The organism is Streptomyces sp. NPDC006294 (assembly GCF_042870895.1).
Taxonomy (GTDB): domain Bacteria; phylum Actinomycetota; class Actinomycetes; order Streptomycetales; family Streptomycetaceae; genus Streptomyces.
Genome location: NZ_JBIAHV010000004.1, coordinates 225,867 through 282,995 on the forward strand (window position 1 = coordinate 225,867; position 57,129 = coordinate 282,995).

General features: G+C 72.1%; 53 protein-coding genes (2 of these 53 running past the window's edge). 40 read left to right on the top strand and 13 right to left on the bottom strand.

Features of this window, described 5'->3' with window-relative positions; genetic code table 11:
• The 9 genes from ftsW to ACFYOP_RS08935 all read left to right on the top strand — a co-directional run.
• A protein-coding gene (gene ftsW, locus ACFYOP_RS08895; RefSeq protein WP_388451214.1) for a putative lipid II flippase FtsW crosses the window boundary here: on the top strand, positions 1–168 show its 3' portion. 1,221 nt of this gene lie to the left of the window's left edge; only the last 168 of its 1,389 coding nucleotides appear in the window; its start codon lies beyond the left edge, outside the window; the stop codon is at positions 166–168.
• Positions 169–174: 6 nt separating this feature from the next.
• Positions 175–1,269, top strand: coding sequence for an undecaprenyldiphospho-muramoylpentapeptide beta-N-acetylglucosaminyltransferase (murG, locus tag ACFYOP_RS08900; RefSeq protein WP_356892057.1), 1,095 nt, complete (start codon positions 175–177; stop codon positions 1,267–1,269).
• A 13-nt stretch (positions 1,270–1,282) separates the two neighbouring features.
• A complete protein-coding gene (locus ACFYOP_RS08905; RefSeq protein ID WP_356892055.1) occupies positions 1,283–2,107 on the top strand; it encodes an FtsQ-type POTRA domain-containing protein in 825 nt (274 codons plus the stop codon).
• A gap of 284 nt (positions 2,108–2,391) precedes the next feature.
• Complete coding sequence (ftsZ, locus tag ACFYOP_RS08910; protein WP_356892053.1) at positions 2,392–3,606, top strand: cell division protein FtsZ; 1,215 nt, start codon at positions 2,392–2,394, stop codon at positions 3,604–3,606.
• On the top strand, positions 3,603–4,352 hold the full coding sequence (pgeF, locus tag ACFYOP_RS08915; RefSeq protein ID WP_356892051.1) for a peptidoglycan editing factor PgeF: 750 nt from the start codon (positions 3,603–3,605) through the stop codon (positions 4,350–4,352). The genes ftsZ and pgeF overlap by 4 nt, the downstream gene beginning before the upstream one ends.
• Complete coding sequence (locus ACFYOP_RS08920; protein WP_356892049.1) at positions 4,349–5,068, top strand: YggS family pyridoxal phosphate-dependent enzyme; 720 nt, start codon at positions 4,349–4,351, stop codon at positions 5,066–5,068. Before pgeF ends, ACFYOP_RS08920 begins: the two co-directional genes overlap by 4 nt.
• 124 nt (positions 5,069–5,192) lie before the next feature.
• Positions 5,193–5,798: a cell division protein SepF gene (locus ACFYOP_RS08925; RefSeq protein ID WP_356892047.1), complete on the top strand. Its 606-nt coding sequence runs from the start codon at positions 5,193–5,195 to the stop codon at positions 5,796–5,798.
• Positions 5,799–5,868: 70 nt separating this feature from the next.
• A complete protein-coding gene (locus ACFYOP_RS08930; protein ID WP_177148724.1) occupies positions 5,869–6,165 on the top strand; it encodes a YggT family protein in 297 nt (98 codons plus the stop codon).
• A 49-nt stretch (positions 6,166–6,214) separates the two neighbouring features.
• Positions 6,215–7,324 carry a DivIVA domain-containing protein gene (locus tag ACFYOP_RS08935; RefSeq protein WP_356892045.1) on the top strand — a complete coding sequence of 370 codons (1,110 nt, stop codon included), beginning with the start codon at positions 6,215–6,217 and terminating at the stop codon, positions 7,322–7,324.
• A 179-nt stretch (positions 7,325–7,503) separates the two neighbouring features.
• Here the strand turns inward: ACFYOP_RS08935 and ileS are convergent, their stop codons facing one another.
• Entirely contained in the window at positions 7,504–10,680 is a 3,177-nt protein-coding gene (ileS, locus tag ACFYOP_RS08940) for an isoleucine--tRNA ligase (protein ID WP_356892043.1), read from the bottom strand.
• A gap of 556 nt (positions 10,681–11,236) precedes the next feature.
• Here ileS and ACFYOP_RS08945 point away from each other — a divergent pair.
• From ACFYOP_RS08945 to ACFYOP_RS08960, 4 genes are read left to right on the top strand one after another with little or no spacing between them, the layout of a single operon-like run.
• Positions 11,237–12,238 carry a TraR/DksA family transcriptional regulator gene (locus ACFYOP_RS08945; RefSeq protein WP_356892041.1) on the top strand — a complete coding sequence of 334 codons (1,002 nt, stop codon included), beginning with the start codon at positions 11,237–11,239 and terminating at the stop codon, positions 12,236–12,238.
• 59 nt (positions 12,239–12,297) lie between these two features.
• Positions 12,298–12,858 (top strand): signal peptidase II, encoded by a 561-nt coding sequence (lspA, locus tag ACFYOP_RS08950; protein ID WP_356892039.1) that lies wholly within the window; start codon positions 12,298–12,300, stop codon positions 12,856–12,858.
• 17 nt (positions 12,859–12,875) lie between these two features.
• Complete coding sequence (locus tag ACFYOP_RS08955) at positions 12,876–13,817, top strand: RluA family pseudouridine synthase (RefSeq protein ID WP_356892037.1); 942 nt, start codon at positions 12,876–12,878, stop codon at positions 13,815–13,817.
• Positions 13,814–14,299: a GNAT family N-acetyltransferase gene (locus ACFYOP_RS08960; RefSeq protein WP_356892035.1), complete on the top strand. Its 486-nt coding sequence runs from the start codon at positions 13,814–13,816 to the stop codon at positions 14,297–14,299. The genes ACFYOP_RS08955 and ACFYOP_RS08960 overlap by 4 nt, the downstream gene beginning before the upstream one ends.
• 321 nt (positions 14,300–14,620) lie before the next feature.
• Here ACFYOP_RS08960 and ACFYOP_RS08965 read toward each other — a convergent pair whose 3' ends face one another.
• Complete coding sequence (locus ACFYOP_RS08965; protein ID WP_356892033.1) at positions 14,621–15,775, bottom strand: mechanosensitive ion channel domain-containing protein; 1,155 nt, start codon at positions 15,773–15,775, stop codon at positions 14,621–14,623.
• Between the two features lie 45 nt (positions 15,776–15,820).
• Here ACFYOP_RS08965 and ACFYOP_RS08970 point away from each other — a divergent pair, with 45 nt between their 5' ends.
• The gene (locus tag ACFYOP_RS08970; protein ID WP_356892031.1) at positions 15,821–16,390 is read left to right on the top strand and encodes a dienelactone hydrolase family protein; all 570 of its coding nucleotides are present in this window, start codon (positions 15,821–15,823) and stop codon (positions 16,388–16,390) included.
• 110 nt (positions 16,391–16,500) lie between these two features.
• Here the strand turns inward: ACFYOP_RS08970 and ACFYOP_RS08975 are convergent, their stop codons facing one another.
• From ACFYOP_RS08975 to ACFYOP_RS08995, 5 genes are all read right to left on the bottom strand, one after another.
• A complete protein-coding gene (locus ACFYOP_RS08975; RefSeq protein ID WP_356892029.1) occupies positions 16,501–17,502 on the bottom strand; it encodes a zinc metalloprotease in 1,002 nt (333 codons plus the stop codon).
• Between the two features lie 285 nt (positions 17,503–17,787).
• Positions 17,788–19,434, bottom strand: coding sequence for an alkaline phosphatase D family protein (locus ACFYOP_RS08980; protein ID WP_356892027.1), 1,647 nt, complete (start codon positions 19,432–19,434; stop codon positions 17,788–17,790).
• Positions 19,435–19,612: 178 nt separating this feature from the next.
• Positions 19,613–20,428: a DsbA family protein gene (locus tag ACFYOP_RS08985; RefSeq protein WP_356892025.1), complete on the bottom strand. Its 816-nt coding sequence runs from the start codon at positions 20,426–20,428 to the stop codon at positions 19,613–19,615.
• 60 nt (positions 20,429–20,488) lie between these two features.
• Complete coding sequence (locus tag ACFYOP_RS08990; protein WP_356892023.1) at positions 20,489–21,184, bottom strand: hypothetical protein; 696 nt, start codon at positions 21,182–21,184, stop codon at positions 20,489–20,491.
• A 64-nt stretch (positions 21,185–21,248) separates the two neighbouring features.
• Positions 21,249–22,574, bottom strand: coding sequence for a DUF2252 domain-containing protein (locus tag ACFYOP_RS08995; RefSeq protein WP_356892021.1), 1,326 nt, complete (start codon positions 22,572–22,574; stop codon positions 21,249–21,251).
• A gap of 252 nt (positions 22,575–22,826) precedes the next feature.
• Here ACFYOP_RS08995 and dnaE point away from each other — a divergent pair, with 252 nt between their 5' ends.
• On the top strand, positions 22,827–26,366 hold the full coding sequence (gene dnaE / locus ACFYOP_RS09000; RefSeq protein WP_356892019.1) for a DNA polymerase III subunit alpha: 3,540 nt from the start codon (positions 22,827–22,829) through the stop codon (positions 26,364–26,366).
• A gap of 105 nt (positions 26,367–26,471) precedes the next feature.
• Here dnaE and ACFYOP_RS09005 read toward each other — a convergent pair whose 3' ends face one another.
• Positions 26,472–26,645 (bottom strand): hypothetical protein, encoded by a 174-nt coding sequence (locus ACFYOP_RS09005; protein ID WP_356892017.1) that lies wholly within the window; start codon positions 26,643–26,645, stop codon positions 26,472–26,474.
• A gap of 242 nt (positions 26,646–26,887) precedes the next feature.
• Between ACFYOP_RS09005 and ACFYOP_RS09010 the strand changes: the two genes are divergently transcribed.
• Genes ACFYOP_RS09010 through ACFYOP_RS09025 form a run of 4 tightly spaced genes read left to right on the top strand, consistent with a single transcriptional unit; the run spans position 26,888 to position 30,696 of the window.
• A complete protein-coding gene (locus tag ACFYOP_RS09010) occupies positions 26,888–28,177 on the top strand; it encodes an NYN domain-containing protein (RefSeq protein ID WP_356892151.1) in 1,290 nt (429 codons plus the stop codon).
• Between the two features lie 29 nt (positions 28,178–28,206).
• Positions 28,207–29,172, top strand: a complete 966-nt coding sequence (locus ACFYOP_RS09015) for an ABC transporter ATP-binding protein (protein WP_356892149.1) — start codon at positions 28,207–28,209, stop codon at positions 29,170–29,172.
• Positions 29,169–29,993: an ABC transporter permease gene (locus ACFYOP_RS09020; RefSeq protein ID WP_388451152.1), complete on the top strand. Its 825-nt coding sequence runs from the start codon at positions 29,169–29,171 to the stop codon at positions 29,991–29,993. Before ACFYOP_RS09015 ends, ACFYOP_RS09020 begins: the two co-directional genes overlap by 4 nt.
• 34 nt (positions 29,994–30,027) lie before the next feature.
• Positions 30,028–30,696, top strand: a complete 669-nt coding sequence (locus tag ACFYOP_RS09025) for an ABC transporter permease (protein ID WP_356892015.1) — start codon at positions 30,028–30,030, stop codon at positions 30,694–30,696.
• Positions 30,697–31,088: 392 nt separating this feature from the next.
• On the opposite strand, the gene ybaK is transcribed toward ACFYOP_RS09025, so the two are convergent.
• From ybaK to ACFYOP_RS09045, 4 genes are all read right to left on the bottom strand, one after another.
• A complete protein-coding gene (gene ybaK / locus ACFYOP_RS09030) occupies positions 31,089–31,598 on the bottom strand; it encodes a Cys-tRNA(Pro) deacylase (RefSeq protein WP_388451155.1) in 510 nt (169 codons plus the stop codon).
• A 17-nt stretch (positions 31,599–31,615) separates the two neighbouring features.
• The gene (locus ACFYOP_RS09035) at positions 31,616–32,356 is read right to left on the bottom strand and encodes an LON peptidase substrate-binding domain-containing protein (RefSeq protein WP_356892011.1); all 741 of its coding nucleotides are present in this window, start codon (positions 32,354–32,356) and stop codon (positions 31,616–31,618) included.
• Positions 32,357–32,442: 86 nt separating this feature from the next.
• Complete coding sequence (locus ACFYOP_RS09040; RefSeq protein WP_356892009.1) at positions 32,443–33,513, bottom strand: hypothetical protein; 1,071 nt, start codon at positions 33,511–33,513, stop codon at positions 32,443–32,445.
• A gap of 115 nt (positions 33,514–33,628) precedes the next feature.
• Positions 33,629–35,233: an oxidoreductase gene (locus ACFYOP_RS09045; RefSeq protein WP_356892007.1), complete on the bottom strand. Its 1,605-nt coding sequence runs from the start codon at positions 35,231–35,233 to the stop codon at positions 33,629–33,631.
• Between the two features lie 148 nt (positions 35,234–35,381).
• On the opposite strand from ACFYOP_RS09045, the gene hisD reads away from it, so the two are divergent.
• The 12 genes from hisD (at position 35,382) to ACFYOP_RS09105 (ending at position 48,871) form a co-directional block, all read left to right on the top strand.
• Positions 35,382–36,704 (top strand): histidinol dehydrogenase, encoded by a 1,323-nt coding sequence (gene hisD, locus ACFYOP_RS09050; RefSeq protein WP_356892005.1) that lies wholly within the window; start codon positions 35,382–35,384, stop codon positions 36,702–36,704.
• A 20-nt stretch (positions 36,705–36,724) separates the two neighbouring features.
• Entirely contained in the window at positions 36,725–37,840 is a 1,116-nt protein-coding gene (locus ACFYOP_RS09055) for a histidinol-phosphate transaminase (RefSeq protein ID WP_388451216.1), read from the top strand.
• Positions 37,837–38,433: an imidazoleglycerol-phosphate dehydratase HisB gene (gene hisB, locus ACFYOP_RS09060; RefSeq protein WP_356892001.1), complete on the top strand. Its 597-nt coding sequence runs from the start codon at positions 37,837–37,839 to the stop codon at positions 38,431–38,433. The genes ACFYOP_RS09055 and hisB overlap by 4 nt, the downstream gene beginning before the upstream one ends.
• Positions 38,430–38,597 carry a hypothetical protein gene (locus ACFYOP_RS09065; protein ID WP_356891999.1) on the top strand — a complete coding sequence of 56 codons (168 nt, stop codon included), beginning with the start codon at positions 38,430–38,432 and terminating at the stop codon, positions 38,595–38,597. The genes hisB and ACFYOP_RS09065 overlap by 4 nt, the downstream gene beginning before the upstream one ends.
• A complete protein-coding gene (gene hisH, locus ACFYOP_RS09070) occupies positions 38,594–39,244 on the top strand; it encodes an imidazole glycerol phosphate synthase subunit HisH (protein WP_356891997.1) in 651 nt (216 codons plus the stop codon). Before ACFYOP_RS09065 ends, hisH begins: the two co-directional genes overlap by 4 nt.
• Positions 39,244–39,969 (top strand): bifunctional 1-(5-phosphoribosyl)-5-((5-phosphoribosylamino)methylideneamino)imidazole-4-carboxamide isomerase/phosphoribosylanthranilate isomerase PriA, encoded by a 726-nt coding sequence (priA, locus tag ACFYOP_RS09075; RefSeq protein ID WP_356891995.1) that lies wholly within the window; start codon positions 39,244–39,246, stop codon positions 39,967–39,969. The genes hisH and priA overlap by 1 nt, the downstream gene beginning before the upstream one ends.
• Positions 39,966–40,379 (top strand): RidA family protein, encoded by a 414-nt coding sequence (locus ACFYOP_RS09080; protein WP_356891993.1) that lies wholly within the window; start codon positions 39,966–39,968, stop codon positions 40,377–40,379. Before priA ends, ACFYOP_RS09080 begins: the two co-directional genes overlap by 4 nt.
• Entirely contained in the window at positions 40,376–41,131 is a 756-nt protein-coding gene (gene hisF, locus ACFYOP_RS09085; protein ID WP_356891991.1) for an imidazole glycerol phosphate synthase subunit HisF, read from the top strand. The genes ACFYOP_RS09080 and hisF overlap by 4 nt, the downstream gene beginning before the upstream one ends.
• Positions 41,132–41,329: 198 nt before the next feature.
• Positions 41,330–42,259, top strand: a complete 930-nt coding sequence (locus tag ACFYOP_RS09090) for an alpha/beta hydrolase (protein WP_356891989.1) — start codon at positions 41,330–41,332, stop codon at positions 42,257–42,259.
• A gap of 210 nt (positions 42,260–42,469) precedes the next feature.
• Complete coding sequence (locus tag ACFYOP_RS09095; RefSeq protein WP_356891987.1) at positions 42,470–45,625, top strand: LuxR C-terminal-related transcriptional regulator; 3,156 nt, start codon at positions 42,470–42,472, stop codon at positions 45,623–45,625.
• Positions 45,626–45,782: 157 nt separating this feature from the next.
• Complete coding sequence (locus ACFYOP_RS09100; protein ID WP_356891985.1) at positions 45,783–47,099, top strand: helix-turn-helix domain-containing protein; 1,317 nt, start codon at positions 45,783–45,785, stop codon at positions 47,097–47,099.
• A gap of 113 nt (positions 47,100–47,212) precedes the next feature.
• Positions 47,213–48,871, top strand: a complete 1,659-nt coding sequence (locus ACFYOP_RS09105; protein WP_356891983.1) for a cation acetate symporter — start codon at positions 47,213–47,215, stop codon at positions 48,869–48,871.
• A 74-nt stretch (positions 48,872–48,945) separates the two neighbouring features.
• Here ACFYOP_RS09105 and ACFYOP_RS09110 read toward each other — a convergent pair whose 3' ends face one another.
• Positions 48,946–49,578 (bottom strand): TIGR03085 family metal-binding protein, encoded by a 633-nt coding sequence (locus ACFYOP_RS09110; protein ID WP_356891981.1) that lies wholly within the window; start codon positions 49,576–49,578, stop codon positions 48,946–48,948.
• Positions 49,579–49,663: 85 nt separating this feature from the next.
• On the opposite strand from ACFYOP_RS09110, the gene hisI reads away from it, so the two are divergent.
• The 9 genes from hisI to trpA form a co-directional block, all read left to right on the top strand.
• On the top strand, positions 49,664–50,026 hold the full coding sequence (hisI, locus tag ACFYOP_RS09115) for a phosphoribosyl-AMP cyclohydrolase (protein ID WP_264242792.1): 363 nt from the start codon (positions 49,664–49,666) through the stop codon (positions 50,024–50,026).
• An 11-nt stretch (positions 50,027–50,037) separates the two neighbouring features.
• Positions 50,038–51,573, top strand: a complete 1,536-nt coding sequence (locus tag ACFYOP_RS09120; RefSeq protein WP_356891979.1) for an anthranilate synthase component I — start codon at positions 50,038–50,040, stop codon at positions 51,571–51,573.
• The gene (locus ACFYOP_RS09125; RefSeq protein ID WP_356891977.1) at positions 51,573–52,220 is read left to right on the top strand and encodes a TIGR02234 family membrane protein; all 648 of its coding nucleotides are present in this window, start codon (positions 51,573–51,575) and stop codon (positions 52,218–52,220) included. Before ACFYOP_RS09120 ends, ACFYOP_RS09125 begins: the two co-directional genes overlap by 1 nt.
• Positions 52,221–52,357: 137 nt before the next feature.
• Positions 52,358–52,618, top strand: coding sequence for an HGxxPAAW family protein (locus tag ACFYOP_RS09130; RefSeq protein ID WP_356891975.1), 261 nt, complete (start codon positions 52,358–52,360; stop codon positions 52,616–52,618).
• A 92-nt stretch (positions 52,619–52,710) separates the two neighbouring features.
• On the top strand, positions 52,711–53,325 hold the full coding sequence (locus ACFYOP_RS09135; protein ID WP_388451162.1) for a DUF2752 domain-containing protein: 615 nt from the start codon (positions 52,711–52,713) through the stop codon (positions 53,323–53,325).
• Between the two features lie 115 nt (positions 53,326–53,440).
• Positions 53,441–54,250: an indole-3-glycerol phosphate synthase TrpC gene (gene trpC, locus ACFYOP_RS09140; RefSeq protein WP_356891971.1), complete on the top strand. Its 810-nt coding sequence runs from the start codon at positions 53,441–53,443 to the stop codon at positions 54,248–54,250.
• Between the two features lie 7 nt (positions 54,251–54,257).
• Positions 54,258–54,506 carry a tryptophan biosynthesis modulator TrpM gene (trpM, locus tag ACFYOP_RS09145; RefSeq protein ID WP_356891969.1) on the top strand — a complete coding sequence of 83 codons (249 nt, stop codon included), beginning with the start codon at positions 54,258–54,260 and terminating at the stop codon, positions 54,504–54,506.
• A 540-nt stretch (positions 54,507–55,046) separates the two neighbouring features.
• On the top strand, positions 55,047–56,339 hold the full coding sequence (gene trpB / locus ACFYOP_RS09150; protein ID WP_356891967.1) for a tryptophan synthase subunit beta: 1,293 nt from the start codon (positions 55,047–55,049) through the stop codon (positions 56,337–56,339).
• Positions 56,336–57,129, top strand: partial view of a tryptophan synthase subunit alpha gene (trpA, locus tag ACFYOP_RS09155; protein WP_356891965.1) — the 5' portion only. 22 nt of this gene lie beyond the right edge of the window; 794 of the gene's 816 nt are visible here — the first part of the coding sequence; its start codon is at positions 56,336–56,338; its stop codon lies beyond the right edge, outside the window. Before trpB ends, trpA begins: the two co-directional genes overlap by 4 nt.

Consider the following 57,129-nt stretch of genomic DNA (forward strand, 5'->3'; position numbering starts at 1 on the left):
TCCTACGGAGGGTCCGCCCTGCTGCCGACGATGTTCGCCGTCGGACTGCTGATCGCCTTCGCGCGAGAGGAACCCGCGGCGAAGGCGGCCCTGGCCGTGCGGAGGCCCGGGGTGAGATGGAAGACGATGAGACGGCGCGTCAAGAAGCGTCCGTCCGGAGAGCGGTGAATTTCGGTGCATGTCGTACTCGCCGGCGGGGGGACCGCCGGCCACATCGAGCCCGCGCTCGCCCTCGCGGACGCCCTGCGGAGGCAGGACCCGGCCGTGGGCATCACAGCCCTCGGCACGGAGCGCGGACTCGAGACCAGGCTCGTGCCGGAGCGCGGCTACGAGCTGGCGCTCATCCCCGCCGTTCCGCTGCCACGCAAGCCCACCCCGGAGCTGATCACCGTCCCCGGGCGGCTGCGCGGCACCATCAAGGCCGCCGAGCAGATCATCGAGCGCACGAAGGCGGACTGTGTCGTCGGTTTCGGCGGTTACGTCGCACTGCCCGGCTACCTCGCCGCCAAGCGCCTCGGCGTGCCGATCGTCATCCACGAGGCCAACGCCCGCCCCGGCCTCGCCAACAAGATCGGCTCCCGCTACGCCGCCGGCGTGGCCGTCGCCACGCCCGACAGCAAGCTGCGCGGCGCCCGCTACATCGGCATCCCGCTGCGCCACACCATCGCGACGCTCGACCGCGCCAGGGTCCGCCCCGAGGCGCGTGCGGCCTTCGGTCTCGACCCCAATCTGCCGACGCTGCTGGTCTCCGGCGGTTCGCAGGGCGCCCGCCGGCTCAACGAGGTCATCGAGCAGATCGCTCCGGTGCTCCAGCGCTCCGGCATCCAGATCCTGCACGCGGTCGGACCGAAGAATGAAATGCCGCGCGTGGACAACATGCCCGGGATGCCGCCCTATGTGCCGGTACCGTACGTGGACCGGATGGATCTCGCGTACGCCGCGGCCGACATGATGCTCTGCCGCGCGGGTGCGATGACCGTCGCCGAACTCTCCGCCGTGGGCCTGCCTGCCGCCTACGTCCCGCTGCCGATCGGCAACGGCGAACAGCGGCTCAACGCCCAGCCGGTGGTGAAGGCCGGCGGCGGACTGCTGGTCGACGACGCCGAACTGACTCCCGAGTGGGTCCAGGGCAACGTCCTTCCGGTGCTCGCAGATCCGCACCGGCTGTACGAGATGTCGCGCGCGGCCGCCGAGTTCGGCCGCAGGGACGCCGACGACCTGCTCGTCGGCATGGTGTACGAGGCGATTGCTGCACGCCGCAAGGCGTGAGAAGGCAGGGAGCGTGGCCGGACCGACCACCGCGAAACGCAGTGCGCCGGGCCCCTCTGGCGGACCGGACGGCTCGAACGGGGCGGACGGCAAGGGCCGTCCGTCCCGCGAGGGCGCGCCCTCCGGCCGCTTCCGCCGGCCCGGCCCCCGCTTCCTGCTGAGCGCCGTCGGCGCGCTCCTCCTCGTGACCGGCGTCCTCTGGCTGCTCTACGGCTCCTCCTGGCTGCGCACCGAACACGTGGGGACCACCGGCACCGAAGTGCTCACCCCCGCCCAGGTGGAGGCCGCCGCGCGGGTGCCGATCGGCGCACCCCTCGTCTCGGTCGACACGGACGCCATCGAGGCCAGGCTGCGGCGGGCGCTGCCCCGTATCGACTCCGTGGAGGCCGAGCGTTCGTGGCCGGACGGGATCGAACTGGTCGTGACCGAACGAAAGCCGGTCCTGTTGCTGGAAAAGGGCGCAAAGTTTGTCGAAGTGGACGCGGACGGTGTCCGATTCGCCACAGTCGCCGAAGCGCCGAAAGGTGTTCCCCTGCTGCGTCTGGAAGTTGACGGTTCGCCGAGTCTGAAGCGATTCGGCGCGGACCGGCTGGTCGGAGAGGCGGTCCGGGTCAGACGCGGACTTCCCGCGAAAGCGGCCGCCGACCTGAAGAGTGTGAAAGTAGTCTCGTACGACTACATCTCCCTGGAGTTGAGCGGCAATCGCACCGTGGTGTGGGGCAGCTCGGAGGGGGGTGAAGCGAAGGCCCGCGCGCTCGAAGCGCTCATGAAAGCAGCTCCGAAAGCCGAGTACTTCGATGTCAGCGCACCCAGCGCCCCTGCCGCGTCAGGGAGTTGACGCGCATCTGCGCTGGCCAGCACCCTGGTTGGTCATGGCTGTGCGTGATCACATAGGGTGAAAAGAAAAACGGGAGGTTCGGCGTGTTCGTTGAACGTGCGCCACTTGTCGACTTAGTGTCCTGTTCGGAAGAGTCCAGGGAACAGACATACTGGTAACCCTAAACTTCAGCGTTAGGGTTCGGGTCGGCAGTCGGCTTGTCGGGCCGTCCCCATTCGACATCAGTCGTCGCACCGCGGCCCCGCGAAGCGGCGACACGTAACTCGAGGCGAGAGGCCTTCGACGTGGCAGCACCGCAGAACTACCTCGCAGTCATCAAGGTCATCGGTGTCGGCGGCGGTGGTGTCAATGCCATCAACCGAATGATCGAGGTCGGTCTCAAGGGCGTCGAGTTCATCGCTATCAACACGGACGCCCAGGCGCTGTTGATGAGCGACGCCGACGTCAAACTCGACGTCGGCCGCGAACTCACCCGAGGCCTCGGAGCCGGAGCCAATCCGGCAGTCGGTCGCAAGGCGGCAGAGGACCACCGCGAGGAGATCGAGGAGGTCCTCAAGGGGGCCGACATGGTCTTCGTCACCGCCGGTGAAGGCGGCGGCACCGGTACCGGCGGCGCACCCGTCGTCGCCAACATCGCCCGCTCGCTGGGCGCCCTGACGATCGGTGTGGTCACCCGCCCGTTCACCTTCGAGGGCCGCCGGCGCGCCAACCAGGCGGAGGACGGCATCGCCGAGCTCCGCGAAGAGGTCGACACCCTCATCGTCATCCCCAACGACCGGCTGCTGTCCATCTCGGACCGCCAGGTCAGCGTGCTGGACGCGTTCAAGTCCGCGGACCAGGTCCTGCTGTCGGGCGTCCAGGGCATCACCGACCTCATCACCACCCCCGGTCTGATCAACCTCGACTTCGCCGACGTCAAGTCGGTGATGTCCGAGGCCGGCTCCGCCCTCATGGGCATCGGTTCGGCCCGCGGCGACGACCGCGCGGTGGCCGCGGCGGAGATGGCGATCTCCTCGCCGCTGCTCGAGGCGTCCATCGACGGCGCCCGCGGTGTGCTGCTCTCCATCTCCGGCGGCAGCGACCTCGGCCTGTTCGAGATCAACGAAGCCGCGCAGCTCGTCAGCGAGGCCGCCCACCCCGAGGCGAACATCATCTTCGGCGCCGTCATCGACGACGCGCTCGGCGACGAGGTGCGGGTCACGGTCATCGCGGCCGGCTTCGACGGCGGCCAGCCGCCGGCCCGCCGGGAGAACGTGATCGGCTCCACGTCGGCCAAGCGCGAGGAGCAGCCCTCCGGCCCGTCCCGTCCCGCCGACGGCCCCCGTCCCGCCGGCGGCCTCGGCACCGTACCCGTACGCGAGGAGCCCGCCGCTCCCGCCGAGCCGGCCCCGGTCGCGAGCGACCTCGGCCCGTCCTCCGGCCCGGCCCAGGTCCCGCCGGCCCGTCCGTACCCGGACAGCCAGGCGGAAGAACTGGATGTCCCGGACTTCCTGAAGTGACAGTGCAGCCCGACGCGATAGACGAGAGCGGCGCGCACTTCGCCTTCACCGACAGGTGGGGCGGGGTGAGCGCCGTTCCGTACGAGGAGCTCAACCTCGGCGGCGCCGTCGGCGACGACCCGGCCGCGGTGCTCGCCAACCGGGCGCTCGCCGCCAAGTCGCTCGGCCTCGCCCCGGACCGGGTCGTGTGGATGAACCAGGTGCACGGCAAGGACGTCGCCCGGGTCGACGGGCCGTGGGGGGACGGCGCGGCGCCCCGGGTCGACGCCCTGGTCACCACGCGGCGCGGCCTCGCGCTGGCCGTGCTCACCGCCGACTGCACCCCGGTCCTGCTCGCCGACCCCGTCGCCTCGGTGGTCGGCGCGGCACACGCGGGCCGCCCCGGAATGGTCGCGGGCGTGGTGCCCGCCGTCGTCGAGGCGATGCGCGAGCTGGGCGCGGCGCCGGAACGCATCATCGCCCGTACGGGACCGGCCGTTTGCGGTCGCTGCTACGAAGTCCCCGAGCAGATGCGGTCCGAAGTGGCCGCGGTGGAGCCCGCCGCCTGGTCGGAGACGAGCTGGGGGACTCCGGCCGTCGACGTCACGGCCGGGGTGCACGCCCAGCTCGCGGCGCTCGGGGTACGCGACCGGCGGAAGTCGGCGGTCTGCACCCTCGAATCGCGTGACCACTACTCGTACCGCCGTGACCGCACGACGGGGAGGCTCGCCGGATACGTCTGGCTGGAGGACCGGGAAACCCCATGACCGACCGCAGAACCGAACTCGCCGGAAATCTGGCGGCGGTGGAGGAACGTATCGCCTCGGCCTGCGCGGCAGCCGGCCGCGAACGGGAGGAGGTGACCCTCATCGTGGTCACCAAGACCTACCCGGCGAGCGATGTGCGGATTCTCCATGAACTCGGTGTACGTCATGTGGCGGAGAACCGTGACCAGGACGCGGCTCCCAAGGCCGCCGCGTGCGCGGATCTGAGAATTCACTGGCATTTCGTCGGTCAGTTGCAGACCAACAAAGTACGTTCTGTCGCGAGTTATGCCGATGTGGTGCAGTCCGTCGACCGGCTGAAGCTCGTTTCCGCCCTCTCCGCCGCCGCGGTACGCGCGGAGCGGGAGCTCGGCTGTCTGATCCAGGTCGCGCTCGACGCCGAGTCCGGCCGGCAGGGGGACCGGGGCGGCGTGGCGCCGGACAGGATCGAGGAGTTGGCCGCGGCCGTGGCGGACGCACCGGGACTGCGGCTCGACGGGCTGATGACCGTCGCTCCGCTCGCCGGACCGTACGCGGGACGGCAACAGGCGGCGTTCGAGCGGCTGATGGAATTGTCATCCGTACTGCGCGCGACCCATCCGGCTGCGAACATGGTGTCAGCAGGGATGAGTGCGGACCTCGAGGAGGCCGTGGCGGCGGGAGCGACACATGTGCGCGTCGGTACGGCGGTACTCGGAGTCCGACCCCGGCTCGGGTAACGTCGCGAAGCAAGTCGGACCACAGTAGAAAATATGGTCATTCCCGCCCATAGCGGGCAGGCCGAGTGGATCGCGGGCACTTGGTGACGCATGCCGATCCACCACAGAGCGGAGGACTCAGAGAATGGCCGGCGCGATGCGCAAGATGGCGGTCTACCTCGGCCTCGTGGAGGACGATGGGTACGACGGCCGGGGCTTCGACCCCGATGACGACTTCGAACCCGAGCCGGAGCCCGAGCGTGAGCACCGGCGGCACCAGCCCCCCCGTCAGGTGGAGCGCGAGGAGCCGGTGCGGGTGACGGCGCCGCCCGCACAGCGCGAGCCCGTCGCCCTCCCGGTCGACAGTGGTCGTCCGGCGCGAATCGCCCCCGTGGCATCCATCACACCTGAACGCCCGAGCATGGAGAAGAACGCACCCGTGATCATGCCCAAGGTCGTGTCCGAGCGGGAGCCCTACCGCATCACCACGCTGCATCCGAGGACCTACAACGAGGCCCGTACCATCGGGGAACACTTCCGCGAAGGCACCCCCGTGATCATGAATCTCACGGAGATGGACGACACGGACGCGAAGCGACTTGTCGACTTTGCCGCGGGACTCGTCTTCGGTCTGCATGGCAGCATTGAGCGCGTGACGCAGAAGGTGTTCCTGTTGTCGCCTGCTAACGTCGATGTCACGGCGGAAGACAAGGCCCGCATCGCAGAGGGCGGGTTCTTCAACCAGAGCTGAGAAAGACACCGGGGAACGACCCGGCCGAAGGGCCGGCTGAGATGGGATCCAGGGGAGAGGGAAGCGCGGGATGAGCGTCGCACTACAGGTGGTCTACATCGCTCTGATGTGCTTCCTTGTCGTCCTGATCTTCCGGCTCGTCATGGACTACGTCTTCCAGTTCGCGCGTTCATGGCAACCCGGCAAGGCGATGGTGGTCGTTCTGGAGGCCACCTACACTGTCACCGATCCACCGCTCAAGCTTCTGCGGCGATTCATCCCGCCGTTGCGTCTCGGGGGCGTGGCACTCGACCTGTCCTTCTTCGTTCTGATGATCATCGTCTACATCCTGATCTCCATCGTTCGTGGAGTGGGGAACTCGATGTGAGCGATACGGTCCTGCCGACTGCCGACGACTACGTAGAGGTGAAGAAGAGATGCCGCTGACTCCCGAGGACGTGCGGAACAAGCAGTTCACGACCGTCCGCCTCCGAGAAGGCTATGACGAGGACGAGGTCGATGCCTTCCTCGACGAGGTCGAGTCCGAGCTGACCCGTCTGCTCCGTGAGAACGAGGACCTGCGCGCGAAGCTGGCCGCGGCGACCCGTGCGGCCGCACAGAATCAGCAACAGCAGCAGCAACAGCAGGGAATGCGTAAACCTCCGGAGCCCCAGGACGGCCGTGGCCCGGGCGGACCCGGCGCCCCGGTGCCCGCCGCCATATCGGGACCGCCGGTCCAGCAGCAGCCCCCGCAGATGGGTCCCCCCCAGCTGCCCGGTGGTGCTCCTCAGCTGCCGGCCGGTCCCAGCCACGGAGGCCAGCAGGGCCACGGTCAGATGGGCCCCGGCGGTCAGATGCAGGGCGGACCCATGGGTGGCCCGATGGGCGGCCCCATGGGCGGTCACGGCGGCCCGCAGGGTCCCGGCCCGATGGGTCAGGGTCCCGGCGGTGACAGCGCCGCGCGCGTCCTGTCGCTTGCCCAGCAGACCGCGGACCAGGCGATCGCGGAGGCCCGTTCCGAGGCCAACAAGATCGTCGGCGAGGCGCGTTCGCGCGCCGAGGGCCTGGAGCGGGACGCCCGCGCCAAGGCCGACGCCCTCGAGCGGGACGCCCAGGAGAAGCACCGCGTCGCGATGGGCTCCCTCGAGTCCGCGCGCGCCACGCTGGAGCGCAAGGTCGAGGACCTGCGGGGCTTCGAGCGCGAGTACCGGACCCGGCTGAAGTCCTACCTGGAGAGCCAGCTGCGTCAGCTGGAGACCCAGGCGGACGACTCCCTGGCTCCGCCGCGCTCCCCGGCGGCCGCGTCGCTGCCGCCGTCCCCGGCGCCTTCGATGGCTCCGGCCGGCGCGAGCGCCCCGTCCTACGGCGGCCAGACGATGGGCGGCCACGGCGGCCCCTCGCAGGGCGGCCCGTCCTACGGCGGCCAGCAGCAGATGTCCCCGGCGATGACCCAGCCGATGGCACCGGTGCGGCCGCAGGCGCCGCAGCCGATGCAGCAGGCGCCTTCGCCGATGCGCGGCTTCCTGATCGACGAGGACGACAACTGACCGCGCTGCGCGCACAGCGCGCCTAGCCGTCGGCAGACAGCGGGGCCGGGCCCGGGACGTGTTCACACGTCCCGGGCCCGGCCTTTTGCGTGCGCGGGTGCGGTGGCGCCTGCGGCCCCCCGGAACGCCGCCGGGCCCGGCCAAGAGGTTGGCCGGGCCCGGGGTACGCCTGCCGCGTGTTACGCCTTGCGCAGGCGGAACGTCAGCGACAGCCCTTCGTCCGTGAACGGGGCACCGTACGACGCGTCCGCGTCCCCGCCCCCGAAGTCCGTCGCCAGCACCTCGTCCGCGATCAGCGACGCGTGGTCCGAGAGCGCCGAGGTGACCTCGGGGTCGTCGGAGGACCAGCGCAGGGCGATGCGGTCCGCGACGTCCAGGCCGCTGTTCTTGCGCGCCTCCTGGATGAGGCGGATCGCGTCGCGCGCCAGGCCCGCCCGCCGCAGCTCCGGCGTGATCTCCAGGTCGAGGGCGACCGTCGCGCCCGAGTCGGAGGCGACCGACCAGCCCTCCCGCGGGGTCTCCGTGATGATGACCTCCTCCGGGGAGAGGGTCACCGTCTCGCCGTTGACCTCCACCGACGCCTCGCCGGAACGCAGGGCCAGGGACAGCGCCGCCGCGTCCGCGGCGGCGACCGCCTTGGCCACGTCCTGGACGCCCTTGCCGAACCGCTTGCCCAGCGCCCGGAAGTTGGCCTTGGCCGTGGTGTCCACCAGCGAGCCGCCGACGTCCGACAGGGACGCCAGCGAGGAGACGTTCAGCTCCTCCGTGATCTGCGCCCGCAACTCCTCGGAGAGCGTGGGGAAGCCGGTCGCCGCCACCAGCGCCCGCGACAGCGGCTGCCGGGTCTTCACGCCGGACTCGGCACGCGTCGCACGGCCCAGCTCGACCAGCCGGCGCACCAGCGCCATCTGGGAGGAGAGGACCGGGTCGACGGTGTCGAGGTCGGCCTCCGGCCACGAGGCCAGGTGCACCGACTCCGGCGCGTCCGGCGCCACCGGCACGACCAGGTCCTGCCAGACCCGCTCGGTGATGAACGGCGTCAGCGGCGCCATCAGCCGCGTGATCGTCTCGACCACGTCGTGCAGCGTCCGCAGCGCCGCCGCGTCGCCCTGCCAGAACCGGCGGCGCGAGCGGCGCACGTACCAGTTCGACAGGTCGTCGACGAACGCGGAGAGCAGCTTGCCGGCGCGCTGGGTGTCGTACGCCTCCATGGCCTGCGTGACCTGGTCGACCAGCGCGTGCAGCTCGGAGAGCAGCCAGCGGTCCAGCACCGTGCGCTCGGCCGGGGCAGGGTCGGCGGCGGAGGGGGACCAGCCCGAGGTACGGGCGTACAGGGCCTGGAAGGCGACCGTGTTCCAGTACGTGAGGAGGGTCTTGCGCACCACTTCCTGGATCGTGCCGTGGCCCACGCGCCGCGCCGCCCACGGCGACCCGCCGGCCGCCATGAACCAGCGGACCGCGTCCGCGCCGTGCTGGTCCATCAGCGGGATCGGCTGCAGGATGTTGCCCAGGTGCTTGGACATCTTGCGGCCGTCCTCGGCGAGGATGTGCCCGAGGCAGACCACGTTCTCGTACGACGACTTGTCGAAGACCAGCGTGCCGACGGCCATCAGCGTGTAGAACCAGCCGCGGGTCTGGTCGATCGCCTCCGAGATGAACTGCGCCGGGTAGCGCTTCTCGAAGATCTCCTTGTTCTTGTACGGGTAGCCCCACTGCGCGAACGGCATCGAACCCGAGTCGTACCAGGCGTCGATGACCTCCGGCACGCGCGCCGCGGTGTGGCCGCAGCCCTCGTGCGGGCAGTCGAAGGTGACCTCGTCGATGAACGGGCGGTGCGGGTCCAGGCCGGACTGGTCGGCGCCCGTCAGCTCCGACAGCTCGGCGAGCGAGCCGACGCAGGTCAGGTGGTCGTCCTCGCAGCGCCAGATCGGCAGCGGCGTGCCCCAGTAGCGGTTGCGGGACAGCGCCCAGTCGATGTTGTTGTTCAGCCAGTCGCCGAACCGGCCCTGCTTCACCGAGTCCGGGAACCAGTTGGTCGCCTCGTTCTCCGCGAGCAGCCGGTCCTTCACGGCGGTGGTGCGGATGTACCACGACGGCTGCGCGTAGTAGAGCAGCGCCGTGTGGCAGCGCCAGCAGTGCGGGTAGCTGTGCTCGTACGGGATGTGCTTGAAGAGCAGACCGCGGGTCTGGAGGTCCGCCGTGAGCGCCTCGTCGGCCTTCTTGAAGAAGACGCCGCCGACCAGCGGCACGTCCTCCTCGAAGGTGCCGTCGGGGCGGACCGGGTTCACGACCGGCAGACCGTAGGCGCGGCAGACCTTGAGGTCGTCCTCACCGAACGCGGGGGACTGGTGGACCAGACCCGTACCGTCCTCGGTCGTGACGTAGTCGGCGTTGACCACGTAGTGCGCGGGCGCGGGACCGTTCTCATTGGTTCCCTCGCTGACGCTCGGGAACTCCACCAGCTCGAACGGGCGCTGATACGTCCAGCGCTCCATCTCCGCGCCCGTGAAGGTCGTGCCGGTGGCCTCCCAGCCCTCGCCGAGCGCCTTCTCCAGCAGCGGTTCCGCGACGACCAGCTTCTCCTCGCCGTCCGTCGCCACCACGTACGTGACGTCGGGGTGCGCGGCGACCGCCGTATTGGACACCAGCGTCCACGGCGTCGTCGTCCACACCAGCAGCGCCGCCTCGCCCGCGAGGGGGCCGGAGGTCAGCGGGAAGCGCACGAAGACCGAGGGGTCGACGACCGTCTCGTAGCCCTGCGCCAGCTCGTGGTCGGACAGGCCGGTGCCGCAGCGCGGGCACCAGGGGGCGACGCGGTGGTCCTGGACCAGCAGGCCCTTGTTGAAGATCTCCTTCAGCGACCACCACACCGACTGGACGTAGTCCGGGTCCATGGTGCGGTACGCGTCGTCGAGGTCGACCCAGTAGCCCATGCGGGTCGTCAGCTCGGCGAACGCGTCCGTGTGCCGGGTCACCGACTCTCGGCACTTGGCGTTGAACTCGGCGATGCCGTACGCCTCGATGTCCTTCTTGCCGGCGAAGCCGAGCTCCTTCTCGACGGCCAGCTCGACCGGCAGGCCGTGGCAGTCCCAGCCGGCCTTGCGGCCCACGTGGTAGCCGCGCATGGTGCGGAAGCGGGGGAAGACGTCCTTGAAGACGCGGGCCTCGATGTGGTGGGCGCCGGGCATGCCGTTCGCCGTGGGCGGGCCCTCGTAGAACACCCACTCGGGGCGGCCCTCCGACTGCTCGAGGGTCTTGGCGAAGATCTTGCTCTCGCGCCAGAAGTCGAGCACGGCGTGCTCGAGCGCGGGCAGATCGACCTGGGCCGGCACCTGACGGTACTGGGGGGGTGTCATGTACGAACTCCTCCGGCGGACAGCTTCTCTTCCGTCGGAGGGACGAGAGCGCCGATGCTGTGCGGCCGGCTCCCGCGGTACCACCCTCCTTGGCGGCGCACAGGGCGCCGCCCCCTCATTGGGGTCGCGAAGCCGGTTCTACCGGCCGCGGGAGGTGCCCGCGGCTTTCTTCCGGCGGCTCCGGGGTGATGCTTCACGCCGCGCTGGCCCCCGGGCTCTCACCGTCCCCGGGTCGCTCATGGCCGCGTACGACGCTACTCGTCCCCATCCACGCCTTTCGCTGCGCCCAGTGTACGGGCCCCTACGAGGACCGGCCGCCCCCTTTTCCGCGGCGGCGCGGTTGACCCGAATGGCCACGCGGCTCGTCACAGGGCATGGCACGTCGCGCGGGGCGGATTACCCGGCGGGGAGCTGGGCACAACGGATGCAGGCTTGACTTCTCGCGGCCCGGGACGGGCGGAACCGGCGGCGTGCCCCGTTGCCGCGGGGCTGGTGTCGATTTATCGTCCCAGCACGATTCGCGAGCAAGATCACAAAATGTGAAGGGGCCGCGGCCATGGTGGCGAAGAAGACCGCCGACAAGACGGCGTCAGCGCGTTCCGCCGCCGCGGGGGCGGAAACCGGGACGCCCGACGAGAGGGCGACCGGGCCCCGGAAGGCCGCGAAGAAGACGGCAGGAGGCACGGGCGCGGCCAGGAAGACGCCGGCGAAGGAGCCGTCGGCGAAGAAGGCTCCGGCGAAGAAGGCCCCGGCCGCGAGCGCGGCGACCGAGGAGAGCACGGCCGAGAGGACGACGCCCACGCAGACCACGGCCAGGAAGACGGCGGCGGCCACCAAGAAGACCACGGCCACCAGGAAGACCACGGCGGCCAAGAAGAGCAGCACGGCAACGAAGACCACGGCCGAGAGCAAGAAGCAGAGCGATGCGGCCCCCAGGGCTGCGGAAAAGGCCGGCGCGGACGCCGACGCGGCGCCCGGGCCGGTCACCAAGGAGGCCGTCGACAAGGCGGTCGCCGCGAAGCAGGCCGAGGGGGCGGCCGAGGCCGCCGAGCAGACGGGAGCCAGGACGGTGGCAGCGAAGAAGACCGCGGGTAGGGCATCAGACGCGGGCGGGAGCGCGGTGGCGGTGCCCACGGCCCGTACGGCGGCCACGACGCCGCCGGGTGAGCTGGCGGTACGGCCCGGTGAGGACCCGTGGACCCAGGAGGAGGTCGACGAGGCGTGGGCCGGACTCGAGGGCGAGGCGGCCCGGCTGAACGCGGAGATCACCTCTTCCGAGGCGGCCCTCGCCGGGCTGATGCGGGACTCCGGCGACGGCGCCGGCGACGACGAGGCCGACACCGGCGCCAAGAACATCACGCGCGAGCACGAGATGGCGCTCGCGGCCAACGGCCGCGAGATGCTGGAGCAGACCGAGCGTGCGCTGCAGCGGCTCGACACCGGGACGTACGGCCTCTGCGAGAGCTGCGGCAAGGCGATCGGCAAGGCCAGGATGCAGGCGTTCCCCCGGGCCACGCTGTGCGTCGAGTGCAAGCAGAAGCAGGAACGCAGGGGCTGATCCCCAGAGGCTGTGCCGTACCCTCGTCCTCAGTCGAAATCCTAGGTTGAGGGACTCACGTGGCAGAGGCGGAGCGCATCATCGGTACGCCAGATGTTGACGACGAGGCAGCGGCGCCCGCCGAGCCGCCGAAGGGCAAGCGCAAGATCGCCGTGCTGTTCGTGGTGGCGCTCGTCGCCTATCTGCTCGACCTCGGCAGCAAGCTGCTCGTGGTGGCCAAGCTGGAGCACCACGAGCCGATCGAGATCATCGGCGACTGGCTGAAGCTCGAGGCGGTACGGAACCCGGGCGCCGCGTTCGGCATGGGCGAGGCCTTCACCGTCATCTTCACCCTCATCGCGGCGACCGTGATCGTCGTGATCGTGCGGCTGGCGCGCAAGCTCTACAGCGGACCCTGGGCGGTCGCCCTCGGTCTGCTGCTGGGCGGGGCGCTCGGCAATCTGACCGACCGGATCTTCCGGTCGCCCGGCGTCTTCGAGGGCGCGGTCGTGGACTTCATCGCGCCCGCGCACTTCGCCGTGTTCAACCTGGCCGACTCCGCGATCGTGTGCGGCGGCGTCCTCATTGTGCTGCTCTCCTTCAAGGGGCTGGACCCCGACGGGACAGTCCACAAGGACTGACAAGGCATACTCGACGGGTGAGTACGATTCCCGAGGTCCGCGCCCTGCCCGTACCCGACGGCCTGGAGGGCGAGCGTGTGGACGCCGCCATCTCCCGGATGTTCGGGTTCTCCCGTACGAAGGCGGCCGAGCTGGCCGCTGCCGGGAAGGTGCAGGTCGACGGCTCGGTCGTCGGCAAATCGGAACGGGTGCACGGCGGCGCCTGGCTCGAGGTCGAGATGCCGCAGGCGCCCGCGCCGGTGCAGGTCGTGGCGGAGCCGGTCGAGGGCATGGAGATCGTGCACGACGACGACGACATCGTCGTGATCGCCAAGCCGGTCGGCGTGGCCGCGCATCCGAGCCCGGGCTGGACCGGCACCACCGTCATCGGCGGCCTCGCGGCCGCCGGGTACCGCATCTCCACGTCGGGCGCCTCCGAGCGCCAGGGCATCGTGCACCGGCTCGACGTCGGCACGTCCGGGCTGATGGTCGTCGCCAAGTCGGAGCGCGCCTACACCCTGCTGAAGCAGCAGTTCCGCGACCGGGTCGTCGACAAGCGCTACCACGCGCTGGTGCAGGGCCACCCCGACCCGCTGAGCGGCACCATCGACGCGCCCATCGGCCGGCACCCCACCCTCGACTACAAGTGGGCGGTCACAGCGGAGGGCAAGCCGTCGGTGACGCACTACGACCTGATCGAGGCGTTCCGCGCGGCGTCGCTGCTCGACATCAAGCTGGAGACCGGCCGCACCCACCAGATCCGGGTGCACATGGCGGCGCACCGCCACCCCTGTGTGGGGGACCTGACCTACGGCGCGGACCCGACGATGGCGAAGCGGCTCGGTCTGACCCGGCAGTGGCTGCACGCGGTGCGTCTCGGCTTCGAGCACCCGTCGGACGGCCGGTGGGTCGAGTTCGAGAGCACGTACCCGGAGGACCTCCAGCAGGCGCTGGACCGGATCGAGGCGGAGAGCCAGTGACGCTGCGGTACAGCGTGCGGGTCGCCGCCGGCGCTGCCGACCGGGAGGCGTGCTTCGCGGTCCGCAAGGCCGTCTTCGTCGCGGAGCAGCAGGTGCCGGAGGACATCGAGTACGACGCCTACGACGCGGAGGGCGCGGACACGATCCACGTCCTCGCGGTCGGCGCGGACGGTGTCGCGCTCGGCACCGGCCGGTTGCTGCACGGCGCGTCGGCGATCACCAGGACCGGCGGCGACCTCACGGTCGGCGCACTCGGCCGCCTCGCGGTGCGGGCGGCCGCCCGCGGCCTCGGCGTGGGCGCCGCCCTGGTCCGTGCGCTCGAGGACGCGGGGCACCGGCGGGGTCTGGCGGTGGTGGAGCTGCACGCGCAGACGCATGCGCTGGGGTTTTACGAGCGGCTGGGGTACGAGGCGTACGGGGCGGAGTTCTTGGACGCGGGGATGCCACACCTGGCGATGCGCCGTACCCTCACGTCTCCCTGACGACGCGCGCCGCCGGCGGCGGGCAAGTTCCCCTCCGCGCCCTTCCCGTAACCGGGGGCTCCGCCCCCGGACCCCCGCGCCTCGAACTCCCCCTACGGCCTGGCGGCCGTGGGTGGGGGTGCCTCCCACGCCGCCAGGCGTAGGGGGAGTGCCCCCGGCGAGGCTGATGTCGCGGAGCGAAATCCAGCCCGGCCGGCGTTTGAGGACACCGCGCCGAGCGCGGTACGGGGTCCGGGGCCTGCCCCGCCACGCGGCGGAGCCGCACATCCGGTACAGCGGGGAGGGGCCGGGAGGGACGAGCCCGCCGCAGGCGCACCCCCGTCAGCCGCGGCCCGTGCGCGGGGTCTCTTCCGCGTCCGGGACGTAGTCGCACGCGTTGTTGCTGTGGATCTCCTCCGCCCGCGGCGGCGGAGACTGCTTCGGCCACTGGCCCGCCGACGGCAGCGCCGCCGCCGCCGTCGAGATCCGCGGCAGTGCGTACGGGTGCTTCTCGCCCAGCCAGGCGATCATCTGCTCGCGCACCGCGCACCGCGCCGTCCAGATTTCGTTGGCGTCCTTCGCGGTCATGACGGCCCGCACCTCGATCGTGCTGGGTGTGGTGTCCGTCACGGCCAGGCTCCAGTCCCTGCCGTCCCAGGACTTGCAGCCGTGCAGGATCTCCTGGAGCTTCTCGCGCATCAGCGCGACCGGAGCCGAGTGGTCCAGCTGGAAGTAGACCGTGCCGGTCATCTGGGCGCCGCCGCGGGACCAGTTCTCGAACGGCTTGCTGGTGAAATACGACACAGGCATCGTGATGCGGCGCTCGTCCCAGGTCCGCACCGCGAGGAACGTGAGCGTGACCTCCTCGATCACACCCCACTCGCCGTCCACGACCACCGTGTCGCCGATCCGCACCATGTCGCCGAAGGCGATCTGGAATCCGGCGAAGAGGTTGCCGAGCGTGGACTGGGCGGCGACACCGGCGACGATGCCGATGATTCCCGCGGAGGCCAGCATCGAGGCGCCGAACTTCTCCATGGCCGGGAACGTCAGCAGCATCGCCGCGACCGCCACCACCGCGACGATCGCCGTGACGATGCGCATGATCAGCGTGATCTGGGTCCGCACCCGGCGGACCCGCGCGGCGTCCTGGTTGGAGGCGGCGTAGCGGGTGTACGACGACTCGACGACGGCGGAGACGATCCGCGTCACCAGCCAGGCGCTCGCGCCGATCAGGACCAGCGACAGCACATGGCCGATGCCCGCCGCGTGCCGTTCGACGAGCGGCCAGTACGTCTCGCGGTACACGCCGCGCAGCACCGCTCCGAGGAGCACTATCTGGAACGGCAGCCGGCAGCTGCGCAGCATGTCCCAGAGCGGTGTCTCCGGATGGCGTTCGTCGATGCGGCGCAGCAGCCGGTCGACGGCCCAGCCGAAGGCCAGTGCGAGCACGACGGCTCCGCCGATGACGGCCAGCGGCCGCAGTACGTTCTCCATGTCTTCCTGACTCCTGGTGGCGAAGGCGGCTGGCAGGATATCCGGATGGACATCATCCTTTTCCATTCGGCCTTCGGTCTTCGCCCGGCGGTGCACGCGGCCGCGGAACGGCTGCGTGCCGCCGGGCACGAGGTTCGCGTGCCCGACCTGTTCGAAGGACAAACCGCAGAGACCGTCGAGGAAGGCCGGCAGCTCAAGGAGAGGATCGGTACGGAGGAGCTGCTGCGGCGGGCGATCCACGCCGCCGCCCCCCACTCCGACCAGGGGCTGGTGTACGCGGGGTTCTCGCTCGGCGGGGCGCTCGCGCAGAATGTGGCGCTCGGTGACGAGAAGGCGCGCGGGCTGCTGCTTCTGCACGGCACCTCCGACATCGCGGAGGGGACGAGCGTGGACGGCCTGCCCGTACAGCTGCATGTGGCCAGTCCCGACCCCTTCGAGACCGAGGACTGGCTGAACAGCTGGTATCTGCAGATGCAGCGGGCGGGCGCCGATGTGGAGGTCCACCGCTATCCGGGGGCCGGGCATCTGTTCACGGACCCGGATCTGCCGGACTACGACGAGCCGTCGGCCGAGCAGACCTGGCGCGCGGCCCTCGGGTTCCTCGACACGCTCTGAGACGACGGCGAGGGCGGCCGAGGCGGTCCAGGACGCGGCGGCCGGGGCCGGACGCGGCGGTTCCGCCCGGCGCACGCGGGGCGCACGCCGGGCGGAACCGGTCGGTCGGGTCAGGCGCGGTAGGCGGTCCAGTGGTCCTGCATCCGCTGCACCTGGCCGGAGGTGAACTGGTACATGCAGGCGTCGTACGTGTAGTCCATGAAGTTGTGGATGGGGTCGACGCCGGCGTCCCGCTTGCAGGTGTCGCTGCCGGTCGGGCAGGCGTAGGCCGGGCTCTTCTCGGCCGGGGTGTCGGAGACGTAGTCGCCCTTGCCGTTACAGCCGCCCTGGAAGGTGTGGTACAGCCCCATCCAGTGGCCGACCTCGTGGGTGGCGGTGTCGCCCTCGTCGTAGTTGGTGGCGGAGCCGCCGGGCAGCGAGGCGTCGAGGACGACGACGCCGTCCATGTCCGGGCTGGAGTTGTACGAGGACGGGAAGGTCGCCCAGCCGAGCAGCCCGCCGCCGAGGTTGGCGGTGTAGAAGTTCAGCGCGTTGGCGCCGCCCTGGCGGAGGGTGGACTTCATCTCCTTCTCGGCGGTGGAGCCAGAGCTGAGGTTGTACCAGGAGGCGTTGTCCGTGTAGTCGGTTCCGGCCAGGGTGAACTGGAAGCCGGAGTCCGTGTTGCCGGTGCCCTGGCCCGCGAAGGCGGAGTTCAGGACGGCCATCTGGCTGTTGACCTGGGTGGTGGTGAGCTTGCCGGTCGCGCCGTCGTGGATGACGTGGAAGTAGACCGGGATCGTGGTCGAGACGGCGGCCGAGAGGGCGTTCCCGCTCGTACGGGCGGCGTCCAGTCTCTTCTTCAGGTCCGCGTCCATGGCCCTGGCCTTGGTCTCGGAGATCTCGTTCGGCTCGTGGGCTTGGCCGGCGCCGGGGCGCGACTCACGTGCCGCGGCGCTCGCGTGGGTGTCCTCCGCGCACTCCTCGGCGGAGGCGGAGGCGGCCGAGACGGTCGCCTTGGGGGAGGCGACGCTGCCGGGGGCGGAGAGCGGAGCGAGGGCCAGGGTTCCGGCCATGATCGCCGTACCGACTGCACGGTGGCGCAGCCGGGGGGATATGCGGACAAGCGCGCGCATTACGTCTCCTCGCGGGGGGTTGTGGGAGGGGCCGTTCTTGGCCACCGCGGGGAGATTACGGGTGCATGTCAGATCTTGATGAGGACCGTTCAAGCCCAATCAATCCACCGGTGATTGCGGACATCGGGGAGAAAAGTTTCGGTCATGTCCGGGGGTTGAGATCCGCACGTAACGAAATCAGTGACGACGACGGGTGGTGTGTCCGCATTCATGGTGCGGAACACGCCACCCGTCGTAGCGATGTGATCTTCTGTTAACACGTCGGCGGATGGCCGAAAACAGCCCCTAGTGCACGGGCTGGTTCACCCGCTCGACCTTCTGCGTTCCGCTGAGGGTCCGGTAGGACCGCGACCACGACGACGTCGCGTCCTGCCGCGTCCGGTCGGAGATCGTGTAGAAGTCCATCTGGGAGCGCTCGGCGGTCACGTCCAGGACGCCGTAGCCGTGGGCGTCCATGTCCACCCACTTCACATGCCGGTTGGCGGCCCGCACCGCGGCCGACGCGACCAGGGAGACGGTGCCCGGCGCGACATGGAGGAGGTCGTCCAGATTGTCCGAGCTCACCGACGTCACCACGAACTCCGTCGCCGCCGGACGCGACAGCGGATACGTCGCCGCCCTGACCGGGACGTCGTTCGCCCACGCCATGTGGATGTCGCCGGTGAGGAAGACGGTGTTCTGAATGCCGCGCTGCGTCAGATGCGTCAGCAGTTCCCTGCGGTCGTCCGTGTAGCCGTCCCACTGGTCGACGTTGACCGCGAGACCCTCCTTGGGCAGCCCCATCAGCTCGGCGATCGGCTCCAGCAGATACGCGGGCAGGGAACCGAAGGCGACCGGCGAGATCATCACCGAGGTGCCGACCAGTTTCCAGGAGGCGTCGGAGGCCGCGAGGCCCGCCTTCAGCCAGTCCAGTTGGGCCCGTCCGGTGAGCGTGCGGTCCGGGTCGTCCACGTCGCCGTTGCCGATGCTCGACTGCTGCGAGCGGAACGAGCGCAGATCCAGCAGATGCAGATCCGCCAGCTTGCCGAAGCGCAGCCGGCGGTAGACCGTGCCCTCGGTGGACGCGCGGACCGGCATCCACTCGAAGTACGCCTGCTTGGCCGCCGCGACGCGGGCCGCCCACTCGCCCTCGGTGCCGGGCGTGTGGTTCTCCGCGCCGCCCGACCAGGCGTCGTTGGCCAGCTCGTGGTCGTCCCATATCGCTATCAGCGGGTGCGCGGCGTGCAGCGCCCGCAGGTCCGGGTCGGTCTTGTAGGTGGCGTGCCGCAGCCGGTAGTCGGCGAGCGTCACGATCTCGTGTCTCGGCTCGTGCTGCCGTACGACGTACTCCTCGGCCGGGTAGCCGCCGGTCGCGTACTCGTAGATGTAGTCGCCGAGATGCAGCACCGCGTCGAGGTCGCCGCGGGCGGCCAGGTGACGGTAGGCGGAGAACCAGCCGGCCTCCCAGTTGGCGCAGGACACCACGCCGAAACGCACCCCCGGCGTGGCCGCGTCGGCGGCGGGGGCGGTGCGGGTGCGCCCGGCCGGCGAGACGGTCGGGCCCGCGGTGAAGCGGTACCAGTAGGAGGTGGCCGGGCGCAGACCGCGTACGTCGGCCTTCACGGTGTGGTCGGCGGCGGCCGAGGAGGTGGTGGCGCCGCGGGCCACGGTCCGGGTGAAGTCCTTGTCCTCCGCGACCTCCCAGACCACCTCCGTGGCGGCGCCGAGGCCGGAGCCCGGAAGCGCCTCGGGGTTCGGAGTGACACGGGTCCACAGCAGGACGCCGTCGGGCAACGGGTCGCCGGACGCGACGCCGTGGAGGAAGGCGGGGGCCCGGTCCGCGGCTGCGGCGGGGGAGACGGCGCCCGCGAGGACGGGGGCGGCGACGGCAGTGGCGGCAGCGGCCTTGACGACCGTGCGGCGACTGGGAGTTGAGGAAGATCGACTGGTCACGGCCGATCAGACTACTGATCAGTACGTCGAAAGGGCGGGCGAACGGAGAAAGTTCGCCCGCCCATCCCGAGCGGTCAACCCGAGTGTTGCCCTGCGGACCGCCGGCGGCGGCCCGGGGCGCGCGGATCAGTGACCGGCCGTCAGCGGCCTGCCGTCAGCAACCGGCGTCAGCGGACGGTCAGCCCTTGAGCGCCTTGTCGATCGCCGCGGTGAACTCGGGCACCGTCATGGGTGCGTTGTCGCTGCCCTCCGCGGTCACGTTCTCGCCGTCCATCTTCAGGGTCGGGGTGCCCGTGACCCCGCTCTTGTCGAACGTCTCCGACATCTTCATCGCCCAGGCGTCGAACGTCCCGTCCTCGACGTTCTTCTTGAACTCCGCGTTGCCCTTGAGCGCCGGCACCGACTCGGCGACGTCGATCAGGTAGGAGTCCTTGGCGAACTTGTCGTCGTTCTCCTCCGGGTGGAACTCGGCCGAGTACAGCGCCGCCTTGTAGTCGAGGAAGGCGTCGGGGCTCACGTTCAGCGCCGCGCCCAGCGCGCTCAGCGCGTTCTTGGAGCCCTCGCCGTTGGTGGCGTTGTCGATGAAGGTGGCGCCGATGTACTTGATCTTGTACTTGCCGGCGTCGACGTCCTTCTCGACCGTTTCGCCGACCGCCTGCTCGAAGGTCGCGCAGACCGGGCAGCGGGAGTCCTCGTACAGCTCCAGCGTTTTTTTCGCGCTGTCCTTGCCGATGACGACGGTCGTGCCGTTGTCGCCGGAAGCGTTCTTCGGCGCGGTGACGTCGGACTGCTTGGCCACCGACTCCCAGTGGCCCGGCTTGTTGGCCTGCATGATGCCGTAACCGGCGCCGCCGGCGATCGCCAGCACCACCACGGCCGAACCCGCGACCGTCAGCTGCCGGCGGACCTTGTCCTTCTTGGCCTGACGCTCGCGCTCCTGGCGCAGCCGCTCGCGGGCCGCCGACTTGTTGGCCTGGCTGTTGCGCTTGCTCATGATCATTCACTCCGTGTGGGGACGTACATCAGGGATGTACGCGAGAGGGGGACTTCCGGTTCAGGCGCAGAGCGCGACGGAACGCGGCGGTCCCCTCCGTCCCACGGAGTGCACCGGCGGGCGGGTACGCGCGGGGCGGGGCGCGTACGGCTCCGGGCGCTGCGCCGGGAGGCCGGGGGCGGCGGGTCCGTGCACGGCGGCGACGGCCAGCAGCAGCGGCCGGAAGGCGAACGCGCCCGCCGTCCGCAGCAGCCGGGCCACCGCGGACTCGCCGCGCCGCAGCCAGGCCGCGGCCAGCAGACCGACACCGACATGGGCGGCCAGCAGCAGCCAGGGCTGGGCCGGGTCGGCGGTGCGCAGCACGGCCGCGAGCCCCTGGTCGTCCACGGGCACTGCCGTGCCCGGCAGGACCGCGCCGAGCTCGCCGCCGCCGCACAGCACGTCGAGGCCCACCGCGCGCAGCGAACCGGAGACCGGGCCGCCGGCGGGGCCGTAGCAGACGTGCTGGCCCGTGGTGAAAACCGTGTCCGCGGCCAGCTCCAGTGGGATCAGCAGTCCGGCGATGCGCCAGAAGCCGCGCTCCTTGCCCGACAGCGCGAACGCCACGGCGAACACGGCCGCGGTGAGGAGGGCGACGGTGGTCAGCGGCAGCGGGGCGCCGGACAGCAGCACATGGGAGGCGGCGGACAGCGTCACGACCAGTGCCGTGAAGACCGCTGCCCGCAGCCCCCTGAGCCGCGTTCCGTACCTGTCCATCGCCGCCGAGTGTGCCATGCGTTCCTTAAGAGCCTCTTAAAGGGGTTCGCCGAGGTCCGGGGGCCTACAGGCCCGGGATCCGGCCGTTGCGGAACAGGTCCACGAAGATCTGGTGGTCGGCCCGCGCCCTCGCTCCGTAGCCGTGCGCGAACTCCACGAGCAGGTCGCCGAAGCCCTCCTCGTCGGCGGCGATCGCCGCGTCGATGGCCCGCTCGGTCGAGAACGGCACCAGCGAGTGGCCGCTCTCGTCGTCGGCGGCGGCGTGCATGGTCGCCGTGGCCCGGCCGAGGTCGGCCACGACGGCCGCGATCTCGTCCAGGTCGTCGAGGTCGGACCAGTCCAGATCCACCGCGTACGGGGAGACCTCGGCGACCAGCTGGCCGGAACCGTCCAGCTCGGTCCAGCCGAGCCACGGGTCGGCATGGTCCTGGAGAGCGCGCTGCGAGATCACCGTGCGGTGCCCCTCGTGCCGGAAGTAGCCGCGCACCTGAGGGTCGGAGATGTGCCGGGAGACCGCGGGGGTCTGGGCCTGCTTCATGTAGATCACGACGTCGTTCTCGAGGGCGTCGCTGTTGCCCTCCAGCAGGATGTTGTACGACGGCAGACCGGCCGAGCCGATGCCGATGCCCCGCCGGCCCACGACGTCCTTGACCCGGTAGGAGTCGGGGCGGGTCAGGCTGGACTCGGGCAGCGTCTCCAGATAGCCGTCGAAGGCGGCCAGCACCTTGTACCGGGTGGCCGCGTCCAGCTCGATCGCGCCGCCGTCGGCGGCGAACCGGCGCTCGAAGTCGCGGATCTCCGTCATCGAGTCCAGCAGCGAGAACCGGGTCAGCGAGCGCGCCATGCGCAGCGCCCCGAGCAGCGGCCCCTCCGCCGTGTCCAGGGTGAAGGGCGGCACGTCGTCGTCCTTGGCGCCGGTCGCCAGCGCGTGGATGCGCTCGCGGTAGGCGGCGGCGCAGATCCGCACCAGCTCGGTGATCCGTTCGTCGCTGAGGGCCTTGGTGTAACCGATCAGCGCGAGGGAGGCGGCCAGCCGCTTGAGGTCCCAGGTGAACGGGCCCACATAGGCCTCGTCGAAGTCGTTGACGTTGAAGACCAGCCGGCCGCCCGCGTCCATGTACGTGCCGAAGTTCTCCGCGTGGAGATCGCCGTGGATCCACACCCGGCCCGTCCGCTCGTCCAGATAGGGGCCGGCGTGCTGCTCCCGCTCCAGGTCCTGGTAGAAGAGGCAGGCCGTGCCCCGGTAGAAGGCGAACGCCGAGGCCGCCATCTTGCGGAACTTGACCTGGAAGGCGGCCGGGTCGGCGGCCAGGAGCTCGCCGAAGGCGGTGTCGAAGACGGCGAGGATCTCCTCGCCGCGCTGCTCGGCGGTGGGCTGCGGGACCGGCATCTCGGGGTGCCTCCTGGTGCATGGCGGAACGGAACGGCGTTTCCGCCCCGTGCAACGTACGAAGGTACGTAGGAGTGCCCGCCCGCGACTCGGCCGCTGGGAGGCCCGCCCTAGGGTCGGCCGACGCCCTCGCGGAGGGTTCGCGGCCCGGCGGTTTCCGACCGGAGTGTCAGTGGTGCGACGTAGACTTCCAGGCTGTCCCCCGGGACTGTCCGCAGCCTGTCGCCCACTGCTCTTCGGAGGCCCGTCGCCGTGACCAAGCCGCCCTTCACGCACCTGCACGTCCACACCCAGTACTCGCTGCTGGACGGTGCCGCGCGGCTCAAGGACATGTTCGAGGCGTGCAACGAGATGGGCATGACCCATATCGCCATGTCCGACCACGGCAACCTGCACGGGGCGTACGACTTCTTCCACACGGCGCAGAAGGCCGGGGTCACGCCCATCATCGGCATCGAGGCGTACGTCGCCCCGGAGTCCCGGCGCAACAAGCGCAAGATCCAGTGGGGCCAGCCGCACCAGAAGCGGGACGACGTCTCCGGTTCGGGTGGCTACACCCACAAGACGATCTGGGCCGCGAATTCCACGGGCCTGCACAACCTCTTCCGGCTGTCCTCCGACGCGTACGCGGAGGGCTGGCTGCAGAAGTGGCCGCGGATGGACAAGGAGACCATCTCGCAGTGGTCGGAGGGCCTGATCGCCTCGACCGGCTGCCCCTCGGGCGAACTGCAGACCCGGCTGCGCCTCGGCCAGTTCGACGAGGCCCTCAAGTCCGCCTCCGAGTACCAGGACATCTTCGGCAAGGACCGGTACTTCCTGGAGCTGATGGACCACGGCATCGAGATCGAGCGCCGCGTCCGCGACGGACTGCTGGAGATCGGCAAGAAGCTCGGCATCCCGCCGCTGGTGACCAACGACTCCCACTACACGTACGCGCACGAGGCGACCGCGCACGACGCCCTGCTGTGCATCCAGACCGGCAAGAACCTCTCCGACCCGGACCGCTTCCGGTTCGACGGCACGGGCTACTACCTGAAGTCGACGGACGAGATGTACGCCATCGACTCCTCCGACGCCTGGCAGGAGGGCTGCCGCAACACCCTGCTGGTCGCCCGGCAGATCGACACCACCGGCATGTTCGAGAAGCGCGACCTCATGCCGAAGTTCGAGATCCCCGAGGGCCACACCGAGGTCACCTGGTTCAAGGAGGAAGTCCAGCGCGGCATGCACCGCCGCTTCCCGGACGGCATCCCCGAGGACCGCCAGAAGCAGGCCGAGTACGAGATGGACGTCATCATCCAGATGGGGTTCCCGGGGTACTTCCTCGTCGTCGCCGACTTCATCATGTGGGCCAAGAACAACGGCATCGCGGTGGGCCCCGGCCGTGGCTCCGCGGCCGGCTCGATCGTGGCGTACGCGATGGGCATCACCGACCTCGACCCGATCCCGCACGGTCTGATCTTCGAGCGGTTCCTCAACCCCGAGCGCGTCTCCATGCCCGACGTCGACATCGACTTCGACGAGCGCAGGCGCGTCGAGGTGATCAGGTACGTGACGGAGAAGTACGGCGCCGACAAGGTCGCCATGATCGGCACGTACGGCAAGATCAAGGCGAAGAACGCGATCAAGGACTCCGCCCGCGTGCTGGGCTATCCGTACGCGATGGGCGACCGGCTCACCAAGGCCATGCCCGCCGACGTCCTCGGCAAGGGCATCGACCTCAACGGCATCACCGACCCCACCCACCCGCGCTACAGCGAGGCGGGCGAGATCCGGGCGATGTACGAGAACGAGCCGGACGTGAAGAAGGTCATCGACACAGCGCGCGGTGTGGAGGGTCTGGTACGGCAGATGGGCGTCCACGCGGCCGGCGTGATCATGTCCAGCGAGCCGATCGTCGACCACGCCCCGATCTGGGTGCGGCACACCGACGGCGTGACCATCACGCAGTGGGACTACCCGCAGTGCGAGTCGCTCGGCCTGCTGAAGATGGACTTCCTCGGCCTGCGCAACCTCACGATCATGGACGACGCCATCAAGATGGTGAAGTCCAACAAGGGCATCGACCTGGAGATGCTCTCCCTCCCGCTGGACGACCCCACGACCTTCGAACTGCTCCAGCGCGGTGACACCCTCGGCGTCTTCCAGTTCGACGGCGGGCCGATGCGCTCCCTGCTGCGGCTGATGAAGCCCGACAACTTCGAAGACATCTCCGCCGTGTCCGCGCTCTACCGCCCGGGCCCGATGGGCATGAACTCGCACACGAACTACGCCCTGCGCAAGAACAAGCAGCAGGAGATCACGCCGATCCACCCGGAGCTGGAGGAGCCGCTCAGGGAGGTCCTGGACGTCACCTACGGCCTGATCGTCTACCAGGAGCAGGTCCAGAAGGCCGCCCAGATCATCGCCGGCTACTCGCTCGGCGAGGCCGACATCCTCCGCCGCGTGATGGGCAAGAAGAAGCCCGACGAGCTGGCGAAGAACTTCGTCCTCTTCCAGCAGGGCGCCCGGGACAAGGGCTACAGCGACGAGGCCATCCAGGCGCTGTGGGACGTGCTGGTCCCCTTCGCCGGATACGCCTTCAACAAGGCCCACTCCGCCGCGTACGGCCTGGTCTCCTACTGGACGGCGTACCTCAAGGCCAACCACCCCGCGGAGTACATGGCGGCGCTGCTCACCTCGGTCAAGGACGACAAGGACAAGTCGGCCGTCTACCTGAACGAGTGCCGGCGCATGGGCATCAAGGTCCTGCCGCCCAACGTCAACGAGTCCATGTCGAACTTCGCCGCCCAGGGCGACGACGTGATCCTCTTCGGCCTCACCGCCGTGCGCAACGTCGGGCAGAACGTGGTCGAGTCGATCATCAGGACCCGCAAGGCGAAGGGGAAGTACAGCTCCTTCCCCGACTTCCTCGACAAGGTCGAGGCCGTCGTCTGCAACAAGCGCACCGTCGAGTCGCTCATCAAGGCGGGCGCCTTCGACGAGATGGGCCACACCCGCAAGGGCCTCGTCGCCCACCACGAGCCGATGATCGACAACGTGGTCGCGGTCAAGCGCAAGGAGGCCGAGGGGCAGTTCGACCTCTTCGGCGGCATGAGCGAGGAGGCGAGCGACGAGCCGGGTTTCGGACTCGACGTCGAGTTCTCCGACATCGAGTGGGAGAAGTCGTATCTGCTCGCGCAGGAGCGCGAGATGCTCGGGCTCTACGTCTCCGACCACCCGCTCTTCGGTATCGAGCACGTCCTCTCCGACAAGACGGACGCCGCGATCTCCCAGCTCACCGGCGGCGAGCACAGCGACGGCGCGGTCGTCACCATCGGCGGCATCATCTCCGGCCTGCAGCGCAAGATGACCAAGCAGGGCAACGCCTGGGCCATCGCCACCGTCGAGGACCTCGCCGGCTCCATCGAGTGCATGTTCTTCCCGGCGACGTACCAGCTCGTCTCCACCCAGCTCGTCGAGGACACCGTGGTGTTCGTCAAGGGCCGGCTCGACAAGCGCGAGGACATCCCGCGGCTGGTCGCGATGGAGCTCATGGTCCCCGACCTGTCCTCCGCGGGCACCAACGCGCCCGTGGTGGTGACGATCCCGACGGTCAAGGTCACCCCGCCCATGGTCAGCCGCCTCGGCGAAATCCTCAGCCACCACAAGGGCAACACGGAGGTGCGGATCAAGCTCCAGGGCCCCCGCAAGACCACGGTCCTGCGGCTCGACCGGCACCGGGTGCAGCCCGACCCCGCGCTCTTCGGCGACCTGAAGGTACTGCTCGGCCCGTCCTGCCTGGCCGGCTGACCGGACCCGCGTCCCGCGCGGACCGCGGCACACGCAGAAGGGGCGCTCCCGTCGTCACGGGAGCGCCCCTTCTGGCGTTACGCGTCATGCGTCAAGGCAGTCCGGTCAGTTGTGGCCGAAGCGCTTCTGCCGGCCCTTGTGGGCCACGTCGGACGGAGTGACCGACTGCGCCCGCTGCTCGGCCTGCGCCTCCATCGAGGAGCTGCGGGCCTGCTGGGAGCCGCGCTCCGCGGGAGAGGACTTGTTCTGACTGCGTTCCTGCTTCTTGTTCTTGGCCATGGGATGCCTCCTGTGAGGGTCGAGGGCCTGCCCTGGGGCGGGCCGCGACCAGACTCACATAAGCCTATAACCATCGCATTTTGGATCATCGCGGACCGTAATCGCCGCTCGGTACCGGGGGAGGGGACCGGTCCGCCACGCCGATGATCGAGTTCCGGCCGTTAACCCTCTCGTGGTCGGGCAGACTCGAAGGAAAGCCGGAACAATCCCCGATCCGAAGCACCGTGAGCTCGCGAAAGAGGGTGGTACGCGTGGACCGCTGCGTCGTCCTGGTGGACGCCGGCTATCTGCTGGGCGCCGCCGCCAGCCTGCTCGCCGGAGAGCCCGCCCGATCGCGGATCACCGTCGACCACGCCGCTCTCATCCAGGGCCTGCGCGAACTCGCGGAAGCCGACACCCAGCGGCCCCTGCTCCGTATCTACTGGTTCGACGGCGCCCCCGACCGCGTCCCCCAGCCAGAACACCGGCGGCTGCGCGTGATGCCCCGCGTGACCGTCCGGCTCGGCGCCCTGACCCGCAGCGACGGCCGCTGGGCGCAGAAGGGCGTCGACGCGGCGATGCACGCGGAACTGACCGAACTGGCCAGGAACCGTGCCTGCTCCGACGTCGTGCTGGTGACCGGCGACGGCGACCTGCTGCCCGGACTGATGTCGGCCAAGGAGCACGGCGTCGCCGTCCACCTCTGGGCCGTCCAGGCCGCGGACGGCGACTACAACCAGTCCGAGGACCTCGTCGCCGAGGCCGACGAACGCCGGGTGCTCGACCGGGTGTGGATCACCCGGGCCGTACGGGCCAAGGAACTGACCGGCGTCTGCGCGCCCCCGCCGGTGCCCCGGCCCGAGATCGCGGCCATCCTGTCGGCGCCCCTGCCCGAGTCCGCCCTCGCCGCGGCCGCCGAGCGCGCCGAGGACGCCGCCCGCAACGGCGCCCGCACGGCCGCCCCCGAGGACAACGGCGCCGCGCCCGCGCCCGCCCCCGCCAAGGGCGTGCCCACCCCCAAGGACCTCGCCGCACTGCGCGCCCCCGGCCCGCAGACCGCCCCGCCCGCCGCAGCCCACCCGCCGAACGCCACCCTGCGCTGGTCCTCCGACAAGGGCTGGATCGAACGGCCCGGCAGCGGAACGCTCGGCGAGCCCCCGGAGACGGCGTCCCTGCCGACCCTGGCCCAGCTCACCAGCGCGGAACAGCGCTGGGCCGACCGCGAGGAGGACATCACCACCGTCGGCGGCGACCCGTTCGAGGTCGGCCAGGTGTTCGCGCGGCGCTGGATGGAGCGGCTGCCGGAGAACGGGCATGTGCAGAGCCTGTCCACGCTCTATCCGCGTATCCCGCACCGTATCGACGGCGAACTGCTGCGCTACGCCGCCCGTTTCGGGCTGCTGGCGCACAAGGACGACCAGATCGACGAGCACGACCGGTATGCGATCCGGGCCGGATTCTGGCGCGAGATCGATGTGCGGACCGCCGCCGAGCACGGCCCGACGGGAGAGCACTCGGGGCCCGAGGGCATCCGGGGCGGACGGACCCCGTAGTCTCGTACCTCGTGAGTACGGTGTGCGTGGTGCGGGATCTGGTCAAGACGTACCCCGCCGCGCGCGGCAGACGGGGCACCCCCGGGACACCCGAGGTGCGTGCCACCGACGGGATCAGCCTCGAAGTGCGGCGTGGCGAGATCTTCGGCCTGCTCGGACCCAACGGGGCGGGCAAATCGACCCTGGTGCGACAGCTCACCGGACTGATGCGCCCCGACTCGGGCAGCGTCCGGCTCCTCGGCCACGACCTCGTACGCCACCCGGAGCGCGCCTCCCGGCTCGTCGGCTACCTCGGCCAGGAGTCCACCGCGCTCGACGAGCTGACCGTCGCGCTCGCCGCGGAGACCACCGGCCGGCTGCGCGGACTGACCGCACGCGACGCACGCGCCGCGCGGGACGACGTCCTCGACGAGCTCGGCCTCACCGGCCTCGCCGGCCGCCCGCTGAAGAAGCTGTCCGGCGGACAGCGGCGGCTCGCGTGCTTCGCCGCGACCCTCGTCGGGAAACGGCCCGTGCTGGTGCTCGACGAGCCCACCACCGGGATGGACCCTGTCGCACGGCGCGCCGTCTGGGCCGCCGTCGACCGCCGCCGCGCCGAGCACGGCGTGACCGTGCTGCTCGTCACCCACAACGTCATCGAGGCGGAGACCGTCCTCGACCGCGTCGCCGTCCTCGACCGCGGCCGGGTCATCGCCTGCGACAGCCCGTCCGGGCTGAAGGAGAACGTCGCCGGAGAGGTGCGGGTCGAGCTGGTGTGGCGCGACCGTCCCCCGCTCGACGTGCCCGAGGTCGCCGCGCTGCGCGGCTCCGCCCAGGAGTCCGGGCGACGCTGGGTCCTCCGGCTCGGGCCGGAGGAGGCACGGGCGGCCGTCGCCGCGGTGACCGGCGGAGCGGCGTTCTCGGCGCTCGACGACTTCACGCTGGCCACGCCGAGCCTGGAGGACGTCTACTTGGCACTCGGAGGGAACACGACGAAAGGGCTGGTCAAGGCGTGAGCATCGTGTCCGCGGAGTCCGCCGGGGCGGTGGCCGCGCGATCGGAGGTGGCGGCGGAGGAGACGCCCGCGGAACTCGCTCCGCGGGCGCGGCTGCTGCCGGCGCTGGCCGCCGTGTACCGGGCGCAGCTGTCGCGGGCGCGGGTCGCCCGCATCCCGCTGCTGTTCGTCGCGACCTTCCAGTCCGTCGGGATCATGGTGCTGATGCGGGGCGTCGTCGACGGCGGAACGGAGGCGCGCGCGGTCGTCGCGGGAGCCAGCGTGCTCGTCGTCGCCTTCGTCGCGCTCAACCTGCTCGCCCAGTACTTCGGGCAGCTCCGCGCCGGCGGCGGCCTCGACCACTACGCGACGCTCCCCGTGCCGCCCGCCGCCGTCGTCCTCGGCGCGGCGGCCGCCTACGCCTCCTTCACCGTGCCCGGCACCGTGGTGACGGCCATCGCGGGCAGCATGCTCTTCCAGCTGCCGCTCACGCACCTATGGGTGCTGGTCGCGGTGATCCCGCTGGCCGGTGCTGCGCTCGCCGGTCTCGGCGCGGCCCTCGGGCTCCTGGCGCCGCGCCAGGAGCTGGCCACGCTGCTCGGGCAGCTCGGCATGTCGGCGGCGCTGCTCCTCGGTGTCCTCCCGGCCGACCGGCTGCCGGGGCCCATCCCGTACGCCCGGGATCTGCTGCCCTCCACCTACGGGGTCGAGGCCATGGCCCGGACCTTCGACGCGAACCCGGACTGGGCCGCCGTCGGCCTCGATCTCGCGGTCTGCGCGGCGGTCGGAGTCGTCTCGCTGGCGGTCGCGACGTGGGCGTACCGGCGGGCGGCAGTCCGATGAGGCGCCGTCAGAGCGGGCCTGGCACGATGGCGGGGTGACCGCACCTCTGACGCCGCCGCACCAGCCCCACGAGCCCTCCTCGGAGAACAATCCCTGGCAGGCGCCGCCTGCCGGGCCGGGGCCGTCATCGATGTACGCGCACCGGACGGCGGAGGACAAGGCCGCGGCGGCCGCGGAGCTCCGGAAGGACTTGCGGGACTCCGCGCTGATCCTCGTGGTCGTGACCCTCGCCGGCGTGGCCCTCGGCCTGCTGTGGCTGTGGCTGGCCCCGCGGGTGCCGCTGGTCTCCAACGCGGAGGGCGTCTTCCTCAAGGACACGGAGGGGGAGGCGGCGATCGGGGCGGACGGTATGTTCCTGCTGCTGGCGGTCGGTCTCGGCGCGCTGAGTGCGGCGGCGGTCTTCCTCTTCCGCCGGAACGGCGGCATCGCCCTGGTCGTCGCCCTCGCGGTCGGCGGCCTGCTCGCCTCCCTGCTGGGCTGGGGCATCGGCGTGTGGTTCGGCCCGCCGCGGGACGTGGTGGCGCACGCGCGGGAGGTCGGCGAGGGGGTCACCTTCGACGCGTATCTGGAGCTGCGGGCGAAGGGGGTGCTGCTGGCGTGGCCGGTGGCGGCGATGCTGGTGCATCTGGGGCTGACGGCGCTGTTCGGGCCGCGCGACCCGGAGCCGGACGACTGGCCGGAGGCGCGGCCGGCTCCGCAGTGACGTTTCCCCGCGGGGGCGTGTTCCCCTACCCGCCCCTTCCCGAAACCGGGCTCTGCCCGAACCCCGCGCCTCAAACGCCGGCGGGGCTGGGTTGGCCGGTCTTGTCGGGGCTCCGCCGCCCCGAGCCCCGCGCCTCAAGTACCGGCGGGGCTGGGTTGGCCGGTCTTGTCGGGGCGCTGTCCCGAACCCCGCGCCTCAGGCGCCGGTGGGGCTGGATGTGTCCGGCCAGGGCTGGTTGCCGCGGAAGCGGCATATCCAGCCCGGCCGGCGTGTGAGGCCATCGCGCGGAGCGCGGTACCGGGGCCGGGCGGAGCCCGGCACGGGTCCGGGGCTTGCCCCGGTGCGGGAAGGGGCGGGGTGGGGAACACGCCCCCGCGCAGCAGGCGCCTGCGCTACGGACGCGCGATCGGCGCGAGCGTCGCCGACGTCAGAGACGCCAGGTCGGCGGGGGACAGCTCGACCTCCAGGCCGCGGCGGCCCGCCGACACGCACACCGTCCCGTGCGCCGACGCCGACGCGTCGACCACCGTCGGCAGCCGCTTGCGCTGCCCCAGCGGGGAGATGCCGCCGCGGACGTAACCCGTCGTGCGTTCCGCCGCCGCCGGATCCGCCATCGCCGCCCGCTTGCCGCCGACCGCCGCTGCCAGGGCCTTCAGGTCGAGCTGGCCGGCGACGGGGACGACCGCGACCGTCAGGACGCCGTCGACGTCCGCGACGAGGGTCTTGAAGACGCGGTCGGGGGAGACCCCGAGCGCCTCCGCGGCTTCCTCGCCGTAGGAGGGGGACGACGGGTCGTGGTCGTAGGCGTGCAGGGTGAACGGCGTGCCCGCCGCCGTCAGGGCGACCGTCGCGGGTGTGCCGCCCGCCTGCTTCTTCGTCTTCTTCGTCGCGTTCTTGGCCAAGGCAGGGACTCCTCGCGTCAGTTGGGGCTGGTCGGCCGCCATGTCAGGTCGACGGCCGGCAGCGACGGCAGATGCCGCAGCACGGCCGTCTCCGCCCGCAGCAGCGTCAGCTCCTCGCGCAGTCGCGTCGCCGTGTCCGGCGCCTGGAGCAGTCGCTGCTTGGCGGGGGTGTCGAGCACCGCCGCCGCGGCGACGAGGTAGGAGACGACCGACGGGTCGTCGGGCAGTTCCGCGCCCGTCGACAGCGACCGCTCCCGCGCTCCCGCCAGCCGTTTCTGGTAGCTGCGGAAGGCTCGCAGCACGCCTTCCGCCAAGGTCCCCGCGCCTTCGCCCGCTTCCTCGGGGAGCTCCTCGAGCTCCGCCGTGAGGTACGGGCCGCCGGCGTCGACGGACAGCAGTTTGACGCGGGTCGTGCCGGTGGCGAGCACCTCGAAGCTGCCGTCCCCGCGCTCTCGGATGGTCGCCGCGTCGGCGACGCAGCCGACCCGGTGGAACGCCTGGGCCGGGTCGGGGCCGAAGCCGGCGGCGGGGCCGCGCTCCGTGACGGCTGTCGCGTCGGGCATTCCCGGCGCGGCGGGCGCGACCTCGCGTCCGTCCCGGATGGCGACCACGGCGAAGCGTCGCGGCTCCTCCTCGCCCGTCTTCAGCAGCTCGCGCATCATGGCGCGATAACGCTCCTCGAAAATGTTCAGCGGCAGCACAAGGCCCGGGAACAGAACCGAGTTCAGCGGGAAGAGCGGCAGGCGAGCGGTGGTCACAGCGCTCAAGAGTAATGGTCGGGCGACCGGGCCGGTGTCTCCCCCCGCGACCGGTGCCGGCAAGGGCGGCCGCTCCCTTGCGCCGTCTACCGTCCGGCCGCCGTGGCCGGTCCTCCGCGCCCGCGCTCCGGCCGCCGTGCCCAGTGCGCCGCCCGCCCCAGCCGCGGCGGCAGCGGTGTCGCCGCCGCGACCTCGACCCGTGCGCCGTCCCGGGTCCTGAGGAACCGGTCCAGCGGGTCCTCGGTCACCGACGACCACGGGAAGGACGTCGCGTACGGGCCGATCAGCCGGAACTGCGTCAGCGCCTCCTCCCAGCGTCCCCGCGCCACCAGCACGTACGCGAGCAGGTTCCGTACCTCGGCGGGCCAGGGGTCGCCCGGGCCGTATTCGCGGGAGAGCTCGACCCCGAGGTCCGCCGCCGCGTCGATCCGGTCGTCCTGCACGGACGTCCGCGCCGTCCCGCTGAGCAGCTGGACGCACGCCGCCCGCAGCGGCAGCGCCTGCACCAGCGAGCCGGGCAGGGCGTCCTCTGCGGCCTTCTCCGCGAAGTCGAAGCACTCGCGGTGGGAGCCGTACCACTGGGCGGAGAGATACTTCAGCGCCGCCACATGGCAGCCGTAGTGGTGCGAGGAGCGGCGCACCGCCTGCTCCCACAGCGACTCGAACGCCGTGTGCGTGGCATGCGTGCCGCGTGCGTGGTCGAGGGCGATCCGCCAGGGCACGGGGTCGCCCGGCTCCGCCTGCGCCGCCGCGTCGATCAGCGGGGCCAGCTCGCGCAGCAGCTCGGCGCGGGCGGGCGACTCCCAGGCCGTGCGGACCGCGAGCTCGGCCTTGAGGACGAGGACGTCCGGGTCGCGGGGGGAGTCGGCGAGCCAGCGGCCGAGCCATTCGTCCCGGTTGCGGGCGAAGGCGCCGAGCCGTACGACGTACCGGTCGCGGTTCTCCCATTCGGCCGATTCCCGTGTGGTGGCCAGCAGTCTCGCGGCCGGCTCGTGCTCCCCGGCGGCGGCCGCGACCAGCACCGGGGCAAGCCTGTCGTCGGGGGCGTCGAGCAGCACGGCCCCCGCGGGGGTGAGGGCGTCGGCGAGCCGTGGCACATGTCGGATCATGCGCGTGGTACGGATCAGGGCGCGAAGCAGTGGCATGGTGCGGACCATTGAAAAGCCGCAGGTGAGCGTCGCGCCAGAGGGCGCCTGTGAAGCTTTGGTGGCAACCGCACGGGTAACCGGATGGTTGTCCTCATGGAAGTCAAGAGACGGTAAAGAAAGTGACTCAGCCGCGACGCAGCAACCGTGTCGCCCCTGCCGCCACCGTCGTCGCGAGAATCCAGCCCAGCAGCACCAGTACGGCGGCGGCCCACTGCCATCCGCCCTGTAATCGCCAGTGGCCGTCCTGGCCGAGATTGATCACCGGCACCAGCAGATCGAGGGCGTACAGCGCCGGATTCCACTCCGGGTGCTCGGCGGGCTTGATGGGCGGCGGGGCGATCTGGGCGAAGGCGACCGCGCCGGCCGCCCACAGCACCGCCATCCACAGCGCCGCCCGGCCGGGCCGGTAGCCGTACGCCACCGTCCAGTCCTGCAGATATCCCCACAGCTTCCCGGCCAGCGGCAGCGTCTCCCGGCGGCGGCGGTTCTTGGCCAGCAGCACCTCCCGGGCGTCCGCGTCCTCCCCGGTGTTGCGCAGCACGGTCGCGAGCCGCTCGTACGGCTCCGGCGAGTACTCCGGCGTCGCGGAGGCCACCCACTCCAGCCGCCGCGACAGCGGGAACTCCTCGTACGGCACCAGGTTCTCGTAGACGAAGCCGCCCATCGCGAGGCCGCCGGGGCCGGGCCAGCTCGCCGCCAGGTCGATCAGGGTCACGACCTTGGCGCCGTTGAGCACGACCCGGCCCTCTTCGGGCCGTTCCGCGTTGAACCGCAGTTCGGGGGTGGAGATCCGGCGCAGCGACAGCTCCTCGCGCGGGCTGAGCACGAACCGCGCCCGCTGGAGGTCGACGGCGTCCCCGAACCGGCCGTCGTCGAGGCGGACGCCGCCGTGGCACTCGAAGGGCTGCAGCCGCGAGCCGCGCTCCGGGCTGCCGTACGACGTGGTGGTGCCGAACGGGGGAGTGGCGCCCTGGTTGCCGGTGGCCACGCTCACCCAGGCCCCCGTCATGTAGAGCGTGCGCTCCACGCTCAACTGCGGCGCGTTCAGCGCGCGGCGCTCCGCCGCGGCCCGCAGCCGGCTGCCGCGCAGGCTGAGCGACACGCCGACCTTCGCCCCGCGAAGGCTGAACTCGCCGTACGTCTCGATCAGTTCGGCCTGCAGGTCCTGGGCGACCGACAGTCCGTCGGCGGTGATGGCCCGGCCCCGGCGGTCCGGCCGCACATGGATCTGGTTGATCAGCAGGTCCGTGCCGATCTGGGCGTCCGTGAGCCGGATGCCGTGGTCGACGCGGCAGCGCGGCAGATGGAGATCACCCTCCGTGCGCAGCCTGGCCGCCTCGATCCTCGGTATCGCGCAGCTGACCATGCGCACGGTGGTGAAGTGCGCCTCCGGCATCAGCAGCTCGTTCTCGAAGCGGCAGCCGTGCAGCTCCACGTACGGCGCGATGCTGCCGCCGGCCAGTTTGAGGGTGCCGGTGATCTGCACCCCGCGCAGTTTGAGCGCGGCGACCCGCCCCGGCCTCGCGGCCGGGGCGTTCAGCAGCAGCCGCGCCACGATGGACGCGCGGACACTGCGCTCGGGGCCCCAGGGCAGGGGCGAGAAAGGATCGTTCAGCAGGGGATCGGTGTCGCTGAGGTCGTGCGTGCTTCCGTTTCTGAAGGCGTTCCACATGTGCAGCTCGGTCGGGCTCAGCCCGTCCGGAGGCCCGTCGTCCAGCGGCTCGGTCACTGCCGCCCCTCCGCTTCGTTGGCTCGTACAGCTGTTCTTCCCGCTGAGTGACGGCCTGAACGCTAGTGGTGATGGTCAACTCCTGGGTCCTGTATCAGCCACTGATACGGGAAACAAGCGTTGGTTCCGGTCTGCGAGAATTGGTTGCGTGATCTCTAGAATCGATCTGCGTGGCGACGCCCTCCCCGAGGGCGGCGCTCTGCGCGACCTGCTGCCCCGTGCCGAGTTCGACGTGGAAGCCGCCCTGGACAAGGTGCGGCCCATCTGCGAGGACGTGCATCATCGCGGCGACGCGGCGTTGATCGAGTACGCGGAGAAATTCGACGGCGTGAAGCTGGACCAGGTGCGGGTGCCCGCCGCCGCCCTGACCAGGGCGCTCGACCAGCTCGACCCCGAGGTCAGGGCCGCTCTCGAGGAGTCCATCCGCCGGGCCCGCATCGTCCACCGCGCCCAGCGCCGAAGCGAGCACACCACCCAGGTCGTCCCGGGCGGCACCGTCACCGAGAAGTGGGTGCCGGTCGACCGCGTCGGTCTGTACGCGCCCGGCGGCCGGTCGGTCTACCCCTCCTCCGTGATCATGAACGTGGTCCCGGCGCAGGAGGCGGGCGTCGAGTCCATCGCGCTGGCCTCCCCCGCGCAGAAGGAGTGCAACGGCCTGCCGCACCCGACCATCCTCGCCGCCTGCGCGCTGCTCGGCGTCGACGAGGTGTACGCGGCCGGCGGCGCGACCGCCGTCGCGATGTTCGCGTACGGCACCGAGTCCTGCCCGCCCGCCAACATGGTCACCGGCCCCGGCAACATCTGGGTCGCCGCAGCCAAGCGCTACTTCACCGGCCGGATCGGCATCGACGCCGAGGCCGGCCCGACCGAGATCGCCGTCCTCGCCGACGCGACCGCCGACCCCGTGCACGTCGCCGCCGACCTGATCAGCCAGGCCGAGCACGACCCGCTGGCCGCCGCCGTGCTGGTCACGGACTCGCCGGAGCTGGCGGCAGCGGTCGAGCGGGAACTGGAGCCGCAGGTCGCCGCGACCAAGCACGTCGAGGACCGGATCAAGCCGGCGCTCGCCGGCCGGCAGTCCGCGATCGTGCTCGTCTCCGGCATCGAGGACGGCCTCAAGGTCGTCAACGCCTACGGCGCCGAGCACCTGGAGATCCAGACCGCCGCCGCCGCCGCCCTCGCCGCCCGGGTCCGCAACGCGGGTGCGGTCTTCGTCGGTCCGTGGGCCCCCGTCTCCCTGGGGGACTACGCGGCCGGGTCCAACCACGTCCTGCCGACCGGCGGCTGCGCCTGCCACTCCTCCGGTCTGTCGGTGCAGTCGTTCCTGCGCGGCATCCACATCGTGGACTACACACGGGACGCGCTCGCCGAGGTCACCCACCACGTGGTGACGCTCGCGGAGGCCGAGGACCTGCCGGCGCACGGAGCCGCGATGAAGGCCCGCTTCGGATGGAAGGTGCCGGGCCAGTGACCGACATCGGCAGCACCCCCATGTCCCCCTGGGACGAGCTACCCATCCGCGACGAGCTGCGCGGCAAGTCCCCGTACGGCGCGCCCCAGCTCGACGTGCCCGTCCGGCTGAACACCAACGAGAACCCGTACCCGCTGCCCGAGCCGCTGGTCGAGCGGATCGCCGAGCGGGTGCGCGACGCGGCCCGCGAGCTCAACCGCTACCCCGACCGGGACGCGGTCGAACTGCGCACCGAACTGGCCCGCTACCTCACCCGTACCGGCGGCCACCCGGTCGCCCGCGAGAACGTGTGGGCCGCCAACGGCTCCAACGAGGTCATCCAGCAGCTGCTGCAGACCTTCGCCGGACCCGGCCGCATCGCGATGGGCTTCGAGCCGTCGTACTCGATGCACGGCCTGATCTCGCGCGGTACCGGCACCGGCTGGATCTCCGGCCCGCGCGGCGACGACTTCACCATCGACGTCGCCGCGGCCCGCGCGGCCGTCGCCGAGCACCGGCCGGACGTGGTGTTCATCACCTCGCCGAACAATCCGACCGGCACCGCCGTCGACGCCGCCACGGTCCTCGCCCTGTACGAGGCCGCGCAGGCGGCGAAGCCGTCGCTGGTCGTCGTCGACGAGGCGTACGTGGAATTCAGCCACCGACCGTCGCTGCTGCCGCTGATCGAGGGCCGCCCCAACCTGGTGATCTCCCGGACCATGTCCAAGGCCTTCGGCGCCGCCGGACTGCGCCTCGGCTACCTGGCCGCGCACCCCGCCGTGGTCGACGCCGTCCAGCTGGTGCGGCTGCCGTACCACCTGTCCGCCGTCACCCAGGCCACCGCGCTCGCGGCCCTGGAGCACACCGATACGCTGCTCGGGTACGTCGAGCAGCTGAAGACCGAGCGGGACCGGCTGGTCGTGGAGCTGCGGGCCATCGGCTACGAGGTCACGGAGTCCGACGCCAACTTCGTGCAGTTCGGCCGGTTCGACGGCGAGGGCGGCGCCCACGCGGTGTGGCAGCGGATCCTCGACCGCGGGGTGCTGGTCCGCGACAACGGCGTACCGGGATGGCTGCGGGTCACCGCGGGCACGCCCGAAGAGAACGACGCGTTCCTCGATGCGGTTCGCGCGATCAAGAAGGAGCACAGTTCATGAGCGGCCGCGTAGGACGGGTCGAGCGGACCACCAAGGAGACCTCGGTCGTCGTCGAGATCGACCTCGACGGCACCGGCCAGGTCGACGTCGCCACCGGCGTCGGCTTCTACGACCACATGCTCGACCAGCTCGGCCGGCACGGCCTCTTCGACCTCACCGTCAAGACCGACGGCGATCTGCACATCGACACGCACCACACCATCGAGGACACCGCCCTCGCGCTGGGCGCCGCCTTCAAGCAGGCCCTCGGCGACAAGGTCGGCATCTACCGCTTCGGCAACTGCACCGTGCCGCTGGACGAGTCCCTCGCCCAGGTCACCGTCGACCTGTCGGGCCGCCCGTACCTGGTGCATACCGAGCCGGAGAACATGGCGCCGATGATCGGCAGCTACGACACGACGATGACCCGGCACATCTTCGAGTCGTTCGTCGCCCAGGCCCAGATCGCGCTGCACATCCACGTCCCGTACGGGCGCAACGCCCACCACATCGTGGAGTGCCAGTTCAAGGCGCTCGCCCGCGCCCTGCGGTACGCATCGGAGCGCGACCCGCGCGCGGCGGGCATTCTGCCCTCCACGAAGGGCGCCCTGTGACCGGCCTGTCGACCGTTCTCATCGTCGTCGGGCTGTTCCTCGCCGGCGGTGTGTACTCGTTCTCCAAGCAGAAGATGCCGAAGGGCCCGGTCGTGCTGCTCGCCGGGGCCTCCGCGATGTGTCTGGTCGCCGGCGTGATGCGGATTCAGGGGATCTGGGGATGACCACAACCACTCCACGCAAGAAGGTCGTCGTCTTCGACTACGGGTTCGGCAACGTCCGCTCCGCCGAGCGCGCGCTCGCCCGGGTCGGCGCCGACGTCGAGATCACCCGTGACTACGACCGCGCCATGAACGCCGACGGGCTGCTCGTGCCCGGCGTCGGCGCCTTCTCCGCCTGCATGGACGGCCTGAAGAAGGCCCGCGGCGAGTGGGTGATCGACCGCAGGCTGTCCGGTGGACGCCCCGTCATGGGCATCTGCGTCGGCATGCAGATCCTCTTCGCCCGCGGCATCGAGCACGGCGTGGAGACGGACGGCCTCGACGAGTGGCCCGGCACCGTCGGCCCGCTCAAGGCGCCCGTCGTGCCGCACATGGGCTGGAACACCGTCGACGCCCCCGCCGGCAGCGAGCTGTTCGCCGGACTGGACGCCGACGCCCGGTTCTACTTCGTGCACTCCTACGCCGTGCACGAGTGGGGCCTGCAGGTCACCAACCCGGCCATGCGCGCCCCCCAGGTCACCTGGGCCACCCACGGCGAGCCGTTCGTCGCCGCCGTCGAGAACGGCGCCCTGTGGGCCACCCAGTTCCACCCCGAGAAGTCCGGCGACGCCGGCGCCCAGCTGCTGACGAATTGGATCGAGACGCTCTGATGCCGAAGCTTGAACTCCTTCCCGCAGTCGACGTCCGCGACGGCCAGGCCGTCCGTCTCGTCCATGGCGAGTCCGGTACCGAGACGTCCTACGGCTCCCCCGTCGAAGCCGCGCTCGCCTGGCAGCGCGCCGGCGCCGAGTGGCTGCACCTCGTCGACCTGGACGCCGCCTTCGGCACCGGTGACAACCGCATGCTGATCGCGGAGGTCGCCGGGGCCATGGACATCAAGGTCGAGCTGTCCGGCGGCATCCGCGACGACGCCTCGCTGGCGGCCGCGCTCGCCACCGGCTGCCGCCGCGTCAACCTGGGCACCGCCGCCCTGGAGACCCCCGAGTGGGTCGCCAAGGTCATCGCCGAGCACGGCGACAAGATCGCCGTCGGTCTCGACGTACGGGGCACGACCCTGCGCGGCCGCGGCTGGACCCGTGACGGCGGCGACCTCTACGAGACCCTCGCCCGTCTCGACTCCGAGGGCTGCGCCCGGTACGTCGTCACCGACATCGCCAAGGACGGCACCCTCCAGGGCCCCAACCTCGAACTGCTGAAGAACGTCTGCGCGGCGACCGACAAGCCGGTCGTCGCCTCCGGCGGCGTCTCGTCCCTGGACGACCTGCGGGCCCTCGCGTCCCTGGTTCCCGACGGGGTCGAGGGCGCCATCGTCGGCAAGGCCCTGTACGCCAAGGCGTTCACGCTCGAGGAGGCCCTCGCGGCGGTGTCCGCATGACCGGTTCCGTGCGCCGGGTGAGCTCGGGCGGCCCCTGGGAGGAGCCCTTCGGCTACTCCCGCGCCGTCCAGCTCCCCAACGGTCTGGTCCTGGTCTCCGGCTGTACGTCGACCGTCGGCGGCGAGATCGCCGCGGACAGCCCGTACGAGCAGACGATCACCGCCTTCGGCGTGGCGATCGACGCGCTGAAGCAGCTCGGGCTCGGCGTCGAGGACGTCGTACGCACCCGGATGTACCTCACGCACGCCCGCGACGTGGACGACATCGGGCGCGCGCACAAGGAGATCTTCGACGCGGTCCGGCCGGCCGCGTCGATGCTCGTGGTCTCCGGCTTCGTCGACCCCTCGCTGGTCGTCGAGGTCGAGGTCGAGGCGTACCGGCCGGCCGAGACCGATGGAGGTGCCGCATGACTCTCGCGGTACGGGTGATCCCCTGCCTGGACGTCGACAACGGCAGGGTGGTCAAGGGCGTCAACTTCCAGAACCTGCGCGACGCGGGCGACCCCGTCGAGATGGCCAAGCTGTACGACACGGAGGGCGCCGACGAGCTGACCTTCCTCGACATCACCGCCTCGTCCGGCGACCGGGAGACCACCTACGACGTGGTGCGCCGCACCGCCGAGCAGGTCTTCATCCCGCTCACCGTCGGCGGCGGCGTGCGCAGCGCTCAGGACGTCGACAAGCTGCTGCGGGCGGGCGCCGACAAGGTCGGCGTCAACACGGCGGCGATCGCGCGGCCGGAGCTGATCCGCGAGATCGCCGAGCGGTTCGGCCGCCAGGTGCTCGTGCTCTCCGTCGACGCCCGGCGCACCCCCGAGGGCTCCTTCGAGGTGACCACGCACGGCGGCCGCCGGGGCACCGGCATCGACGCCGTCGAATGGGCCCACCGCGCCGCCGAGCTGGGGGCCGGCGAGATCCTGCTCAACTCGATGGACGCCGACGGCACCAAGGACGGCTACGACACCGAGATGATCGCCGCCGTGCGCAAGCACGTGACGGTCCCGGTGATCGCCTCCGGCGGCGCCGGCCGGCTCGCGGACTTCCCCCCGGCCGTCGACGCGGGCGCGGACGCGGTGCTCGCCGCCTCGGTGTTCCACTTCGGTGACCTGCGGGTCTCGCAGGTCAAGGACGCGCTGCGGGAGGCGGGCCACCCGGTCCGCTGAGGGTTTCCCGGCGACCCGGCCGCCGCGCGGCCGGGTCGCCAAGACCGGTGAACTTGCCGATGTGCGCCGACCGGGTGCGCCACGACGGTGGTACCGCCATCAACACGGCGGTATCCACCCGGTGCATCCCCCCGGCCCCTGGCGACGACGGGCCGGTCACTCCGGCGTGGCTCCGCCACGACCGAGAGGACCACCCTCGTGCAGCACCCCCACACCTCCCGGAGCCGCACCCGGAAGCTCCGTCACGCACTGGCCGCGGCAGCGGTGGCCGTCGGCCTGTGCACAGCGCTGGTCCCCGGCGCGCAGGCCGCCGACAGCGCGGGCGCCGCCACCCTGGCCGCCGACAACCCGTACGAGCGCGGCCCGGCCCCGACCGTGTCGAGCATCGAGGCGTCCAGGGGCCCGTACTCCGTCTCGGACACGTCCGTCTCCTCGTGGGTGGTCAGCGGCTTCGGCGGCGGCACCATCTACTACCCGACGTCCACCTCGGACGGCACGTTCGGCGCCGTGGCCATCTCGCCCGGCTTCACGGCCCGGCAGTCCAGCATCGCCTGGCTCGGCCCGCGGCTGGCCTCGCAGGGCTTCGTGGTCTTCACCATCGACACCAACTCGGTCTACGACCAGCCCGACAGCCGGGGCCGCCAACTCCTCGCCGCGCTCGACTACCTGACGGAGCGCAGCTCCGTCCGCGGCCGGATCGACACCTCCCGGCTCGGCGTCATGGGCCACTCCATGGGCGGCGGCGGCACGCTCGAGGCCGCCAAGGACCGGCCCTCCCTGCAGGCGGCGATCCCGCTGACCGGGTGGAACACGGACAAGACCTGGCCCGAACTGCGCACGCCCACGCTGGTGATCGGCGCCGACGGCGACTCGGTCGCCCCGGTCTACTCGCACTCGGAGCCGTTCTACGAGTCACTGCCCGGCTCGCTCGACAAGGCGTACCTGGAGCTCAACAACGCGAGCCACTTCACGCCGAACAGCCCCAACACGACCATCGCGAAGTACAGCATCTCGTGGCTGAAGCGCTTCATCGACAACGACACCCGCTACGAGCAGTTCCTCTGCCCGCTGCCGCGGCCGAGCCTGACCATCGAGGAGTACCGGGGCAACTGCCCGCACACCTCGTAACGCGGACGCGTAACGGGGTGCTGCCGGTGGCGGGTTACCGCCACCGGCAGTGTGCTGTGCGGGGGCCGGCCGCCACCGCTCGGGCCGCGCGGGGCCCCACCGGCAGCGCTGTGCGGGCGCACAGCGCGGAGCGGTCACCGCTGGGGCCCGGCCCAATGCGGCGGACGCGGCTCTTCCGGACTGTGTTTACGCGGCAGTAAGTTGCTCGCCGTGACCCCATCGACGACCGTGCACAGTCCCCACCGGCTGTACGGCCGGAACGGTGAACTCGCCTTACTGGACCGAACGCTGTCCCTCCTGCGACAGGGCTGCGGCAGCACCCTCGTCGTCACCGCGCCCCCCGGCCTCGGCCGCAGCGCGCTCGTGCGCCACGCCGTCGGGAGCCGTCGCGGCGGAGCGGTCCTGCACACCCGCGCCGCCCCCGCCGAGGCCACCCTGCCGTACAGCGGACTGCACGCACTGCTCTGCTCCGCGACCGGACCCCTGCCGCCCGAGGCCGACGACGCGACCCGGCCGGGGCCCGCCCCCACCGCGCTTCTCGGACTGCTGCGGGCGCTGGGCGCCCGTGGCCCGCTGCTGGTCTGCGTCGACGACGCGCACGCCTGGGACCACGACTCCCGCGTCGCGCTCGGGTTCGCGGCCCGCCGCCTCGCACCCGGCGACCGCGTCGCGGTCCTGCTCACCGCCACCGACGAACCCGGCGGCCACGACGCCTTCACCGGACTGCCGCGGCTACGGCTCGGGCCCCTCGACGACACGGCCGCCGCGGCGCTCGTCGACCGGCTGACGGGCGACGACCGGACCGCCCCCGTCGTACGGGACGAACTGTGCCGGGAGGCCGGCGGCAACCCGCGCCTGCTCACCGCGCTCACCCGCAGCCTCACCCCCGACCAGCTCGCCGGCCACGCGCCGCTGCCGCACCCCCTGCCGGGCGCGGAGGACGTCCTCGACGCGTACGCCGCCCGCGCCCGGGCGCTGCCCGCCGACACCCGCTTCCTGCTGCTGCTCGCCGCGGCGGCCCAGGAGCACGAACCGGAAGGCGCCGGCGCCGACACGGCCCTGCTGATGCGGGCCGCCCGCCCCGCCGGGCTCGACGCGGAACGGCTGCGGCCCGCGGAACGCGCGGGCGTCCTCCACGGCGACGGCGCGCGCATCCACTTCACGCATCCGCTGCTGCGCACCGCCGTGCTGCGCGGTGCGCAGCCGGCCGGCCGGCGCGCGGCGCACCGGCTGCTGGCCGCCGCGCTGGACGGGCCGCACCTCGTCCGGGCCAGGCTGGTCCAGCTGGGCTGCGCGGCGGGCGGCCACGACCCGTCGCTCGCCGACGCCCTGGACCGGGCGGCCGCCGCACCCGGGCCGCACCCCGACCGCGCCACGGCCCTCGCGCGGGCCGCCGAGCTCACGCCCGACGACACCCCACGCGACGTGCGGTTCGCGACGGCCGCCGAGCACGCCTGGCTGGGCGGCGACCCGGTTCGCGCCCGCGCCCTGCTGACCCGCGTCCGCGCCGCACCGGCACTGGGCCACACCCCCTACGTACGCGGTCTGCTCGCCCTCTGCGACGGCCCGGTCGCCGACGCCCACGCGTTCCTGCTCGCGGCCGCCGCGCTCCTGTCCGACCACGACACCGCCCGCTCGACCGCCGCCCTCCTCGCGGCGGCGGAGGCCGCCTGGTCCATGGGCGACGCCACCGCCTACGCGGCGGCCCTCGCCCGCGTCCCGACGCGTGCCGGTGATGCCCCGGCCCCTCGCCCGGCGACGGGTGACCCGGCCGCCGCGCCGGGCACGTGCGCCGCGGTGCCGCCTCCCGGCGTGCGCCGGCCCGGGGGGCGGACCGCTCCCTGGCCGGTCCCGACGCCGGCCCGGAGGCCGGAACCGGCCGAGGGCGGCCCGGCTGTCGGCGGGGCGGACTGGGAGGGCGGTGCCTTGGCGGGTGCTCGAGGGGTCGCGGCGGACCTGGCTGCCGGGCCGGGCGAGGGCCCGGTGTTGGTTCGGGGTGTCGTGGCGGAGTCGGACGAGGGCGGCCCGGCTGTCGGCGGGGCGGACTGCGAGGGCGGTGCCTTGGCGGGTGCTCGAGGGGTCGCGGCGGACCTGGCCGCCGGGCCGGGCGGAGGTCGGACACCGGCGGGAGGCGTTCCCTCCGGCCACGCCGGCGGGCCGGAGGGGCAGGACACGCTCGGGGTGTACGTAACCGGGGTACTGGCGCTTTTCGCCGGGCGGTTCGACGAGGGGCACCGGCTGCTGCGCAGGTGCGTCGAGGCGGCGGAGCGGGGCGAGGAGCCGGTCGGGCTGCTGCGGTCCGCGGCCGCCGCGCTCGTCGTCGGTGACGTGGACGCCGCCTGCCGGGCCGGGGCCCGGGCCCTGGCCGCCGTACAGGTGCACGGGCCCCAGATGCTGCTGCCCCAGGCGCTGGAGCACCTCGCGTACGGGGAGCTGCGCGCCGGACGGCACGCGCGCGCCCGGGTGCACGCGGAGGAGGGTCTGCGGGCCGCCGGCCGGCTGGGCCGGCGCAACGCCGCCGCCCACCTGCATGCCGTGCTCGCCCTGACCGCGTCCGTCGAGGGCGACGCGGAGGCCTGCGCGCGGCACGCCGACGCCGCGGCCGCCGCCGCCGTGGCGCACGGTCTCGCCCAGGCCGGGAGCCTCGCCGTCTGGGCGGTGGGCCGCGCAGACCTGGCGGCGGGCAGGTGCGCGGAGGCCGCCGCCCGGCTGGGCCCCCTCGTCGGGCCCGGACCGAGGCAGGGCCACTTCGCGGTGCGGATGCTCGCCGTACCGTGCTTCGTCGAGGCCGCCGTGCTCGCGGGGCGGCCGGGCGGCGCGGCGGTGGCGGTGGGGGAGTTCCGGAGGTGGGCGGCGAGCACCGCGGACCCGCTCGCCCCCGCCCAGCTGGCCCGCTGCCGCGCCCTGCTCGCGCCGCCGGAGGAGGCCGCCGCCTGCTACGAGGAGGCGCTCGCCCACCACGACCGGGCGGGCGGCGACTTCGAGCGGGGCCGCACCCTGCTGCTGTACGGGCAGTGGCTGCGGCGCCGCCGCAGGACCAGGGAGGCCCGCGGCCCGCTGCGGGACGCGCTCGTCGCGTTCGAACACTGCGGGGCCCGCGGCTGGGCCGAGCGCGCCCAGGGCGAGCTGCGGGCGGCGGGCGAGGCGGTGGCCGGTGACACCGGGGGCGGGCCGCTGGACCGGCTCACTCCGCAGCAGCGGCGCATCGCCCACCACGTGGCGGAGGGCGCCACCAACCGGGAGGTCGCGCTGCGGCTGTCCGTCAGCACCCGGACCGTCGACCATCATCTGCGGAACGTCTTCGCGCTGCTGCAGGTACGCTCCCGGACCGAGCTCGCCCGCCTCCTGGAACGCTCCGGATCCTGAGCCGGCGGGCTCGCGTTGCTGGACCGTGATGAGAAGAATGCCGTAAACCCCTGGGTACCGACCGGGCGGTATGCCATTCTGCGAGCGTCAGGTAGATCCGGCGTGCCCGAGGTCAGGGGTGCGCCGGAGCGAGCCGACTCCTTGGTGGAGGCCGCCCATGTCGAATCTCGTCCGTTCGCGCGTCAGAGCGGTGCCCGCCCCTCATGCGGCCGCGCACCGCACCCGCTCCCTGCTGGACGCGGACGCGCTCGCCGTACTGCACCGCGCCGCACAGGTGCTGCTGGACGACGTCGTCGGTCTGACCACCACCCTGGTCGGCGAGCTGCGCGAGCAGGAGCCCGCGTACCGTGCCGCGATCGACGCCGACGCGTCCGAGGTGTGGCAGGAGGTGCACCAGTCGCTCCGGCACAACGTCGCGTCCCTGATCCGCCCCCGGGAGTGCCGGGACATCGCCCGGCGCACCTCGCGGGCGATCGGCGCCTACCGGGCCGAGCAGGGCATACCGCTCGACGCGGTGCTGCACGCGTACCGGATCGGCGGTGCGATGGTCTGGCAGGGCCTGGTGGACGAGACCGCCAGACGCCACCCGGAGGACGTGCGGCTGCTCGTCCACGTCGCGGCGGACGTCTGGAACTTCGTCGACGAGCACTGCGCCGTCGTCACCGACGCCTACCGCGAGACCGAGCGCCGGATGGAGTGGCGCCGCGAGAACCGGCTGCGGCTGACGACCGCGGCACTGCTCGACGGCACGGCCCGCATCACCGACCTGCCCGACGCCTCTTCGCTGCTCGGCGTACCGCAGGACGGCCGCTTCGTGGTGATCGCGGCCGCCGCCCCCCACCCGCACCCGGCGGGCCCGCCGGTCACGCTGCCGCCGGGCGTCCCCGTGGTGTGGCACTCCACGCCGGAGGCGGAGCTGGGCATCGTGCACCTCGCGGACCCGGACCGCCGGCCGGCGGCCGGTGCCCCCGGGGGCGAGGAGCCCGCCGCCCCACCCGCGGGGCCCCTGGACCCCGCCGCGCTCGCGGCGGGAGTGGAGGCAGCCCCCGGCGTCCGCGTCGGCATCGGCTCGGTCGTCGTCGGGCTCGCCGCCATCGGTGCGGGCCGCAGACTCGCCGCCACCGCCCTGCGGGCCTGCCCCCGCGCCGGCGGTGTCGTCCTCCTCGACGACCACCTCCCCGCCGCCGTCGTCGTCTCCTCCCCGGATCTCGGCCGCGCGCTCGCCGAACGCGTACTGGGACCGCTGTACGGGATCGACCCCGCCGACCGGGACCTCCTCGTCGACACGCTCACCGTCTGGCTCGACGCCGAGGGATCCGCGCAGCGCGCGGCCACCCGGCTCTACTGCCACCGCAACACGGTCCTCAACCGGCTCCGCCGCTTCGAGCAGCTCACCGGCCGCTCGCTGTCCCGGCCGTCCGACGTCGTCGAGGTCTCCCTCGCGCTCACCGCCCGCCGACTGCTGGAGCCCTAGGGGCAGTTGGGGGTGTGACGCCGCACACCCCGGGGTGCCCGTGACTGTGCACGGGCACCGAAGCCGGACCGGCCGCTGTACGCGGTACCGGTCCCGCTGGTGATCTACCCGGCATGTCATCTGATATCCACCTGGTCGGACCCATGGCGTCGGGTGCCGGGTTCGAGGGCCGCTCCCTCGCCCTGGTCGTCTTCCTCGCGTTCGTCACGGTGTCGCTGCTGCTGTGCGGCCTGGCCGCAGCCGACCAGGACGACCCGGAGCACTTCTACGCGGGCGGCGCCACGCTGGGCCCGGTCGGCGGCGGGCTCGCCGTCGCCGGGGACTACGTCTCCGCCGCCACCCTGCTCAGCACCACCGGCTCCGTCGCCCTCGTCGGCGCGGACGGCATCCTCTTCGCCATGGCCACCGTCGCCTCGCTGGTCCTGGTGATGCTGGTGCTGGCGAAGCCGCTGCGCGGCGGGGGGATCTACACGCTCGGCGACTTCCTCACCGAGCGGCTCGCCGACCGCTCCGTCCGCGTGCCCCTCGGGATCGCCGCGATCGTCGTCCTGTTCCCGCTGCTCGTGGTCCAGCTCGCGGTCGCAGGCAAGATCATGACGTCCATGTTCGGCCTCCCGCCCGGCGCCCTCACCGGATGCACCGTCGCCAGCGGCGCCCTGATGATCTGCTACTCGGCCTTCGGCGGGATGCGCGGCACGGGCTACATCCAGATCCTCAAGACGGTCATCGTGGTCGCCGTGGTGGTGCTGCTCGCCGGCATCGTCCTGGGCCGCTTCGGCTGGTCGCCGTTCTCGCTCTTCGACGCGGCCCGGCAGAACAGCCCGGGCAGCTCGTACGCCCTGCCGGGGCTGCAGTTCGGGCGCGGCTTCGTCGGCTGGCTCGATCTCACCGGCTTCATGCTCACGCTCGTCCTCGGCGCCGCCTGTATGCCCCACATCACCATGCGGCTGCATCCCATGCGCGGCACGCGCAGCGCCCGCCGCGCCGCCGGCTGGGCCGTCGGGCCCGTCGCCGTGCTCTGCGCCGGCGTCGTCGTCATCGGCCTCGGCGCGGCCGCTCTCGTCGGCCAGAAGAACATCGCCGCCGTCGACCCGGGAGGCAACTCGGCGCTGCTCATGGTCACCACAGCGCTCGACCCCGAGGCCGGCGGCCCCCGGCACAGCCTGCTGTTCGCCGTGGTCGCCTGCGCCGTGTTCATCACCACCCTGTCCACGGTCGCCGGGATCACCCTCGCCGCCGCGTCCGCCTTCACCCGCGACCTCGCCGGGCCGACGCGTGTCGGCGGCCGGGGGCGGCGTTCCATGGCCGGGGAGGTGCGCCTGGCGCGCTGGGCGGTCGCCGTCGTCGGAGCCCTCGCGGTGTTCGTCGCGACGCAGACGGTCGGACGCAACCCGCAGGTGCTGCTCTCGTTCGCGTTCGCCGGGGCCGCGTCCGTGCTGCCGCCCGTACTGCTGTACGCGATCTTCCGCCGGCACTTCACGGCCGGCGGGGTGCGCTGGGCGGTGTACGGGACGCTGCCGCTGATCGCCGTGCTCATGGTCTGGTCACCGGCGGCGTCGGGCACCCCGACGTCGCTCTTCCCCGGCATGGACTTCCACTGGTTCCCGTTCCACACGCCGGGCCTGGTCACCATCCCGGCCGGCTTCCTGCTGGCGCTGGCCGGCTCGAGAATCCTGTGGCGGCGCCCCGCGTCTTTGGCCGCGCCCCCGGAGCCCCCGGCCACGGCCCCCGAACCGCAGGACGCGTACGGCGAGTGGGCCAGGGGCCGCTGACGGCACGGGAGCGGGTGACCCGGCTGAGCGGGGCCGCACTCGTGCCCCCCGGCAACCTTTGCCCTGTCGCGGCACTAGAAGCCGAGCGCGGCTCCGCTCAGCCGGGTGATCGCATCCTTGTCCCCTTCCAGGTCGACCTGCGCGGCCTCCTGCCGGCCGAACGCGAACAGGGTCAGCTCACCCGCCTCGCCGGTCACCGTCACCACCGGAGTGCCCTTGTGGGCCACCACCGTCTGGCCGTTCGACCTGCGCAGCACCAGACCGACGGGCGACTTCCGGCCGAGCAGCCGCGCGGCCTTCTCCAGCCGCGACCACAGGGCGTTCTCGAACACACGGTCCAGAGAGCGCGGCGTCCACTCCGGCTGCGCCCGGCGCACGTCCTCCGCGTGCACGAAGAACTCCACCGTGTTCGCGGCCTCGTCGATCTGCTTGATCCCGTACACGGACATCCGCGGCGGGCCCGTCCGGATGAGATGGACCAGCTCGTCGTACGGCTTCTCGGCGAACTCCGCCTGGATCCGCGCCGCCCGGTCCTTCAGCGCGTCGAGCAGTATCCCGCCCGCCGCGTCGGGCCGGCGCTCGCGCATCACCACATGGGCGGCGAGATCCCGGGCGCGCCAGCCGTCGCACAGGGTCGGCGCATCCGGGCCGACCGCCTCCAACAGGTCTGCGAAAAGGAGCCGTTCACGCTTGGCATGGGTCGACATGGCCGCCAGCGTACGGCGGAGGCACCGGGTCCGCCCAGTGGACGCACCGCCCGCCCACCGACTTCGGCACGGCACAATGGCGGACATGACCAGCAGTGTTCCCGCCAGCAGCCTCGACCCGGCCGTCGCCGCCCGCCTCAAGCGGAGCGCCGACGGGCTGATCCCCGCCATCGCCCAGCAGTACGACACCGGTGAGGTGCTGATGCTCGGGTGGATGGACGACGAGGCGCTGCACCGCACCCTGACCACCGGCCGCTGTACGTACTGGTCCCGCAGCCGCCAGGAGTACTGGGTCAAGGGCGACACCTCCGGGCACGTCCAGCACGTCAAGTCCGTGGCCCTCGACTGCGACGCCGACACCGTGCTCGTCAAGGTCGACCAGGTCGGCGCCGCCTGCCACACCGGGGCCCGCACCTGCTTCGACACCGACGTACTGCTCGACAAGTAGGGTCTGGCGCCATGGATCTCGAGACGTTCCGCAAGCTCGCCGCCGACCGCCGCGTCATCCCCGTCAGCCGCCGGCTGCTCGCGGACGGCGACACCCCCGTCGGCCTGTACCGCAAACTCGCGGCAGAGCGCACCGGCACGTTCCTCCTCGAGTCGGCGGAGAACGGCCGCTCCTGGTCGCGCTACTCCTTCATCGGCGTACGCTCCGACGCCACGCTGACCGCCCGCGACGAGCAGGCGCACTGGCTGGGCAACCCGCCGGTCGGCGTCCCCACCGACGGTGACCCGCTGCAGGCGCTGCGCGAGACCGTCGAGACCCTGCACACTCCCCCTACGCCTGGCGGCGTGGGAGGTACCCCCACGCACGACCTGGCCTCCGGGATGCCGCCCTTCACCGGCGGCATGGTCGGCTACCTCGGCTACGACATCGTGCGGCGGCTGGAGCGGATCGGCCCCGGCGAGCGCGACGACCTGAAGCTCCCCGAGCTGACCATGCTGCTCACCTCCGACCTCGCGGTCCTCGACCACTGGGACGGCACGGTCCTGCTGATCGCCAACGCGATCAACCACAACGACCTCGACACCGGCGTCGACGAGGCCTACGCCGACGCGGTGGCCCGGCTCGACGCCATGGAGGACGACCTCGCCCGGCCGCTCGCCTCCCGGCCCGCCGCGCTGCCCGCCTCCGAACTGCCCGAGTTCTCCGCGCTGTGGGGCGGCGCCGACTACCGGGCGGCCGTCGACGACATCAAGGAGCGCATCCGGGCCGGCGAGGCCTTCCAGGTCGTGCCCTCGCAGCGGTTCGAGACCCCGTGCACAGCGAGCGCGCTGGACGTCTACCGGGTGCTGCGGGCCACCAACCCCTCGCCGTACATGTACCTCTTCCGCTTCGACGGCTTCGACGTCGTCGGCTCCAGCCCCGAGGCCCTGGTCAAGGTCGAGGACGGGCACGCCATGGTCCACCCCATCGCCGGCACCCGGCCGCGCGGCGCCACGCCGCAGGAGGACAACGAGCTCGCGGACGAACTGCTCGCCGACCCGAAGGAGCGGGCCGAGCACCTGATGCTCGTCGACCTGGGCCGCAACGACCTGGGCCGCGTCTGCGAGCCCGGCAGCGTCGAGGTCGTCGACTTCATGTCGATCGAGCGGTACTCCCACGTGATGCACATCGTCTCCACCGTCACCGGCAGGGTCGCGGACGGCCGCACCGCCTTCGACGTGCTCACCGCCTGCTTCCCCGCGGGCACCCTCTCCGGCGCGCCCAAGCCGCGCGCCATGCAGATCATCGACGAACTCGAACCGTCGCGCCGCGGTCTGTACGGCGGCTGCGTCGGCTACCTGGACTTCGCCGGCGGCTCCGACACCGCCATCGCCATCCGCACCGCCCTGCTGCGCGACGGCACCGCCTACGTGCAGGCCGGAGCCGGTGTCGTGGCCGACTCCGACCCGGTCGCGGAGGACACCGAGTGCCGCAACAAGGCGGCCGCGGTGCTGCGCGCCGTCCACACGGCCAACCGCCTGAGTGACCGGGCGGCCGGTAAGGGATAGTGGGGAGCGTGACTGCTGTACCCGTACCCCAGCCCCGAGCCGCAGCCGCGACGGCCGCCACGAGCGGCCGCCGCAGCCTGGCCGCCACTCTGTTCCTCGGCGCCGCCGGCGCGACCGTCGTCCTGCTCGCGGCCGGCCGGGTCTGGGCCGAGGGAGCCGCGTCGGTGGGCGGCGGATCCGTCCCACTCGACGCCAGCGGCTCCGACGTCACGGGTGTGCCCACGGCGCTCGCGATCGTCGGCCTCGCCGCGCTGGTCGCCCTCTTCGCGGTACGCCGCGCGGGCCGTCTCCTGGTGGCCGTGCTGCTCTCCCTGAGCGGCGTCGGCGCCGCCACGGCCGCGCTGCTCGGCGCGTCCGGCTCCGGCGCGCTCGACGAGCAGGCCGCCCGCACCACCGGCGACGCGGCCGCCACCGTCGAGGCCCTGTCGCACACGGTCTGGCCGTACGTCACGGCCGCCGGCGGCGCACTGATCCTGCTGGCCGGACTCCTCGCCCTCCGCTACGGCCGCGCCTGGCCGTCCATGTCCGGCCGCTACGAACGCGACGGCACCCCCCGCGCCCGCGAGGAGCGCCCGGTCGACCCCGACCGCCCCGAGGACCTGTGGAAGGCCCTGGACCGCGGCGAGGACCCGACCCGCGAACGATGACCCCGGTTCCGGCCGCGGTCCGGCCCGGAACCGACCCCGGATCGGCCGACGCCCCGGCGTACGGAAGAATGACAGCGAGCGTCCGGCTCGGTACGAGCACCGGCTCACGACATCGCACTGGAAACGAGGAGCAACTCATGGCGGGCAGCAGCCACGGACACACCCCGGCCGCCTGGACCGGCAGCATCATCGCCTTCACCGGCTTCTGCGTCGCGGGCGTCTTCATGGTGGCGAACAGCCCGGTCGGCTTCTGGGCAGGCTGTGCGCTCATCCTGCTCGGCGCGGTCGTCGGCGGCGCCATGAAGGTGGCCGGCCTCGGCACGCCGAAGGAGCCCACCGAGGTGGTGGAGGCCCGCAACCGCGCGGCGGCCCGCGAGAGCGAGAAGGCGACGGCCTGAACCACGCAGAGCGGATGTCGCACGACGGCGCAGCCCGGCACGGCCGGGCTGCGCCGCTGCCGTTGAACGTGGACAATCAGCGCGTGGACGCCATGCCTTCTTCCCCAGCCCCCGTCCCCGTGGATCCGGCCCCCGCGCCCGACCCGCCCGACGGGGCCGCTCCGTCCGTCAGCGCCGGCCCGCAGCCGTCCGGCCCCGGGATCACACCCGGAGAGTCCCCGCCCGGCCCGGCGGGACCGTGGGCCGGCTGGGCCCCGCCCGGCGGACCCACCGGCCGCCCCGCGCTCCCACCGCCGCACCCGCCCCACGCGTCGCTCGCGCGGCGCCTCGCCGCACCGCTCGGCATGCTCGCCGGCGTCGCCGCCGCCTTCGCGTACGTCGGGACCGTCGACCCGAACGAACCCGGCCACTACCCCGCCTGTCCGCTGCTGCGCCACACCGGCATCTACTGCCCCGGCTGCGGAGGACTGCGCAGCGCCCACGCGTTCATCCACGGCGACCTGGGCACCGCGTTCGGCGCCAACGCCGCCGCCACCGCCGGCTACCTGGTCTTCGCCCTCGTATGGGTGGCGTGGCTCATTCGCTCCGTACAGAACCGCCCGCTGCGGATCAACATCGCCACCGGCTGGTGGTGGGCCCTCGGCGGGGTGCTGGTGATCTTCAGCGTGGTGCGGAACCTGCCGTTCGGCTCCGCGCTCGTGCCTTGAAGTCCCAGGTAGTGGGACAGGCCGCGACCGGATGCGGGCCCTGGGCCCTGCTGCGGATACCATCGACATGGCTGATCCCGATACATCAACACCGTCCCGGAAGGGGGCCGCTCGCGTGAGTGTGCTCGACGAGATCATCGAAGGTGTGCGCGCCGACCTGGCAGAGCGGCAGGCGCGCGTCAGCCTCGACGACCTCAAGGAGCGCGCCGCAAAGGCCCCGGCTGCCAAGGACGGCGTCGCCGCACTGCGCGGCGAGGGCGTCAAGGTGATCTGCGAAGTCAAGCGCTCCAGCCCGTCCAAGGGCGCGCTCGCCGCGATCGCCGACCCGGCCGGACTCGCCGCCGACTACGAGGCGGGCGGCGCGGCCGTCATCTCCGTGCTGACCGAGGAGCGCCGCTTCGGCGGATCGCTGGCCGACCTGGAGGCCGTGCGCGCCAAGGTCGACATCCCGGTGCTGCGCAAGGACTTCATCGTCACCGCGTACCAGCTGTGGGAGGCGCGGGCGTACGGCGCCGACGTCGTCCTGCTGATCGTGGCCGCGCTCGACCAGGAGGCGCTGGTCTCGCTGATCGAGCGTGCCGAATCGATCGGCCTCACCCCGCTGGTCGAGGTGCACGACGAGGACGAGGCCGAGCGGGCCGTCGACGCCGGAGCGAAGATCATCGGCGTCAACGCGCGCGACCTCAAGACCCTCAAGGTCGACCGCTCCACCTTCGAGCGGGTCGCACCCGAGATCCCGGCGCACATCGTCAAGATCGCCGAGTCGGGCGTCCGCGGCCCGCACGACCTGATCGCCTACGCCAACGCCGGCGCGGACGCCGTGCTCGTCGGCGAGTCCCTGGTGACCGGCCGCGACCCCAGGTCGGCGGTCGCCGACCTGGTGGCCGCGGGAGCGCACCCGGCCCTGCGGCACGGTCGGAGCTGACCCCGGCATGACCACCGCCCGCCGCCGCCGTCCCGGTCAGACCCCGGGCTCCGCGCTGCGCCGGGCGGGCGCCGGAGCCGTCTCCGGCGCGCCCCGCGACCCGTACGCACGCCTCGCCCGCGGCTGCCGCCCACGCGGCTGCCGTGCGCCGGCGCGGCGGGTGCACGGGCGGCGCGTGCGGTACGTCATCGGCGACGAGCCCGGCCAGGTCAACGGCATGCGATGGCGCGGCGCGCTTGCGCGCACCGGCCGCTAGTGCCCCTCCCGGCAACCTCTGCCCTGCCGCGCCGTCCAGCACGCACGCTCGCTGTGCCGGCCAAAAGCCCTGGTAGCTCCGCTACGAAGGGCTTCCGGCCGCCTTGCGATCGCACGCACTGGACGGGGCTCCCTGACGGGCAGACATTGCCGGTCGCGGCACCAGGCCTTCAGGCGGAGGCGTTCCCCTCCCCGCCCCTTCCCGCAGTACGGGATATGCGGCTCCGCCGCGTGGCGGGCAGGCCCCGGACCCCGTACGGCCTTCGGCCGTGCCCTCAATCGCCGGGCGGGCCGACAGTGCCGGCCCCGCCGTTTGCGGCGCGGGGTTCGGGGCGGAGCCCCGACGAGACGGGCCAACCCAGCCCCGCCTGGGGGCACCTCCCACGGCCGCCAGGCCGTAGGCGGAGTCCGAGGCGCGGGTCCGGGCAGAGCCCGGTCCCGGGAAGGGGCGGGCAGGGGAACACGCCCCGACCGCACACGCTTCGCTTCCGTACACCCGACACGTCCCGGGCCCATCGGCCCGACAAGGAGCTGCGTCGCCATGTCCAGCGACTACTTCATCCCCGACCCGGAGGGTCAGGTCCCGAACACCGACGGCTACTTCGGCGCCTTCGGCGGAAAGTTCATTCCCGAGGCCCTCGTCGCCGCAGTGGACGAGGTCGCCGTCGAGTACGACAAGGCCAAGTCCGACCCCGCCTTCGCCGCCGAGCTCGACGCGCTCATGGTCGACTACACCGGCCGGCCGAGCGCCCTCACCGAGGTGCCCCGTTTCGCCGGGCACGCCGGCGGCGCGCGGATCTTCCTCAAGCGGGAGGACCTGAACCACACCGGCTCACACAAGATCAACAACGTACTGGGCCAGGCCCTGCTCACCCGGCGGATGGGCAAGACCCGCGTCATCGCGGAGACCGGCGCCGGCCAGCACGGCGTCGCGACCGCCACCGCCTGCGCCCTCTTCGGTCTCGAGTGCACCATCTACATGGGCGAGATCGACACGCAGCGTCAGGCCCTGAACGTCGCCCGGATGCGGATGCTCGGCGCCGAGGTCGTCGCCGTCAAGTCCGGCAGCCGCACCCTCAAGGACGCCATCAACGAGGCGTTCCGCGACTGGGTCGCCAACGTGGACCGTACGCACTATCTCTTCGGCACGGTCGCCGGCCCGCATCCCTTCCCCGCCATGGTGCGCGACTTCCACCGGGTCATCGGCGTCGAGGCCCGGCGCCAGATCCTGGAGCGCGCGGGGCGCCTTCCCGACGCGGCCGTCGCCTGCGTCGGCGGCGGGTCGAACGCCATCGGCCTGTTCCACGCCTTCATCCCCGACTCCGGTGTCCGGCTGGTCGGCTGTGAGCCAGCCGGCCACGGCATCGAGACCGGCGAGCACGCGGCGACCCTGACGGCCGGCGAGCCGGGCATCCTGCACGGCTCCCGTTCCTACGTCCTCCAGGACGACGAGGGCCAGATCACCGAGCCGTACTCGATCTCGGCCGGTCTGGACTACCCGGGCATCGGGCCCGAGCACTCGTATCTGAAGGACTCGGGCCGCGGCGAGTACCGCGCGGTCACCGACGACGCGGCGATGCAGGCCCTCCGGCTGCTGTCCCGCACCGAGGGCATCATCCCGGCCATCGAGTCGGCGCACGCGCTGGCCGGCGCGCTCGACCTCGGCCGTGAGCTCGGCGAGGACGGGCTGATCCTGGTCAACCTCTCCGGCCGGGGCGACAAGGACATGGACACCGCGGCCCGCTACTTCGGGCTGTACGACACCGACGCCCAGGTCGAGGCCGACGCCTCCGCCGACAACGGCGCCGCCGAGATCCAGGGGGACGCGAAGTGAGCGGCACCATCCGGCTGCTGAGCGACACGCTCGCCGCGGCGAAGAACGAGAACCGAGCGGCGCTCGTCGCGTACCTGCCCGCAGGCTTCCCGACCGTCGACGTCGGGATCGAGGCGGTCAAGGCCGCGTTCGACGGCGGCGCCGACGTCGTCGAGGTCGGTCTGCCGCACAGCGACCCGGTCCTCGACGGGCCCGTCATCCAGACCGCCGACGACATCGCCCTGCGCGGCGGCGTCCGGATCGCCGACGTGATGCGCACGGTCCGCGAGGCCCACGCCGCCACGGGCAAGCCGGTCCTCGTGATGACGTACTGGAACCCGATCGACCGCTACGGCGTCGAGCGGTTCACTTCGGAGCTGGCCGACGCGGGCGGCGCCGGGTGCATCCTGCCCGACCTGCCCGTCGAGGAGGCCGGACTGTGGAGGGAGCACGCCGAGAAGCAGGGCCTCGCCACCGTCTTCGTCGTCGCGCCCAGCAGCAAGGACGCCCGCCTCGCCAGGATCACGGAGGCGGGATCGGGATTCGTCTACGCGGCGTCGCTCATGGGCGTCACCGGCACCCGTGAGTCGGTCGGCGAACAGGCCCAGGACCTGGTGCGCCGCACCCGGGCCACGACCGACCTGCCGGTCTGTGTGGGCCTCGGGGTGTCGAACCCGGCACAGGCCGCGGAGGTCGCGGCGTTCGCCGACGGTGTGATCGTCGGCTCGGCGTTCGTCAAGCGGATGCTCGACGCGCCCGACGACGGCGCGGCCGTCGCCGCCGTACGGGAACTGGCGGGCGAACTGGCGCG

What these genes read in the sequence shown, in the direction of transcription:
- ACFYOP_RS09130 (WP_356891975.1), top strand. Translation starts at nt 52,358, where the DNA reads ATGGCGGGCAGCAGCCACGGACACACCCCGGCCGCCTGGACCGGCAGC.
- ACFYOP_RS08995 (WP_356892021.1), bottom strand. Translation starts at nt 22,574, where the DNA reads ATGCCGGTCCCGCAGCCCACCGCCGAGCAGCGCGGCGAGGAGATCCTC.
- hisI (WP_264242792.1), top strand. Translation starts at nt 49,664, where the DNA reads ATGACCAGCAGTGTTCCCGCCAGCAGCCTCGACCCGGCCGTCGCCGCC.
- ACFYOP_RS09110 (WP_356891981.1), bottom strand. Translation starts at nt 49,578, where the DNA reads ATGTCGACCCATGCCAAGCGTGAACGGCTCCTTTTCGCAGACCTGTTG.
- ACFYOP_RS09105 (WP_356891983.1), top strand. Translation starts at nt 47,213, where the DNA reads ATGTCATCTGATATCCACCTGGTCGGACCCATGGCGTCGGGTGCCGGG.
- ACFYOP_RS08930 (WP_177148724.1), top strand. Translation starts at nt 5,869, where the DNA reads ATGAGCGTCGCACTACAGGTGGTCTACATCGCTCTGATGTGCTTCCTT.
- ileS (WP_356892043.1), bottom strand. Translation starts at nt 10,680, where the DNA reads ATGACACCCCCCCAGTACCGTCAGGTGCCGGCCCAGGTCGATCTGCCC.
- ACFYOP_RS08945 (WP_356892041.1), top strand. Translation starts at nt 11,237, where the DNA reads ATGGTGGCGAAGAAGACCGCCGACAAGACGGCGTCAGCGCGTTCCGCC.
- ACFYOP_RS08920 (WP_356892049.1), top strand. Translation starts at nt 4,349, where the DNA reads ATGACCGACCGCAGAACCGAACTCGCCGGAAATCTGGCGGCGGTGGAG.
- ACFYOP_RS08985 (WP_356892025.1), bottom strand. Translation starts at nt 20,428, where the DNA reads ATGAGCAAGCGCAACAGCCAGGCCAACAAGTCGGCGGCCCGCGAGCGG.
- hisF (WP_356891991.1), top strand. Translation starts at nt 40,376, where the DNA reads ATGACTCTCGCGGTACGGGTGATCCCCTGCCTGGACGTCGACAACGGC.
- priA (WP_356891995.1), top strand. Translation starts at nt 39,244, where the DNA reads ATGCCGAAGCTTGAACTCCTTCCCGCAGTCGACGTCCGCGACGGCCAG.
- ACFYOP_RS08925 (WP_356892047.1), top strand. Translation starts at nt 5,193, where the DNA reads ATGGCCGGCGCGATGCGCAAGATGGCGGTCTACCTCGGCCTCGTGGAG.
- ACFYOP_RS08935 (WP_356892045.1), top strand. Translation starts at nt 6,215, where the DNA reads ATGCCGCTGACTCCCGAGGACGTGCGGAACAAGCAGTTCACGACCGTC.
- ACFYOP_RS08975 (WP_356892029.1), bottom strand. Translation starts at nt 17,502, where the DNA reads ATGCGCGCGCTTGTCCGCATATCCCCCCGGCTGCGCCACCGTGCAGTC.
- hisH (WP_356891997.1), top strand. Translation starts at nt 38,594, where the DNA reads ATGACCACAACCACTCCACGCAAGAAGGTCGTCGTCTTCGACTACGGG.
- ACFYOP_RS08970 (WP_356892031.1), top strand. Translation starts at nt 15,821, where the DNA reads ATGGACATCATCCTTTTCCATTCGGCCTTCGGTCTTCGCCCGGCGGTG.
- ACFYOP_RS09080 (WP_356891993.1), top strand. Translation starts at nt 39,966, where the DNA reads ATGACCGGTTCCGTGCGCCGGGTGAGCTCGGGCGGCCCCTGGGAGGAG.
- ACFYOP_RS09120 (WP_356891979.1), top strand. Translation starts at nt 50,038, where the DNA reads ATGGATCTCGAGACGTTCCGCAAGCTCGCCGCCGACCGCCGCGTCATC.
- ACFYOP_RS09135 (WP_388451162.1), top strand. Translation starts at nt 52,711, where the DNA reads ATGCCTTCTTCCCCAGCCCCCGTCCCCGTGGATCCGGCCCCCGCGCCC.
- ACFYOP_RS09005 (WP_356892017.1), bottom strand. Translation starts at nt 26,645, where the DNA reads ATGGCCAAGAACAAGAAGCAGGAACGCAGTCAGAACAAGTCCTCTCCC.
- ACFYOP_RS09055 (WP_388451216.1), top strand. Translation starts at nt 36,725, where the DNA reads ATGTCCCCCTGGGACGAGCTACCCATCCGCGACGAGCTGCGCGGCAAG.
- trpM (WP_356891969.1), top strand. Translation starts at nt 54,258, where the DNA reads ATGACCACCGCCCGCCGCCGCCGTCCCGGTCAGACCCCGGGCTCCGCG.
- ACFYOP_RS09100 (WP_356891985.1), top strand. Translation starts at nt 45,783, where the DNA reads ATGTCGAATCTCGTCCGTTCGCGCGTCAGAGCGGTGCCCGCCCCTCAT.
- ACFYOP_RS09040 (WP_356892009.1), bottom strand. Translation starts at nt 33,513, where the DNA reads ATGGTCCGCACCATGCCACTGCTTCGCGCCCTGATCCGTACCACGCGC.
- hisB (WP_356892001.1), top strand. Translation starts at nt 37,837, where the DNA reads ATGAGCGGCCGCGTAGGACGGGTCGAGCGGACCACCAAGGAGACCTCG.
- trpB (WP_356891967.1), top strand. Translation starts at nt 55,047, where the DNA reads ATGTCCAGCGACTACTTCATCCCCGACCCGGAGGGTCAGGTCCCGAAC.
- ACFYOP_RS08990 (WP_356892023.1), bottom strand. Translation starts at nt 21,184, where the DNA reads ATGGACAGGTACGGAACGCGGCTCAGGGGGCTGCGGGCAGCGGTCTTC.
- ACFYOP_RS08965 (WP_356892033.1), bottom strand. Translation starts at nt 15,775, where the DNA reads ATGGAGAACGTACTGCGGCCGCTGGCCGTCATCGGCGGAGCCGTCGTG.